Origin of the sequence: Pseudomonas sp. N-137 (assembly GCF_034555295.1) — a bacterium.
GTDB lineage: Bacteria > Pseudomonadota > Gammaproteobacteria > Pseudomonadales > Pseudomonadaceae > Aquipseudomonas > Aquipseudomonas rhizophila.
In genome coordinates, this window is record NZ_JAXUDQ010000030.1 from 224,907 (window position 1) to 280,608 (window position 55,702).

Annotated in this window: 54 protein-coding genes and 2 tRNA genes (2 of these 56 only partly in view); 21 read left to right on the top strand and 35 right to left on the bottom strand. The window is 60.6% G+C overall.

The window, feature by feature from the left end; genetic code table 11:
- Positions 1-550: the 5' end (the start) of a TIGR00730 family Rossman fold protein gene (locus tag T3A99_RS22085; RefSeq protein ID WP_274090923.1), read on the bottom strand. It extends 569 nt beyond the left edge of the window; only the first 550 of its 1,119 coding nucleotides appear in the window; its start codon is at positions 548-550; the stop codon falls past the left edge of the window.
- A 450-nt stretch (positions 551-1,000) separates the two neighbouring features.
- Here T3A99_RS22085 and T3A99_RS22090 point away from each other — a divergent pair, with 450 nt between their 5' ends.
- Positions 1,001-1,195, top strand: a complete 195-nt coding sequence (locus T3A99_RS22090; RefSeq protein WP_076386115.1) for a hypothetical protein — start codon at positions 1,001-1,003, stop codon at positions 1,193-1,195.
- On the opposite strand, the gene T3A99_RS22095 is transcribed toward T3A99_RS22090, so the two are convergent.
- Entirely contained in the window at positions 1,196-1,618 is a 423-nt protein-coding gene (locus T3A99_RS22095) for a PA3611 family quorum-sensing-regulated virulence factor (protein ID WP_047230027.1), read from the bottom strand.
- Positions 1,619-1,799: 181 nt separating this feature from the next.
- Between T3A99_RS22095 and T3A99_RS22100 the strand changes: the two genes are divergently transcribed.
- The 3 genes from T3A99_RS22100 (at position 1,800) to T3A99_RS22110 (ending at position 3,853) form a co-directional block, all read left to right on the top strand.
- Complete coding sequence (locus T3A99_RS22100) at positions 1,800-2,543, top strand: tRNA-uridine aminocarboxypropyltransferase (protein ID WP_322834807.1); 744 nt, start codon at positions 1,800-1,802, stop codon at positions 2,541-2,543.
- Positions 2,544-2,767: 224 nt separating this feature from the next.
- On the top strand, positions 2,768-3,421 hold the full coding sequence (gene erdR / locus T3A99_RS22105) for a response regulator transcription factor ErdR (RefSeq protein WP_047230029.1): 654 nt from the start codon (positions 2,768-2,770) through the stop codon (positions 3,419-3,421).
- A 69-nt stretch (positions 3,422-3,490) separates the two neighbouring features.
- Positions 3,491-3,853, top strand: a complete 363-nt coding sequence (locus tag T3A99_RS22110) for a diacylglycerol kinase (protein WP_047230030.1) — start codon at positions 3,491-3,493, stop codon at positions 3,851-3,853.
- Between the two features lie 11 nt (positions 3,854-3,864).
- Here the strand turns inward: T3A99_RS22110 and T3A99_RS22115 are convergent, their stop codons facing one another.
- A complete protein-coding gene (locus T3A99_RS22115; protein WP_047230031.1) occupies positions 3,865-4,791 on the bottom strand; it encodes a LysR family transcriptional regulator in 927 nt (308 codons plus the stop codon).
- A gap of 121 nt (positions 4,792-4,912) precedes the next feature.
- On the opposite strand from T3A99_RS22115, the gene fpr reads away from it, so the two are divergent.
- On the top strand, positions 4,913-5,692 hold the full coding sequence (fpr, locus tag T3A99_RS22120) for a ferredoxin-NADP reductase (protein WP_003184787.1): 780 nt from the start codon (positions 4,913-4,915) through the stop codon (positions 5,690-5,692).
- A 207-nt stretch (positions 5,693-5,899) separates the two neighbouring features.
- Here fpr and tsaA read toward each other — a convergent pair whose 3' ends face one another.
- The 5 genes from tsaA to rimO form a co-directional block, all read right to left on the bottom strand.
- A complete protein-coding gene (gene tsaA, locus T3A99_RS22125; RefSeq protein ID WP_047230032.1) occupies positions 5,900-6,598 on the bottom strand; it encodes a tRNA (N6-threonylcarbamoyladenosine(37)-N6)-methyltransferase TrmO in 699 nt (232 codons plus the stop codon).
- A 14-nt stretch (positions 6,599-6,612) separates the two neighbouring features.
- Positions 6,613-7,074, bottom strand: a complete 462-nt coding sequence (locus T3A99_RS22130) for a DUF1456 family protein (RefSeq protein WP_047230033.1) — start codon at positions 7,072-7,074, stop codon at positions 6,613-6,615.
- A 62-nt stretch (positions 7,075-7,136) separates the two neighbouring features.
- Positions 7,137-7,847, bottom strand: coding sequence for an rRNA pseudouridine synthase (locus T3A99_RS22135; RefSeq protein WP_047230034.1), 711 nt, complete (start codon positions 7,845-7,847; stop codon positions 7,137-7,139).
- Between the two features lie 73 nt (positions 7,848-7,920).
- On the bottom strand, positions 7,921-8,394 hold the full coding sequence (locus T3A99_RS22140) for a GNAT family N-acetyltransferase (protein ID WP_322834808.1): 474 nt from the start codon (positions 8,392-8,394) through the stop codon (positions 7,921-7,923).
- A 157-nt stretch (positions 8,395-8,551) separates the two neighbouring features.
- The gene (gene rimO, locus T3A99_RS22145) at positions 8,552-9,892 is read right to left on the bottom strand and encodes a 30S ribosomal protein S12 methylthiotransferase RimO (RefSeq protein ID WP_322834809.1); all 1,341 of its coding nucleotides are present in this window, start codon (positions 9,890-9,892) and stop codon (positions 8,552-8,554) included.
- 334 nt (positions 9,893-10,226) lie between these two features.
- Here rimO and T3A99_RS22150 point away from each other — a divergent pair, with 334 nt between their 5' ends.
- Positions 10,227-12,068 carry a potassium transporter Kup gene (locus tag T3A99_RS22150; RefSeq protein WP_416221562.1) on the top strand — a complete coding sequence of 614 codons (1,842 nt, stop codon included), beginning with the start codon at positions 10,227-10,229 and terminating at the stop codon, positions 12,066-12,068.
- A gap of 225 nt (positions 12,069-12,293) precedes the next feature.
- Here the strand turns inward: T3A99_RS22150 and T3A99_RS22155 are convergent, their stop codons facing one another.
- From T3A99_RS22155 to T3A99_RS22170, 4 genes are all read right to left on the bottom strand, one after another.
- On the bottom strand, positions 12,294-13,577 hold the full coding sequence (locus tag T3A99_RS22155) for a virulence factor family protein (protein WP_047230038.1): 1,284 nt from the start codon (positions 13,575-13,577) through the stop codon (positions 12,294-12,296).
- Entirely contained in the window at positions 13,577-16,219 is a 2,643-nt protein-coding gene (gene mprF, locus T3A99_RS22160) for a bifunctional lysylphosphatidylglycerol flippase/synthetase MprF (RefSeq protein ID WP_076386109.1), read from the bottom strand. Before mprF ends, T3A99_RS22155 begins: the two co-directional genes overlap by 1 nt.
- Positions 16,220-16,371: 152 nt before the next feature.
- Positions 16,372-16,448: transfer RNA gene (locus T3A99_RS22165), tRNA-Met, on the bottom strand.
- Positions 16,449-16,702: 254 nt separating this feature from the next.
- A tRNA-Met gene (locus tag T3A99_RS22170) sits at positions 16,703-16,779 on the bottom strand.
- Positions 16,780-17,061: 282 nt separating this feature from the next.
- On the opposite strand from T3A99_RS22170, the gene dinB reads away from it, so the two are divergent.
- Positions 17,062-18,123, top strand: coding sequence for a DNA polymerase IV (dinB, locus tag T3A99_RS22175; RefSeq protein WP_076386106.1), 1,062 nt, complete (start codon positions 17,062-17,064; stop codon positions 18,121-18,123).
- Between the two features lie 177 nt (positions 18,124-18,300).
- Here the strand turns inward: dinB and T3A99_RS22180 are convergent, their stop codons facing one another.
- The 4 genes from T3A99_RS22180 to T3A99_RS22195 form a co-directional block, all read right to left on the bottom strand.
- The gene (locus tag T3A99_RS22180) at positions 18,301-19,254 is read right to left on the bottom strand and encodes a hypothetical protein (protein WP_047228432.1); all 954 of its coding nucleotides are present in this window, start codon (positions 19,252-19,254) and stop codon (positions 18,301-18,303) included.
- A gap of 17 nt (positions 19,255-19,271) precedes the next feature.
- Positions 19,272-20,987, bottom strand: a complete 1,716-nt coding sequence (locus tag T3A99_RS22185; protein WP_274090921.1) for a proline--tRNA ligase — start codon at positions 20,985-20,987, stop codon at positions 19,272-19,274.
- 130 nt (positions 20,988-21,117) lie between these two features.
- Positions 21,118-22,683: an AmpG family muropeptide MFS transporter gene (locus T3A99_RS22190; protein ID WP_047228430.1), complete on the bottom strand. Its 1,566-nt coding sequence runs from the start codon at positions 22,681-22,683 to the stop codon at positions 21,118-21,120.
- Positions 22,684-22,727: 44 nt separating this feature from the next.
- Complete coding sequence (locus T3A99_RS22195; protein ID WP_171061418.1) at positions 22,728-23,108, bottom strand: MGMT family protein; 381 nt, start codon at positions 23,106-23,108, stop codon at positions 22,728-22,730.
- 137 nt (positions 23,109-23,245) lie between these two features.
- On the opposite strand from T3A99_RS22195, the gene T3A99_RS22200 reads away from it, so the two are divergent.
- Positions 23,246-24,253, top strand: a complete 1,008-nt coding sequence (locus tag T3A99_RS22200; RefSeq protein WP_047228428.1) for a DUF481 domain-containing protein — start codon at positions 23,246-23,248, stop codon at positions 24,251-24,253.
- Between the two features lie 195 nt (positions 24,254-24,448).
- Here the strand turns inward: T3A99_RS22200 and T3A99_RS22205 are convergent, their stop codons facing one another.
- Positions 24,449-24,658 carry a cold-shock protein gene (locus T3A99_RS22205; RefSeq protein WP_002554837.1) on the bottom strand — a complete coding sequence of 70 codons (210 nt, stop codon included), beginning with the start codon at positions 24,656-24,658 and terminating at the stop codon, positions 24,449-24,451.
- Between the two features lie 354 nt (positions 24,659-25,012).
- Here T3A99_RS22205 and dcd point away from each other — a divergent pair, with 354 nt between their 5' ends.
- The gene (gene dcd, locus T3A99_RS22210; protein WP_003184751.1) at positions 25,013-25,579 is read left to right on the top strand and encodes a dCTP deaminase; all 567 of its coding nucleotides are present in this window, start codon (positions 25,013-25,015) and stop codon (positions 25,577-25,579) included.
- Positions 25,580-25,681: 102 nt separating this feature from the next.
- Positions 25,682-25,897 carry a hypothetical protein gene (locus T3A99_RS22215; protein WP_047228427.1) on the top strand — a complete coding sequence of 72 codons (216 nt, stop codon included), beginning with the start codon at positions 25,682-25,684 and terminating at the stop codon, positions 25,895-25,897.
- A 36-nt stretch (positions 25,898-25,933) separates the two neighbouring features.
- Here the strand turns inward: T3A99_RS22215 and pdeM are convergent, their stop codons facing one another.
- The 8 genes from pdeM to T3A99_RS22255 form a co-directional block, all read right to left on the bottom strand.
- Complete coding sequence (pdeM, locus tag T3A99_RS22220) at positions 25,934-26,590, bottom strand: ligase-associated DNA damage response endonuclease PdeM (protein WP_047228426.1); 657 nt, start codon at positions 26,588-26,590, stop codon at positions 25,934-25,936.
- Positions 26,590-29,076, bottom strand: coding sequence for a ligase-associated DNA damage response DEXH box helicase (locus T3A99_RS22225; RefSeq protein WP_274090920.1), 2,487 nt, complete (start codon positions 29,074-29,076; stop codon positions 26,590-26,592). Before T3A99_RS22225 ends, pdeM begins: the two co-directional genes overlap by 1 nt.
- Before the next feature lie 223 nt (positions 29,077-29,299).
- Positions 29,300-30,064 (bottom strand): ABC transporter ATP-binding protein, encoded by a 765-nt coding sequence (locus T3A99_RS22230; RefSeq protein ID WP_047228424.1) that lies wholly within the window; start codon positions 30,062-30,064, stop codon positions 29,300-29,302.
- 13 nt (positions 30,065-30,077) lie between these two features.
- A complete protein-coding gene (locus T3A99_RS22235) occupies positions 30,078-31,196 on the bottom strand; it encodes a succinylglutamate desuccinylase/aspartoacylase family protein (protein ID WP_047228423.1) in 1,119 nt (372 codons plus the stop codon).
- A gap of 27 nt (positions 31,197-31,223) precedes the next feature.
- On the bottom strand, positions 31,224-31,934 hold the full coding sequence (locus T3A99_RS22240; protein WP_047228422.1) for an ABC transporter permease: 711 nt from the start codon (positions 31,932-31,934) through the stop codon (positions 31,224-31,226).
- Positions 31,931-32,659 carry an ABC transporter permease gene (locus T3A99_RS22245; protein ID WP_047228421.1) on the bottom strand — a complete coding sequence of 243 codons (729 nt, stop codon included), beginning with the start codon at positions 32,657-32,659 and terminating at the stop codon, positions 31,931-31,933. Before T3A99_RS22245 ends, T3A99_RS22240 begins: the two co-directional genes overlap by 4 nt.
- 57 nt (positions 32,660-32,716) lie before the next feature.
- A complete protein-coding gene (locus tag T3A99_RS22250; protein WP_047228420.1) occupies positions 32,717-33,499 on the bottom strand; it encodes a transporter substrate-binding domain-containing protein in 783 nt (260 codons plus the stop codon).
- A gap of 217 nt (positions 33,500-33,716) precedes the next feature.
- Complete coding sequence (locus tag T3A99_RS22255; protein WP_107321602.1) at positions 33,717-34,865, bottom strand: acyltransferase family protein; 1,149 nt, start codon at positions 34,863-34,865, stop codon at positions 33,717-33,719.
- Positions 34,866-35,327: 462 nt separating this feature from the next.
- On the opposite strand from T3A99_RS22255, the gene T3A99_RS22260 reads away from it, so the two are divergent.
- Entirely contained in the window at positions 35,328-37,238 is a 1,911-nt protein-coding gene (locus T3A99_RS22260) for a hypothetical protein (protein WP_160891697.1), read from the top strand.
- Between the two features lie 36 nt (positions 37,239-37,274).
- On the opposite strand, the gene T3A99_RS22265 is transcribed toward T3A99_RS22260, so the two are convergent.
- The 4 genes from T3A99_RS22265 to T3A99_RS22280 all read right to left on the bottom strand — a co-directional run bounded on the left by T3A99_RS22265 (position 37,275) and on the right by T3A99_RS22280 (position 43,396).
- Complete coding sequence (locus T3A99_RS22265) at positions 37,275-38,966, bottom strand: ATP-dependent DNA ligase (RefSeq protein WP_160891699.1); 1,692 nt, start codon at positions 38,964-38,966, stop codon at positions 37,275-37,277.
- Positions 38,963-39,988, bottom strand: coding sequence for a ligase-associated DNA damage response exonuclease (locus T3A99_RS22270; RefSeq protein ID WP_139051007.1), 1,026 nt, complete (start codon positions 39,986-39,988; stop codon positions 38,963-38,965). The genes T3A99_RS22265 and T3A99_RS22270 overlap by 4 nt, the downstream gene beginning before the upstream one ends.
- A 154-nt stretch (positions 39,989-40,142) precedes the next feature.
- Positions 40,143-42,593 carry a penicillin acylase family protein gene (locus T3A99_RS22275; RefSeq protein WP_322834810.1) on the bottom strand — a complete coding sequence of 817 codons (2,451 nt, stop codon included), beginning with the start codon at positions 42,591-42,593 and terminating at the stop codon, positions 40,143-40,145.
- A gap of 158 nt (positions 42,594-42,751) precedes the next feature.
- A complete protein-coding gene (locus tag T3A99_RS22280; protein WP_047228414.1) occupies positions 42,752-43,396 on the bottom strand; it encodes a glutathione binding-like protein in 645 nt (214 codons plus the stop codon).
- A 140-nt stretch (positions 43,397-43,536) separates the two neighbouring features.
- Here T3A99_RS22280 and T3A99_RS22285 point away from each other — a divergent pair, with 140 nt between their 5' ends.
- Positions 43,537-44,094 carry a cysteine hydrolase family protein gene (locus tag T3A99_RS22285; protein WP_076386731.1) on the top strand — a complete coding sequence of 186 codons (558 nt, stop codon included), beginning with the start codon at positions 43,537-43,539 and terminating at the stop codon, positions 44,092-44,094.
- A gap of 163 nt (positions 44,095-44,257) precedes the next feature.
- On the opposite strand, the gene T3A99_RS22290 is transcribed toward T3A99_RS22285, so the two are convergent.
- From T3A99_RS22290 to T3A99_RS22305, 4 genes are all read right to left on the bottom strand, one after another.
- Positions 44,258-44,461, bottom strand: coding sequence for an SEC-C metal-binding domain-containing protein (locus tag T3A99_RS22290; protein ID WP_047228413.1), 204 nt, complete (start codon positions 44,459-44,461; stop codon positions 44,258-44,260).
- 5 nt (positions 44,462-44,466) lie between these two features.
- On the bottom strand, positions 44,467-44,952 hold the full coding sequence (locus T3A99_RS22295) for an LEA type 2 family protein (protein ID WP_047228412.1): 486 nt from the start codon (positions 44,950-44,952) through the stop codon (positions 44,467-44,469).
- 67 nt (positions 44,953-45,019) lie between these two features.
- The gene (locus T3A99_RS22300; protein WP_047228411.1) at positions 45,020-45,496 is read right to left on the bottom strand and encodes a YchJ family protein; all 477 of its coding nucleotides are present in this window, start codon (positions 45,494-45,496) and stop codon (positions 45,020-45,022) included.
- 14 nt (positions 45,497-45,510) lie between these two features.
- Positions 45,511-46,008, bottom strand: coding sequence for a DUF6231 family protein (locus T3A99_RS22305; RefSeq protein WP_047228410.1), 498 nt, complete (start codon positions 46,006-46,008; stop codon positions 45,511-45,513).
- Positions 46,009-46,200: 192 nt separating this feature from the next.
- Between T3A99_RS22305 and T3A99_RS22310 the strand changes: the two genes are divergently transcribed.
- From T3A99_RS22310 to T3A99_RS22325, 4 genes are all read left to right on the top strand, one after another.
- Positions 46,201-46,896: an OmpA family protein gene (locus tag T3A99_RS22310; protein ID WP_047228409.1), complete on the top strand. Its 696-nt coding sequence runs from the start codon at positions 46,201-46,203 to the stop codon at positions 46,894-46,896.
- A 90-nt stretch (positions 46,897-46,986) separates the two neighbouring features.
- Positions 46,987-47,712, top strand: a complete 726-nt coding sequence (locus T3A99_RS22315; RefSeq protein ID WP_322834811.1) for an OmpA family protein — start codon at positions 46,987-46,989, stop codon at positions 47,710-47,712.
- Positions 47,713-47,857: 145 nt separating this feature from the next.
- The gene (locus T3A99_RS22320; protein ID WP_076386086.1) at positions 47,858-48,130 is read left to right on the top strand and encodes a DUF1145 domain-containing protein; all 273 of its coding nucleotides are present in this window, start codon (positions 47,858-47,860) and stop codon (positions 48,128-48,130) included.
- Positions 48,123-48,881: a hypothetical protein gene (locus T3A99_RS22325; RefSeq protein WP_107321607.1), complete on the top strand. Its 759-nt coding sequence runs from the start codon at positions 48,123-48,125 to the stop codon at positions 48,879-48,881. The genes T3A99_RS22320 and T3A99_RS22325 overlap by 8 nt, the downstream gene beginning before the upstream one ends.
- A gap of 124 nt (positions 48,882-49,005) precedes the next feature.
- On the opposite strand, the gene T3A99_RS22330 is transcribed toward T3A99_RS22325, so the two are convergent.
- Positions 49,006-49,470, bottom strand: coding sequence for a CopD family protein (locus tag T3A99_RS22330; protein WP_047228405.1), 465 nt, complete (start codon positions 49,468-49,470; stop codon positions 49,006-49,008).
- Between the two features lie 99 nt (positions 49,471-49,569).
- Between T3A99_RS22330 and dinG the strand changes: the two genes are divergently transcribed.
- The 4 genes from dinG to pdxH all read left to right on the top strand — a co-directional run bounded on the left by dinG (position 49,570) and on the right by pdxH (position 54,921).
- The gene (gene dinG / locus T3A99_RS22335; RefSeq protein ID WP_047228404.1) at positions 49,570-51,714 is read left to right on the top strand and encodes an ATP-dependent DNA helicase DinG; all 2,145 of its coding nucleotides are present in this window, start codon (positions 49,570-49,572) and stop codon (positions 51,712-51,714) included.
- A gap of 161 nt (positions 51,715-51,875) precedes the next feature.
- Complete coding sequence (locus tag T3A99_RS22340) at positions 51,876-53,021, top strand: serine hydrolase domain-containing protein (protein ID WP_047228403.1); 1,146 nt, start codon at positions 51,876-51,878, stop codon at positions 53,019-53,021.
- A gap of 115 nt (positions 53,022-53,136) precedes the next feature.
- Complete coding sequence (locus tag T3A99_RS22345; RefSeq protein ID WP_173407316.1) at positions 53,137-54,249, top strand: OmpA family protein; 1,113 nt, start codon at positions 53,137-53,139, stop codon at positions 54,247-54,249.
- 24 nt (positions 54,250-54,273) lie between these two features.
- Positions 54,274-54,921, top strand: coding sequence for a pyridoxamine 5'-phosphate oxidase (gene pdxH, locus T3A99_RS22350; RefSeq protein WP_047228401.1), 648 nt, complete (start codon positions 54,274-54,276; stop codon positions 54,919-54,921).
- Here the strand turns inward: pdxH and T3A99_RS22355 are convergent.
- Positions 54,918-55,154 carry a hypothetical protein gene (locus T3A99_RS22355; protein WP_107321608.1) on the bottom strand — a complete coding sequence of 79 codons (237 nt, stop codon included), beginning with the start codon at positions 55,152-55,154 and terminating at the stop codon, positions 54,918-54,920. The two genes, pdxH and T3A99_RS22355, sit on opposite strands and share 4 nt — an antisense overlap.
- Before the next feature lie 172 nt (positions 55,155-55,326).
- On the opposite strand from T3A99_RS22355, the gene T3A99_RS22360 reads away from it, so the two are divergent.
- Positions 55,327-55,702: the 5' portion of a glycine zipper 2TM domain-containing protein gene (locus T3A99_RS22360; RefSeq protein ID WP_160891711.1), read on the top strand. It continues 89 nt past the right edge of the window; the window shows 376 of its 465 coding nt (coding positions 1-376); it begins with the start codon at positions 55,327-55,329; the stop codon falls past the right edge of the window.

Consider the following 55,702-nt stretch of genomic DNA (forward strand, 5'->3'; position numbering starts at 1 on the left):
CCAGCGCGTCGGCCTCTTTGACGAAGAACAGCTTACGGGTGAAGAAGAAGTGGAACGGCAGCAGATTCTGCGTGCCGTCAACGGTCGGATTCGCATGCTGTTCGAAAGGCAAGGTGATGTTGAAACCCAGGCTGTGGTCCCGGCCAGCGCCTTCATGGGCGGCCGCCATGATGCCACCGCCGGCGCCAGTGATGACCATCATGTCCGAGCGTGCCAACTCCGCTCCCAGTTCCCGGGCCAGGCCGTACAGCGGATGTTCGATGGGCGTTCGGGCCGAACCGAAGACCGTGACCTTGCGTCGGCCCTTGAATTGTTCGAGCGTGCGAAAAGCGTGCTCCAGTTCTCGCAAGGCCTGCAGCGTGATCTTGGCATTCCAGCGGTTGTGATCTTCCTGGGCCATGCGCAGGACGGTCAGGATCATGTCTCGGTAGATGGGGAGGTTCGGGCTGTTGGGGGAGACCAGGTTGAGTTGCTCTTCGACCTTACGGGTGAGGTCGTGTCCATGGTTCTCAAAATGACGACTCAGCAAGTCATTCGGTTTGTAAGGCATTCAGCTTCTCCTTCTTGGCAAAACCCCAGCCCGAACGAGAGATTCGTCAGGGCCACGACACTCCGTGTGTCGTTGTCAGCCCAGGACCGTGCCTGGACGTTCGACCTGGTTCGACGCGGCGTGCGACAGGCGACCAAGCCATCCTGCGGGTTCTGCGTTTCCCTTGTATGAAAGAACTGTCACGCGCAAAGGTGTCGGTAGGGCAGCCTCGTTCTGCCTGAAGCAAAGAGATACTTTTGAATCTAGTCCCTCGCGCGGATCTTCGCTGTCTTGATCATGGCGCTCAAAAAATATCGTTGGCAACCGCTCAAATGTCATGCCGCTCGTCAGATTGCCAACTAGGTGCGTGCCGCTCTGATTAACTGATTAGCAAGCATTCAATGCTATGGCGCGTCCAGGACTGGACGCTGCGCGATGGATTGAAGTGGATCGGGCATGGAGGCGGGACTGATGACCAGAGTAACTTTGGAGCTCGACAAGCAGTTGTACCTGACGCTGTTGGAAGCGGCTCATGCTAATCGGGTAAGCCTCGAGGAGGAGTGCTGTCGCCGGTTGGAAGGCCGAGCATGGCGCTCGCGCTACCTGCAGGCGCTGGTGGCGGAACTGCGCGCCGACGATGAGCAGCGGCGCGCCAGTTCGGGTTGATTATTTTTTGGTCTTGGCCGGTTTCGGGCAGTCGGATTCCTGGAAGCGCTCAGTCGCAATGGGGCGATTGGTCTTAACTTCGGTGAACTCGTAGCGCATGGTCGCGCCCTGGGCCATCAATTTGCGCAAGCCTGGGTTGGTACACACGGTGGCACCCAGCTGGAAATAGACGGCCTTGGGGTCGGCCCGCATTTTCTGGGCATGGCTGCTTTGCACGCTCAGATGATTGATCAGCTCAGTGCCTTCTACGGTGTAGCCCTGGTCGAGAATGTCCTCGTTGATTGCCCGGGGCGTGCCGGCGCTGCTTTGCGCGGCTACATTGCGCAGCATCTTGTTCAGTTCGAGTTCTTTCAGCGAAGCGGCCTGTGCGGTGACGGACGTCGCCAGTAGCACGGCAACGGTGGGGACGATAAGGCGCAGCATGAAACTCTCCTGGTTCAGTGACTGGTGGTTCGACCGGTCACATGGCTGTGCGTTCAGTGGTGGCGAATTATAGGGTAGGCCGGGTGGACGGTACAGGTTTGCGCGCTCTGGTAGACTGCCGGCCTTTATCCTGCCGAGTCTTGTTCGTGTCGATTTTCCCTGCCTGTCGGCGTCGCCTGCGATGAACCATGCCCCTAACGCCGTAGCCCGTCTGCGCGACCTGCGCATCGATGAAGGTATCAAGCCGATTCAGGCCCGTGGCTGGCGCGCGCCCCGTTGCAGCGCCTGCCGGGTGATCGAGAGCCATTGCCTGTGCGCCTGGCGTCCGAGCGTCGAGGCTCGTTCGGGTGTCTGCCTGATCATGACCAACAAGGAAGTGTTCAAGCCGAGCAACACGGGTTGGCTGATTGCTGACGTAGTGCGCGACAATCACGCGTTCATCTGGTCACGCACCGACGTCGACGAACAACTGCTGGCGCTGCTCAACGACCCGCAATGGCAGCCATATCTGGTGTTTCCCGGTGAGTATGTCGAACCATCGCGGGTCACACATACCGTCACCCTCGATCAGGGCAAGCGTCCGTTGTTCATTCTGCTGGATGCGACCTGGACCGAGGCGCGCAAGATTTTCCGTAAAAGCCCGTATTTCGACCGTTTGCCGATTCTGAGCCTGCTGCCCGACAGGCTGTCGCGCTACCGCTTGCGCCGCTCGACTCGCAGCGAGCATCTATGCACCGCCGAAGTGGCGGCGTTATGTCTGGAACTGGCTGGGGACAGTGACGCTGCCTCGGCCCTGGATGCCTATTTCGATGTGTTCAGCCAGCATTACCTGGGTGCCAAACGACAGCAGGAGATGGATGTGTCCACTGCAGCCCACGCTGAGTTGCAGCCCTTTATTCGTAAGGCGCAGCCAGTGTTGGCTTAATAGTGGCCCATACTGAACACGGTAGCGGCCGTGCTGCTTGACCACCCCGGTTTCGCTGGGCATGCTTGGCGCCGATTAGGGTACGGCCAAGGTTTGAAACGCCGTGTTTTTACGTGTTGGCGTTGAACGTACCCCTTTGATGCCGCGGCATGTCGGTATCTTGAGTTGCTTGGGCAAGGCGTGAGTGTATCAGGCCTGCCATTAAAAACAGGATCATTTGAAAAATGGCCACATACGAAATCCTGATAGCCGATGACCATCCGCTCTTTCGCAGCGCGTTACATCAGGCGGTGACCATGGGGCTGGGCCCCGATGTCCGACTCACGGAAGTGGCCAGTATTGCGGAACTGGAGGCCCGGCTGACTGAAAAGGCCGATTGGGATCTTGTGCTGCTGGATCTGAACATGCCGGGCGCCTATGGTTTTTCCGGGCTGGTCTTGCTGCGCGGCCAATACCCGCAAATTCCTGTGGTGATGGTATCGGCCCAGGAAGAAGCTTCGGTGATGGTCAAGGCCCGGGAGTTCGGCGCCAGTGGTTTCATTCCTAAATCCAGTTCCCTTGAGATGATCCAGGTAGCCGTCAAGGCGGTCCTGGATGGCGATGTGTCCTGGCCTCCCCAGGCATTCGAAGCTGTGAGCGTGTCCGACGAAGCCAAGGCCGCCAGCGAAGGGCTGGCCAGCCTCACTCCGCAGCAGTTCCGCGTGTTGACCATGGTGTGTGAAGGCCTGCTGAACAAGCAGATTGCCTATGAGTTGAACGTGTCCGAAGCCACCATCAAGGCCCATGTCACTGCAATCTTTCGTAAACTGAATGTGCGCACCCGGACCCAGGCGGCCTTGCTGCTGCAGCAACTTGAGTCTATTTCACCGCAATCGTAGCGTTTTGTTCACGCTTTTTTGACCGGGTTTGAATTAGCTTCTCCACCCCTTTTGATCAGTTGCCCACTTATGTCGCCTTTTAAAGGCCAAACCGGCCTGAAACGCATCCTCAACGCCTCCGGCTATTCTCTGGACGGCCTGCGCGCGGCCTTCGTCGGTGAAGCCGCGTTTCGTCAGTTGGTCTTGCTCGACGTCATCCTGATTCCGTTGTCGTTCTTCCTGAATGTCAGCCGTGTCGAGCAGGCGCTACTGATTGCGGTCTGCCTGCTGGCATTGATCGTGGAGTTGCTCAACTCGGCGGTGGAGGCGGCCATCGACCGCATTTCCCTGGAGCTGCACCCGTTGTCGAAAAATGCCAAGGACATGGGCAGTGCCGCTCAGTTCGTTGCTTTGAGCATGATTGCCTTGGTGTGGGGCCTGATTTTGCTCTAGTGCCCCGGCGCTCAGGCAATGGGGGGCAGGACGATTTCGTCGCTGCGCTGCACGCCAGCGGTGAATGCCCGGCACAGTTCGAGGAATTCGCGCATGGCCGACGTCTGGTATTTTTGTTTGTGCCAGATGAAATAAAACTGCCGGGCCAGGTCCATGTCCGGGGTTTCCACGGCTACGAGACTGCCGCGCCGGAAGGCGTCACGCAGGGCCAGGCGTGAAATGCAGCCAATCCCCAGGCCCGATTCCACGGCTCGCTTGATGGCTTCGGTGTGTTCCAGTTCCAGACGCACGTTCAGCGCACTGCGATGGTGACGCATGGCCTGGTCGAAGGTCAGGCGGGTGCCGGAACCTTGCTCCCGCAGAATCCACGCCTCATGGGTCAGTTCCTCCATGGTCGCCTGGCCGCGTTTGGCCAGCGGATGTTGAGGGGCGCAAAACACCACCAGTTCATCCTCGACCCAGCTCTGGACCTCGATGTCCGGATGGCTGCAGTCGCCTTCGATTAGACCCAGATCAATTTCATAGTGAGCAACCTGGTGCACGATATTGGCAGTGTTTTGCACATGCAGCTTCACCTGGCTTTCTGGATGACGCTGCATGAAACTGCCGATCAGCAAGGTCGCCAGGTAATTGCCGATGGTCAGGGTGGCGCCGACCGCCAGTGAGCCGAAACCGGACTTGCCGTTGAGCAGGTCTTCGATCTCCTTGGATTGGTCCAGCAGCGCCACCGCCTGGGGCAGCAGTTGTTTGCCCAAGGCATTGAGACTCAGGCGTTTGCCGGCGCGGTCGAACAATTGGCAGCTGGACTGGCGCTCCAGTTCGGTGATGGAGGTGCTGGCCGCCGACTGCGAAAGATTGAGCAGGCCCGCGGCACGGGACACGCTCTCTTGCTGGGCGACGGCGACGAAGACTTGAAGTTGACGTAGAGTAAATCGCATATCGATATAACCGATAACCCTTATCTTAATAATTCATTTAACAGATATTGTCGCCGCCATTAGAATGCGATGCAATTGCGCAAATTAACGACGCAGGCATCATTCCCAGGAGTCCCCGTACATGAGCAACATGAACCACGAGCGTGTCCTCAGTGTTCATCACTGGAACGACACTCTGTTCAGCTTCAAGTGCACCCGTGATCCGGGCCTGCGCTTCGAGAACGGTCAGTTCGTGATGATCGGCCTGCAGCAGCCCAACGGCCGCCCGCTTATGCGCGCTTACTCGATCGCCAGTCCGAACTGGGAAGAGCATCTCGAATTTTTCAGCATCAAGGTGCCTGACGGCCCGTTGACTTCCCAGTTGCAGCATCTGAAGGAAGGCGACGAGATCATCATCAGCAAGAAGCCCACCGGCACCCTGGTGCTGGACGATCTCAAGCCTGGCAAGCATTTGTACCTGCTCAGCACTGGCACCGGGTTGGCGCCATTCATGAGCGTGATCCAGGATCCGGAAACCTACGAGCGTTTCGAAAAAGTGATCCTGTGCCACGGCGTACGTTACGTCAATGAAGTGGCCTATCGCGAGTTCATTACCGAACATCTGCCGCAGAACGAATTCTTTGGCGAAGCGCTGCGTGACAAACTGATCTACTACCCGACCGTTACTCGCGAACCGTTCGAGAACGAAGGCCGCCTGACCGACCTGATGCGCAGCGGCAAGCTGTTTCGCGACATCGGCCTGCCGCCGATCAACCCGCAGGACGACCGCGCCATGCTGTGCGGCAGCCCGAGCATGCTCGACGAGACCAGCGAAGTGCTCAACAGCTTCGGCCTGACTGTTTCGCCACGCATGCGTGAGCCGGGTGATTACCTGATCGAGCGGGCGTTTGTAGAGAAGTAAGCCTCGGTTTATGCGGTGGTTGATCGATCGCCATCGCGAGCAGGCTCGCTCCCACAATGGAATATGTGGGAACACAAATCTTGTGGCCACTGAAGTTCAAAGGTGGGAGCGAGCCTGCTCGCGATAGCCGCAACCCGGTCTGCAGTTACCCATGAAAAAGCCCGCGCTACCTGAAGAAGGCAGCGCGGGCTTTTTCGTTTCTGGCTGTTACGATTTCGCCGGAATCACTTCCAGCACCTTGATCACCCCGGGCTGCGGATAATGCCAACGCACATCCAGATCCCAGAACTGTGCACCATATTCCCGTTCGGGCGTAGGAATCTGGTACGCCGGACGTGGGTCTTGGGCCAGGCACTGTTCGATCAGCTCCACCAGGGGTTCTTCCAGGCGCTTGGCGTGGTCGCGGGCCTGATGCAGGGCAGAGCTGGCCCATCGCACCGCAATCAGCTCAGGCGCTGCGCTGGCGATGTTGTTGTGCGCCGAGCCGATGATGTCTGCGTAGGGCACGTAGGGTTTGATATCCAGCACTGGGGTGCCGTCCAGCAAGTCGATGCCCGAGATCCACAGGCGCCCGGCTTCGACCCGCTCCAGTTTCACCACCGACTGGCCGATGCCGTTGGGGCGATGGGTGGCGCGAGTGGCGAACACCCCCATGGACTTATTGCCGCCCAGACGCGGCGGGCGCACTTTCAGCCGTGGCTTGTCTTCCAGAGCCTGGTGGAACAGGAACAGCAGCCAGACATGGCTGACCTGCTCCAGGCCCTGCACCGCATCGCCCTGATCGAATGGCGCCACCAACTCCAGCACACCGCGCGCGGCCGGGGCCAGTTGCGGTTGACGGGGAATGGCGAACTTCTCCTTGAAGCAGGAGCGGACGTAGCCGATGGGGGAGACGTTGTAGGTCATGGTTCGGCGGGAAATCAGCCGCGAACGCGCAGCGTCAGACCCTTGAGGAAGTTGCGCAGTAACTGGTCACCGCACGGGCGGTAGTTGGTGTGGCCGAACTTGCGAAACAATGCGCTCAGTTCCGGCTTGGACACCGGGAACTCCGCGGCCTTGAGGATGGCGTGCATGTCGTCTTCCTTCAGTTCGAAGGCCACCCGCAGCTTCTTGAGGATGATGTTGTTGGTGACCGGCACTTCGATTGGCTGCGGTGGACGGCTTTCGTCCTTGCCGCGCTTGAAGATCACCAGGCCGTCGAGAAAATGCGCCATGACTTCGTCAGGGCAGAACACGAAGCCTTCTTCCTCGTCTTTCTTGAGGTAACCCACCAGATCCGCCATGGGCACTTCCAGGCCACCCAGCTTGATGATCTCGATGACTTTTTTGTCGCTGATGTCGAGCATGTAGCGCACGCTGCGAAGTACGTCGTTGTGAACCATGTGTGCAATCCTGATCAATCGGCAGTGGGCACCGCAGCTCGGTGCGGCGCCGGAAAAAGAAACTAGAACTTCTCTTTGGTGGACAGGTAACGCCACTGGCCCAAGGGCACCTTACCGATGGACACGCCGCCAATGCGGATGCGTCGAATGGCCACCACCTTGAGGCCGACCGCCTGGCAAAACAGCGCGATCACCCCCGGTTGCGGGTTCTTCATGGCAAAGCGCAAGCGGTTCTCGTTCTGCCAACTGGCCTTGACCGCCGGCAACTCCTTGCCTTTGTAGGTCAGGCCATGGTTCAGGCGATTGAGGCCGTGGGCGACCATTTCGCCTTCGACTTCCACCACGTATTCCTGCTCGATCTTGGCGGCGTCGGCGGTGAGCTTGCGCAGAATCTTCCAGTCCTGGGTGAACACCAGCAACCCACTGGCGTTGGCCTGCAGGTCGGCACTGGCGGTCAGGCGCAGAAAGTGGCCCTTGAGGGGGCGCTTGCCGAAGCGGTGTTCTTCGCTCAGGGTCTGTGGTCCAAGGGACGCCATCGCCGTGTCTGCATCCATGCCCGCCGGGGCGTTCAACAGGAGGGTGACCGGCTCTGGCGCGGTGGCCTTGGCCTCGGGGTCGAGTTCGACTTTCTGGGTAGTGACCTTGAACTGCGGTTCGTCGATCACTTCGCCGTCCACGGTGACCCAGCCGCCCTCGATGAACAGCTCAGCCTCCCGACGGGAACAGCCGACGAGTTCGATGAGGCGTTTGGAGAGACGAATCGGGTCAGTCATGACAGGGCCGTAACAAAAAGAGGGTGGGCATTGTACCTGCCTGGCGCCGGTTAATCGCGGGTCCATTTGCCTTTTAGCCGCGTTGGGCCTTCAGGTCGGGCTGTTTGTAGCGCATGTGCAGCAACGGGTACGGCTGGTTCATGCCGTCCTTTGCCGAACGGCCGACCACTTCGAAGCCTTGCTTTAGGTAAAAACCCAAGGCTTGCGGGTTCTGTTCGTTGACATCCAGTTGATCGGCGTTCATGTGCTCCATGGCATAACGCAACAGCTGTTTGCCCAGGCCCTGGCCACGGTGTTGCGGGTCGATGAAAAGCATCTCGATCTTGCCGGCTGCGACGCCGGCGAAACCGGTAATGCGCTGGCGAGTGTCCCGGGTGCAGATGAGCATGACCGCGTCCAGGTAACGGGTGAGCACCAGGTTCTTCAACAGTTCGATGTAGCTGTCCGGCAGAAAATCGTGGGTGGCGCGTACCGAGGCCTCCCAGACCCGGGTCAGTTCCTGATAGTCGCTGGATTTCGGTGTGTGGATGACCGAATGCTGACGCATGCCCGCCTGCTCCTTGTGCTGGATATCTCCATACGATAGCTGCAAAAAAGCCTCGCATCTTGTGAGGATAGCGAGGCTCTTCAATTTTTCGGCCTGTGAAAGAACCTGTGGGAGCTCGGCTCCCACAGGTATCACACTGAGTCTGTGAAGCAGCAGCTCAACCGATCTGTTCAGCCCACAGATCGTATTCGTCAGCGTCGGTCACCTTGCACCAGACCTTGTCGCCCGGCTTGAGATTGCTGCCGTTGTCGATGAATACGTTGCCATCGATTTCCGGGGCGTCGAAGAAGCAGCGGCCCACGGCGCCTTGTTCATCCACTTCATCCACCAGTACTTCGATTTCACGGCCGATGCGCATTTGCAGGCGCGCCGAGCTGATGGCCTGCTGGTGCGCCATGAAACGCTCCCAACGATCCTGCTTGACCTCGTCCGGCACCACATCCAGGTCCAGGTCGTTGGCCGGTGCGCCTTCGACGGGCGAATACTGGAAGCAACCGACGCGGTCGAGCTGGGCTTCGGTCAGCCAATCCAGCAGGTACTGGAAGTCTTCCTCGGTTTCGCCAGGGAAGCCGACGATGAAGGTCGAGCGGATGATCAGGTCCGGGCAGATCTGGCGCCAGTTCTTGATGCGGGCCAGGGTCTTGTCTTCGAAAGCCGGGCGCTTCATGGCCTTGAGGACTTTCGGGCTGGCGTGCTGGAACGGGATGTCCAGGTACGGCAGGATCTTGCCGGCGGCCATCAGCGGGATCAGTTCGTCGACATGCGGATACGGGTAGACGTAATGCAGGCGGACCCACACGCCGAGGGTGCTGAGGGCTTCGCACAGTTCGGTCATGCGGGTTTTCACCGGCGCGCCGTTCCAGAAACCAGTGCGGTATTTCACGTCGACGCCATAAGCGCTGGTGTCCTGGGAGATCACCAGCAGCTCCTTGACGCCGGCCTTGACCAGGCGCTGGGCCTCGTCGAGCACATCACCCACCGGGCGGCTCACCAGTTTGCCGCGCATCGAGGGGATGATGCAGAAGCTGCAACTGTGGTTGCAGCCTTCGGAAATCTTCAGGTAAGCGTAGTGGCGCGGGGTCAGCTTGATGCCTTGCGGCGGCACCAGGTCGATCAGCGGGTTGTGGTCCTGGCGGGGCGGCACTACGTCGTGCACGGCATTGACGACCTGCTCGTACTGCTGCGGACCGGTCACGGCCAGCACGCTGGGGTGCACGTCGCGGATATTGCCTTCTTCCACACCCATGCAGCCGGTCACGATGACCTTGCCGTTTTCCTTGATGGCTTCGCCGATCACTTCCAGGGACTCGGCCTTGGCCGAATCGATGAAGCCGCAGGTGTTGACCACTACCACGTCGGCGTCCTGGTACGTGGATACGACGTCATAACCTTCCATGCGCAGCTGGGTCAGGATGCGCTCGGAGTCGACCAGAGCCTTCGGGCAACCCAGGGATACGAAGCCAACCTTGGGGTTGGTCGGCGCGGTAGTGGTGGACATGTCTAACCTCGGTGTAGGGGAGATCGTCTCTTGTGGAGACAGGACGCTTGACGCGCCTCTGATCAAAAAGTGCGCAATTCTAGCGGTGCTGGAAGCGCTTGACCAGCTTTATACGGGGAAAAACGACGAGTGCTGCGCTATGCTTCGCGCCGTCCAGCGCAACTGAATCTCTACAGTCAATCATTTGTCTGTAACAGGAAGTAAGGTGGCCTGGACGCAAGGTCAATCAGGGTGCTTCTTTCCAGCAGCGCGGATCAGGTAGTGGGAGTGTTGGATGGAGCAGGCAGAGAGTCAGGTGTCGGGTACCGGGCATGCAGCGGCCAGGCCCGTGGGAATGTTGGTGGCCGCCGCGGGGGTGGTCTATGGCGACATCGGCACCAGTCCCTTGTACACCATCAAGGAAGTGTTTTCCGGTCAATATGGTGTGCAGGTCAACCATGACGGAGTGTTCGGGATTCTGGCGCTGATCTTCTGGTCGCTGGTCTGGGTCGTCTCGATCAAATACGTGCTGTTTATCCTGCGCGCCGACAACCAGGGCGAAGGCGGCATCATGTCGTTGACCGCGCTGGCCCGGCGGGCGTCCACCCCTTATCCCCGGTTGCGTTCGGTGCTGGTGATTCTCGGGCTGATCGGCGCCTCGTTGTTTTACGGTGACAGCATGATCACCCCGGCCATTTCCGTATTGTCGGCCGTGGAGGGTCTGGAAGTGGCCTTTGATGGGCTGGATCACTGGGTTGTGCCGATGGCGCTGGTGATTCTGGTGGCGCTTTTCCTGATTCAGAAACACGGGACCGATCGGATCGGTAAATTGTTCGGGCCGGTCATGGTGCTGTGGTTCGTGGTCCTTGGCGGCCTGGGCATTCATGGCATTGTCCAGCATCCGCAGGTGCTCGAGGCGTTGAACCCGGCCTGGGGCGTGCGCTTTTTCATGGTGCATCCGGGGGGGGGCGTTGCGATCCTGGGGGCCGTGGTACTGGCCTTGACCGGCGCCGAAGCCTTGTATGCGGACATGGGGCATTTTGGCCGCAAACCGATTGCCCGGGCCTGGTTCGTCCTGGTGTTGCCAGGACTGGTGCTCAACTATTTCGGTCAGGGCGCCTTGCTGTTGGAGAACCCGGAGGCCGCTCGTAACCCGTTTTATCTGTTGGCCCCAGGCTGGGCGCTGGTGCCGCTGGTGGTGCTCTCGACCTTCGCCACGGTGATCGCATCCCAAGCGGTGATTTCCGGCGCGTTTTCCCTCACACGCCAAGCCATCCAGCTCGGCTATATCCCGCGCATGTACATCCAGCACACCTCCAGCGCCGAACAAGGGCAGATCTACATCGGCGCGGTGAACTGGGCGTTGATGGTTGGCGTGATCCTGCTGGTGCTTGGCTTCGAGTCGTCCGGCGCGTTGGCCTCTGCCTATGGCGTGGCAGTGACCGGCACCATGCTGATCACCAGCATCCTGGTGTCGGCGGTGGCGTTGCTGCTGTGGAAATGGCCACCTCTGCTGACGGTGCCGTTGCTGGTCGGTTTTCTATTGGTGGACGGTCTGTTCTTTGCCGCCAATGTCCCGAAAATCCTGCAGGGCGGCGCATTTCCGGTCTTGGCGGGGATCGTGTTGTTCATTCTGATGACCACGTGGAAGCGCGGGAAGGAACTGTTGGTAGATCGGTTGGATGAAGGCGCTCTGCCGTTGCCGGTATTTATCAGCAGCATCCGTGTCGAACCTCCCCATCGGGTCAAGGGCACGGCGGTTTTCCTCACTGCCCGCCCGGATGCCGTGCCTCACGCGCTGCTCCATAACCTGTTGCACAACCAGGTGCTGCACGAGCAAGTGGTGCTGCTGACGGTGGTGTACGAAGACATCCCCCGGGTGCCGCCGCAACGGCGCTTCGAGGTGGATTCCTACGGCGAAGGTTTCTTCCGGGTGATCCTGCACTTTGGTTTCACTGACGAACCGGACGTGCCACAGGCGCTCAGGCTGTGTCATCTGGATGAGCTGGACTTCAGCCCGATGCGCACCACCTATTTCCTCAGCCGCGAGACGGTCATCGCTTCCAAGCTTGAAAGCATGGCCCGTTGGCGCGAAGTGCTATTCGCCTTCATGCTGAAAAACGCCAACGGCAATTTGCGCTTTTTCAATTTGCCGCTGAACCGGGTGATTGAACTGGGGACCCAGGTGGAAATGTAGCCCAAACAAAAAAGCCCCCGTTGCCTTGTGGCAGCGGGGGCTTTTTGGTGGGCGTGGGGTTGAGTGGACAACAATTTGTGGCGAGGGGATTTATCCCCGTTGGGTTGCGAAGCAACCCTCTGGATTTTCCTGGGTTCATGACCTGTGCGAGTGCTTCGCACTCGAGCGGGGATAAATCCCCTCGCCACATTAGGTTCGCAGGGTTCACAAAAAACCAGCCTCAGTTCACTGTTCGGCGTTCTTGTTCTGGCGCTTGTTGATTTCGTCCACCAGGCGCTTGGCCAGCGCCGGATAGTTCTCGTCGAAATGATGACCACCAGGTAGCTGGATGGCTTCGCCCACCGCGGTCTTGTCGGTACAGCCACTTTCAGCCGCTTCTTCTACGCCGTAGATGCACACCACTTTGTCGGCGGGCAGCTTGGCCATTTCCGGGCCCGTGGCGGCTTCGGTGCCGGCATTGCCGAGCCAGCCTTCGACTTCGATCTCGAAGCTGCCGGTGCGCGCGAAGGCCAGCAGGATGATTGCGTCGACCCCTTGCTGTTCGCTGGCCGGAAGGCGATTGTAGATTGCGGGCAGTACGTCGGCGCCGAAGGAATATCCGGTCAGGATGAAGCGCTTGGTGCCCCAGACCTGACGGTAGTGCTGCATCAGTTCGGTGAGGTCCTGGGCGCTTTGTTCCGGACTCTTGTGCTGCCAGTAGTAGCGCAGGGTGTCGATGCCGACGACCGGGTAACCGATCTTGGCCATTTCTTCGGCCACGTCCCGATCCAGGTCCCGCCAGCCGCCGTCTCCGGAGAGAAACAGCGTCACGGTGTCCCGGGCCTGGCTGGCCGGCACTTCCACTACGGGAATGCTCAGGCCGCCCTGGTCGGTGCCTACCAGGATCTTGTGCAGTTCGTTGTTCAGCACCTGTGGCAGGTTGATGTCGTAGTTGCTGATGCTGGTTTCAGCGTTCGGTTGATCCCGTACGAAACCGGCGCTGGTGTCGTCGGGGTTGTCATTCCAGGCCACCAGCCAGTGGCCGTGGGCCGCGCTTTTAGGCAGCAGGTGGGTGCAGCCGGGTTTTTCCAGGGCCAGGTCCACCGAAACGGCCTGGGCCTTGTCGTTCTTCTGCTCCGCCAGCCAGCGCCAGGCCAGCACGGCTCCGGGGCCGATACCGCTGACCAGCGTTGCCGGCCCCTGGAGCTGCTTCAGGCCGGCCTGCAGGGCACGGCCTTGCAGCATGCAGTCCTTGGGCAGGATCACCTGGACGATCTGCGCCGAGCCGCTGCGGCTGAGGGTCAGCAATTGCGTGTCGCTGAGTTTCTGCTCTTCGTTGACCGCCACCAGCACCTGGGCGCGGGGCGGGGTGCCGGGAATGATCCGGGTCATGGGGGCACCGTCGACCGGCGTCAGCTGTTCAAGGGTCGGTTGCGGGGCAGGGCGGTTCCAGTACCAGTAACCGCCACCGAGAATCACCGCCACCACCAACAGGGTGGCCACTACGTATCGCCAGGAGCGTTGCATCATCAGCGTTTCACCAATCCAGTCAGGCCGCCTGCAATCAGGGCGGCGGTATCGGCCAGAGCTACCAGCGGATCGAGTCCGGCGGGCACGGCCATGTAACGAGGTTCCCAGTCAGGCTGGAATTTATCTTTGAAACGGCGCAGGCCCTGGAAGTTGTAGAGCTGTTCGCCACGGCGGAACACCATCGAACCCAGACGCTGGGTCAGCGGTGCGCCGCGTCGCGGTTGCAGGCCCGACAGGGGGACCATTCCGAGGCTGAAGCGGGCATAGTCATGGGCTTTGTAATGCTGAATCAGCCCGACCATCATGAATTCCATGGTCAGTTTCGGGGCGTCGGGATGGGCGCGCATCAGGTCGAGGCTGGCCAATTCATGGCTGTGCGTCTCCAGCAGATTGGCGAACGCCACCGGGCGGCCTTCGAAACGAATCACTGCGATGCGGAAATGCTTGAGGTAGTCATCGCTGAAGCGGCCAAGTGAAAAGCCTTTTTCCCGCACGTTCTTGCCGGTCAGCCAGGCGTCGGAAATGACCTTCAGCTCATCCATCGGCGCCTGGCCCGGTTCGTGGATCTCCAGCGACAGGCCGTCCCGGGTACCGCGGTTCCAGGTGTAGCGCAAGTCCTTCATCTCTTTGCCCTTGGCTTCGAGATCGAAATGCTTGAGGTCGACCCGTGCTTCTTCACCCAGCTTGATCGCGGTCAGGCCGATGTCCATGTAATACGGCAGGTTCTCGGCGCGAACCTGATAGAACACCGGGCGCGCATGATGGATATCGCAAAGGTCGCGGAACTGCCAGATCATTTCTGCGCGTTGCTGGGTAGGGCCGATCGGGTCGTACAATGCCACCAGACTGCGGCCACGGCGGGCATACATCAGAAATGCTTCGTCGTTGGGATGAAACAGCAATGCCTTGTCACCGGTCAGGGCCAGGCCGCCGTCGGGTTGTGAAGAGGCCATGAGAATCTTTTTGGCTCGCTCCAGTTCTTCTGCCGCCGGCAGCTGGATCACCGGGCGGGCGGTACGCAGCAGCCAGGTAAGGGACACCACCACCAGCAGCACCGCCGCGCCCAGCAGTGAGCGCAGACCACGAGGTGCGTCGGCATCGAGGGTGAATTGCCACCACAGTTCATGGCTGTAGGGCACGTCCTGGTATGCAAACAGCAGCAGCCAGATTGACGCGCCGAGCACGCATAGGCTGGCAATCAGAAACAGCGGCGAAAATGGCAACTCGGTCAGGCGACTCGGACGATAAAACGAACGCCGGAACACCGCCAACAAGCTGGCCGTCAGCGTCAGCAGCGTGGCCTCTTCCCAATCGAAGCCCTTGAGCAGTGAGAGCAGGGCGCCCACCAACAGTAAAACGGTGGTCAGCATCCAGGCAGCAGACAAGCGACGGCGCAGACCCTGGGCGAGCAACAGGCACAACACGCCCACAAGGCTGGCGCCCAGGTGCGAGGCGTCCACCAGCCGATGAGGGATCAGGAAACCAATGTGCTCCAGGCGAGTATCGATTTCCGGGGTCACGCCGGAAAACAGCAGCACCACGCCCGAGAGGAACACCAGCACCGCCAGGATCGGCGCCGCCAGGCCCGACGCTACCCGCAGGGACTGGCGGGCCTGGAACAGCCGTTGCGCCTCATTGATCAGCAACAACACACAGGCCACCAGCATCGGCAGCAGGACATAGATCAAGCGATACAAAAGCAGGGCGGCGGCCAAAGGCGCGGCCCCCAGTTTGTCGGCGAAGGCCGCCAGCAGGATCGCTTCGAACACCCCGACCCCGCCCGGTACATGACTGAGTACGCCGGCTGCCAGCGCCAACAGGTACACCAGCAGGAAGGCGCCGAACGGTGGTGTTTCGGGCAACAACAAGTACAGCACCGTGGCGGCCGCCGCGACATCCAGCGTGGTGATGATCAGTTGCAGGAGCGTCAAGCGTCGGCCCGGCAGGCGCAGGGTGCGGCGCCCGGCCTTGATCAGCAGGCTGTCCCGATAGGGCTGTTCTGGCAGGCGCCGACGGTAGATGCCGATAGCCAGCGCACAGGTGAGCAGGAGCACCGCCACGCAGATCGCTCCCAGCCAGGTGGCCGGCAAGTGCAGGGCGGCGGAAGCGGCGGGCAGATCACTGAGGGTTGCCAGGGCTGCCAGCGGCGGCAGTGCACAGCCCAGGGACAGGCTGGCGAACAGGGTCATGTGGGCGACATCTGTCGCGCCCAGGCCATGGCGGGCATACAGCCGGTAGCGAACCGAGCCCCCCGACAATAACGAGAGCCCGATGGCGTTGCCGATGGCAAAAGCGCTGAATCCGCCCAGGATCAGCGTTTTCGCGGGCAATTTCACACCGGCATAACGGCTGGCGGACCATTCATAGCCCAGCAAGATGACGAATCCGACGACCGTCGCGGCGACTGCGCCGAGCAGGGCTGAGCGCGGCACCTGCATGATCGAGTCGTGCAGAGCGTACAGATCGAGCTCGCTCAGCAGGTGGCGACAGGCAATCAATGCAAGGGCGAACAGCAACAGCGTGACAGCGAGGCCGATAGGCTGACGGTACTGACTGATACGCTCCAGCCAGCGCAAGCGCCCGGCCTTGATCGGTTGTACCGCAGTAACAGTGTCTTGTGGGGCAGACGAGTGAGCGCGCATCAATCACCTCTTGAACTATGCGCGACAGGATGGGGGCAACCCGCTCAGTTACCAATCCCTGCCGAAAAAAATAATTACAAAATATTTGTCATGAAAGCTTTTTTCGACAGGCACAAAAAAGGCCACTCTTTCGAGTAGCCTTTTTTGATGTTTGGTTGCGGGAGCCGGATTTGAACCGACGACCTTCGGGTTATGAGCCCGACGAGCTACCAGACTGCTCCATCCCGCGTCTGTGTGGCGGCATTCTACAGGCGAACGCCTGAGTGTCAACCGTTAAAAGGTGGTGAGGTCAAATAAACGGCCAATTCGTCGCCAACCGAGCTAAACACAAGAAATCAAAAGGAAATTGTCCTACAAGCAGGCAGTCTGCATTGCGTCGCCGTGGGGTTGGGCGAGGTTCGCAGGTCTTCTCTTCACGGCGCCTTGCTCAAAAACAAACGGCCACAAAAAAGGCCACTCTTTCGAGTAGCCTTTCTTGATGTTTGGTTGCGGGAGCCGGATTTGAACCGACGACCTTCGGGTTATGAGCCCGACGAGCTACCAGACTGCTCCATCCCGCGTCTGTGTGGCGGCATTCTACAGAGGATCGGCTGGCTGTCAACCCTGGCGCCAGGAAAATCTGTTCAGCTTCAATTGCTTAGCCTAAGTCCTGGGCATTGTGACAGCGCTGTGACGCAAGCCTGGCAAGGGCTGGCGCTCTATTGGACGCTTCGCAACGATTGAAGAAATAAATTCACGTAGGCTTTTTCCAGTCGCAGTGAAGGATCTTTTCAACTACTGGTGCTATATACAGTTGTCGGTGCGATACTGGCGTCCCGACTTGTCGCACATCCGCTTCTCTTATGACGCAACGCAAAATCATCCACGTCGACTGTGACTGCTTCTACGCCGCTATCGAGATGCGCGATGACCCGCGGCTGGCCGGCAAACCCCTGGCGGTCGGTGGTTCGGCGGACCGGCGCGGGGTCATCGCGACTTGTAACTACGAGGCTCGGGCCTACGGTGTGCGCTCGGCCATGTCATCCGGGCACGCCTTGAAGCTCTGTCCTGACTTGACCATCGTCAAGCCGCGGATGGACGCCTATCGGGAGGCGTCGAAGGAAATTCATACGATCTTCAGCGATTACACTGACTTGATCGAGCCGCTGTCCCTGGATGAGGCCTACCTGGATGTCTCCGCAAGTGCCCATTTCGGTGGGAGTGCCACCCGCATCGCCCAGGACATTCGTCGGCGGGTTTCCAATCAACTGCACATCACGGTGTCCGCCGGCGTCGCCCCCAACAAGTTTCTGGCCAAGATCGCCAGCGATTGGAAAAAGCCCAACGGCTTGTTCGTCATTACCCCGGATCAGGTCGAAGACTTCGTTTCGGCCCTGCCGGTGAGCAAGCTGCATGGGGTGGGTAAAGTGACCGCCGACAAACTGAACAGGCTCGGCATTGTCGATTGCCTGCAGTTGCGTCAATGGGACAAGCTGGCGCTGGTGCGCGAATTCGGCAGTTTCGGTGAGCGCCTCTGGAGCCTGGCCCGTGGGATTGATGAGCGTCTGGTGCACAATGACAGCCGTAGACAGTCCATCAGTGTGGAAAACACCTACGACGTCGATCTGCCTGATCTGACAAGCTGCCTCGATAAACTGCCGGAGCTGATGCAGTCCCTGAGTGGGCGCATCGCCCGGATCGACAGTAGTTATCGACCGGGCAAGCCGTTCGTCAAAGTGAAATTCCACGACTTCACCCAGACCACCCTGGAGCAGGCCGGGGCAGGGCGCGATCTGGGCAGTTACCAGTTGCTATTGACCCAGGCATTCAACCGCGGCGGCAAGCCGGTGCGTTTGTTGGGGATAGGGGTACGGCTGGAGGATCTGCGAGGCGGGTTTGAGCAGTTGGAATTGTTTGAGCGGTGAGGCTGCCACTTACATGAAGGCTTTGCCGGCTCTTGTGGCGAGGGAGCTTGCTCCCGCTGGGCTGCGCAGCAGCCCCAGAAACAGTTTATTCAACTTGTCTGGCACACCGAGGTGGCAGGCTTGAGGGCCGCTGCGCGCCCCAGCGGGAGCAAGCTCCCTCGCCACAAGGTTTTGCTGCTAGTTCGCTCCTGGATCCGCCACCAGGCGCCCGCCATCCTTGGTCAGGGCTTTGAGGAATTCGGTCTGTAACTCCGGATCATTGCGGGTCAGTTCGATCAGGCTCTGTTCCAGCTCGCTGGCCTCTTCTTCAAGCCCCAGCTCCGACAGCCGCTTGACCCGATGAACCCACTGGCTCACCTCGTCATCTTCCAGATCGTCGTAGATCAACCCATGGGCTTCCACCAGCTTGCCGCGCAACGTGCTGCTGATGCTCAGGGACGAGTCGGTGTGTACCTCGTCCAGGGCGTCCGTCACGCTGATCTGCAACTTGCCGAAGTGGCTCAGATCATGCTCGGCGAACGGGCTTTCCAGCAGATTCAAACGCAACACGCCATTGCGGTCGGTGCTCAGTTCGAAGGTTTGCCGGGCAGCCTTGACCTGTACCGGGCGTTCGCTCCAGGGCAGGCTCGTGTGTTCGACGCGTTTGTCGCGTTGCACTTCGTCGATTCCGGCCAGGTTCTGCTGGGCGCGGCCATGGGACGGCACGTTCATGAATGGATTGAGCCCGGCGAAGCCGTAGCTGATCCAGTCTCGAGTCGCGCTCTCTGGGAGGTTGCCAAGAGCGAACACATTGACCACATTGGCGCCGACACCCGCCACCACTGCCACCGCGCCCAGCGGAATTTCGTAAACTTCGCGCCAGGGCTGATACGGCGTATAGCGATCATAATGGCGGGTGACTTCGAATTCGGTGACTTCGAAGGTCTTCTGCTCATTGATCCGCACCCGACGTTGCGGCAGTTCGAGTACTTTGGGCTCGCCCACTTCGATATGCAGGCTATGGTCGAGCAGTTTGCGCTCGACCCGCTCTTCGTGCTCGCTGCGTTGCGACATTTGGTTGGCACAGCCGCTGACCAGCAGGGCGCCGCACAGCGCGGCGCCCCCGAGGCCTAAGGTGTTTCGCTTGAACATGACGTCTCTATCTGGTGTCAGCGGCGGATACGGGCCTGGAGGAACGACAGCACGTCAGCGACCGGCAGCGCTTGCGGCTCGGCCTCGGTGCGACTTTTGTATTCCAGGTTGCCTTCGGCCAGGCTGCGGTCACTGACGACGATCCGATGCGGGATGCCGACCAGTTCCATGTCTGCGAACTTGATGCCGGGGCTGGTTTTTTTGTCGCGGTCGTCCAGCAGCACTTCGAAGCCGGCCGCCGTCAGTTCGGCGTAGAGCTTGTCGGTGGCTTCGCGAACCAGTTCGGTCTCGTAGCGCAGCGGCACCAGGGCAATCTGGAATGGCGCCAGGGCGTCGCTCCAGATGATCCCTTTCTCGTCGTTGTTCTGCTCGATGGCCGCGGCGACCACGCGGGATACGCCGATGCCGTAGCAACCCATTTCCAGGGTCACCGGCTTGCCATTCTCGCCCAGCACTTCGCACTTCATGGCTTTGCTGTACTTGTTGCCCAGCTGGAAGATGTGCCCGACTTCAATGCCGCGCTTGATTTCCAGGACGCCTTTGCCGTCCGGGCTCGGATCGCCGGCCACAACGTTGCGCAGGTCGGCCACGGCCGGAACCGGCAGGTCGCGCTCCCAGTTCACGCCGAAGTAGTGCTTGTCATCGATGTTGGCGCCGATGGCGAAATCGCTCATCAGCTCCACCGAGCGGTCGATGATGATCGGCAGCGGCAGGTTCAACGGGCCGAGGGAGCCGGCACCGGCGCCGATGGCGTCGCGCAGCTCGGCGTCGGTGGCCATGACCAGGGGGCTGGCAACGCCAGGCTGGTTGCCGGCCTTGATTTCGTTCAGCTCGTGATCGCCGCGGATGATCAGGGCGATCAGCTTGCCTTCTTCTTCGGCGCGCACGATCAGGGTCTTGATGGTGCGTTCGATCGGCAGGTTGTAGCCTTCCACCAGTTGAGCGATGGTCTTGGCGTTTGGCGTGTCCACCAGGCGCAGTTCTTCGGTCGGTGCAGGACGGGAGGTTTCCCGTGGCACGGCCTCGGCTTTCTCGATGTTGGCGGCGTAGTCGGAGCCGTTGCTGAAGACGATGTCGTCTTCGCCGGACTCGGCCAGTACGTGGAACTCGTGGGAGCCGGCGCCACCGATGGAACCGTTGTCGGCTTCAACCGGACGGAATTTCAGGCCCAGGCGGGTGAATACGTTGCAATACGCCTGGTGCATGCGGTCGTAGGTGGCTTGCAGCGACGCCAGGTCGGTGTGGAACGAGTAGGCGTCCTTCATGATGAATTCGCGGCCGCGCATCAGGCCGAAGCGTGGACGGATTTCATCACGGAATTTGGTCTGGATCTGATACAGGTTGATAGGCAGTTGCTTGTAGCTGCTCAACTCGTTGCGCATCAGGTCGGTGATCACTTCTTCGTGAGTCGGGCCTGCGCAGAAGTCACGACCGTGACGGTCTTTGATGCGCAGCAACTCAGGGCCGTACTCTTCCCAGCGCCCCGATTCCTGCCACAGCTCGGCCGGCTGGGTGCCCGGCATCAACACTTCCAGAGAGCCGGCGGCGTTCATTTCTTCGCGAACGATGGCTTCTACCTTGCGCATCACACGCAGACCCATCGGCAGCCAGGTGTACAGGCCCGAGGCGAGTTTGCGGATCATGCCGGCGCGCAGCATAAGCTGGTGGCTGATCACGACGGCGTCGGAAGGCGTTTCTTTCTGTGTGGCGAGCAAAAATTGACTGGTGCGCATGGTTGGCCGTTGTCGGTTGCTGATGACGAGAAGTGACGGAGCATTGTACGGGCGAGATGCCCTGGCGTACAGGCGCGTGGCCGGTCGCCAGGCATGAGCGCCGGTTTCGCCGGCGCTTGCTGGAAGTTTCCTAAGATTCTTGCGCAGGTCGCGTGGGTGTCGGTTCCGGCTCCGAAGCCGAGCCTGAACCCTGGCGGCGGTTTTCCTGATACCAGTGCAAGGCAATCAGTAACAGGGTCGGAACCCCCAGCAAGGCGGTGATCAGGAAGAAGTCGTGATAGCCGAATTTCTCCACCATCACCCCTGAGTAACCGCCGATCAAGCGCGGCAGCAACAGCATGATCGAGCTGAGCAGGGCGTATTGGGTGGCCGAGAACTTCAGGTTGGTCAGGCTCGACAAGTAGGCGACGAACGCCGAAGTGGCCAGGCCGGAGCTGAAGTTGTCCAGGGAGATGGTGACAACCAGCATCTGCAGGTTGGCGCCCATGTCGGCGAGCATCAAAAACAGGATATTGGTGCCGGCGGAGGCAACGCCGCCGATAAACAGGATCGGCAGGATACCGAAACGCACGATCAACAAGCCGCCCATGCCGGCGCCGACGAGTGTCATGATCAGCCCGAAAATCTTGCTGACGCTGGCGATCTGGTCCTTGGTGAAGCCTTGGTCGATGTAGAACACGTTGGCCATGACGCCCATGACCGTGTCGGACATCCGGTAGGTGGCAATCAGCCCAAGCAGCAACAGGGCCTGCCAGCGGTAACGCAGGATGAAATCGTTGACCGGTGTCAGCACCGGCGCCAGCCCGCGGCGCCCCATGGCCGAAAGGCACAGGGCTGTCAGGGTGATATAGAGAATGGCCCGCAGGAAGGCACGGTCTTCGAGCAGCAGGTCCAGCAGGCTGACGCCTTCGAACAGGACACTGGCAAAGTCGGTGTTATAGAGCTGGGTGAACATCGCCGGTACCGACACCAGCAGCACGATGAGTACGAACACCGAGGCCAACTGGTGGACGAAGCTATAGCGACCGGCCTGCAACTGGGTGCGTAGCGGCACCGGCGGTTCGCGCATGAATAGCGAGGTGAGCAACGCAGGGACCATCAGCACGCCGAACAACAGATAGGTGCCTGCCCAGGCCGAGTGCTTATAACTGAAACCGGTGGAGCCGAACCCTTCGGCGAAGAACAGTGCGCCCGCGGTGGCCAGCAATGCCGCGATTCGGTACCCGGACATGTAGCTGGCGGCGAGGGCCGCCTGGCGGGTGTCGTCGGCGATCTCCAGGCGATAGGCATCGACGGCAATGTCCTGGGTGGCCGACGCGAAAGCCACGATCACGGCGATGGCGATCAACCATGACAGGTGCTTTTGCGGGTCGCAGAAGCCCATGCCGATCAGGCCGAGGATCACCAGGGCCTGGGAGAGCACCAACCATGAACGCCGACGGCCGAGTTTGCCCAGCAGCGGCAGGCGCCATTGGTCGAGCAGGGGCGACCAGACCCATTTAAAGGCATAGGCCAGGCCGATGAGGCTCGCGTAGCCAATAGTCTCGCGGGCCACGCCAGCTTCGCGCAACCAGACCGAAAGCGTGGAAAACACCAGCATGTAGGGCAGGCCGGCGGCGAAGCCAAGCAGCAACAGCACGAGCGTCGAGGGACTGGCATAGGCGGCGAGGGCGGCGCGCCAGGTTTTACGGGGCATGGGCTGGAGTCTGCCTCAAAAATTGCGAAAACAAAGCGCGCACTCTAACCGCTGTGCTCTACCGGGCGCCAGCCATGGCGCTGAATATCAACACGATTATTCAGGACACTCACCCCTTCCGTGCGCAGGCGCGCGCGTTGTTCATCCCCTGAGGCGCTGCCGGCCGGCAGGCTGATCCGACCGCCGGCAGCCAATACTCGATGCCATGGCAGCTTTGTGTCGTTCGGCAACTGACTGAGGGTACGCCCTACCCAGCGCGCCGCTCGGCCCAGACCGGCCATCTCGGCTAGCTGACCATAGGTCACGACCTTGCCGGCCGGCACTTGTGCCAGGGTCAGGTACAGGGTGGTGCGGCGGATCTGGGCGGCGTTCTCTGGGGCCGCGGGAGCATCAGTCACGTTCAGGTGTCCTGGGCAAGGGCGTATTGCCGTTTGTAGATTAAATCCCGCAAGGTTGGTTGAGAAATGAACTCATTACAAATACTTCGGTCAGTCCTTGCTAAGGTGTCGTCCCGGGGGATAATGCCGCCTTTTTACCGCAAACTTGAGCTCTTTATACGCTTATGTTGTCTAGAACCCTGCTATGCCTAGCTGTCACCAGCGCCTCCATGCCATTGCTTGCCGATACCGTCTGGTTGAAGAACGGCGACAAGCTCAGCGGCAAGATCACCGTTTTCGATGGCGGCAAGTTGCTGATCCAGACCGATTACGCCGGCGCGATTCCCATCGACTGGAAACAGGTCAAGACCCTTGAGAGCGACCAGCAATTGCTGGTCAAGCAGGATGCCTACACCGGCGAAAAAGCCAAGGCGCTGCAGGCTGCCGAGGACGGCAAGGTGACCCTGGCCAACGGTGACGGACCCAAAACCGTCGAGCTGGCCAGTATCCAGCAAATCCTCAAACCCAAACCGGTGGTCGAGGATCTGGTGTGGAAGGGCAATATCGACGCCGCACTGGATTATCAGCGCGCGGAAAACGATACCGATGACTACGACATCGATTTCAAGACCTCGGCACGCCACGGCAGATGGCGGCATACCGCCGAAGGCGAATACAACCGTGAGTTCCAGGATGACGTGGTTTCCACCGACAACTGGAGGTTGGAGTATTCCCTCGACCGCTTCCTGACGGAAAAATGGTTCTGGCAAGGGCGCCTGAATTACAAGCGCGACAAAGTCGAAGAGCTGGCTCGCCAGCGCGTGGTGGGTACCGGTCCGGGCTACCAGTTCTGGGATGACGAGCTGGGTGCTTTCTCGTTGGGTTCGCTGTTCAACCGCACCGATTACGAATACCGCGACGGTGGCACCGACAACTTCTATTCCATCGCCATGAAGTGGGACTACAACCGCTACCTGATTGGCAAGCGCGTCGAATTCTTCACCAATGGCGAAGTCGGCAAGCCGCTGTCCAGTGTTGCCGAATATGCCTACGACGCCGAGGTGGGGCTGCGCTACAAAGTTACCGACTGGGCTTCGCTCAACCTCAAGGCCGAGAAAGATGTCATTGAGGGCACCGAAGACAGCGACTTGAGCAAGACGCGCTACACCGCCGGGTTTGGCGTGACCTGGTAATCCCGGTCTAGCAACCAACCCGTGTGGGAGCGAGCCTGCTCGCGATAGCGGCGGATCAGCAACATCAACGTTGACTGACACGCCGCTATCGCGAGCAGGCTCGCTCCCACATTTTTTTTGTGCGTGGGCAAAAACACACAGGCACAAAAAAGCCCCGCTTTTGAGGGCGGGGCTTTTTACTAAAGCAAGGACAAGTTAGATAACTTGAACTTCTTCAGCTTGCATGCCTTTCTGACCGCGGGTAGCGATGAAAGAAACCTGTTGGCCTTCTTTCAGGCTTTTGAAGCCGTCGGATTGGATTGCTTTGAAGTGAACAAACAGATCGTCACCGGATTGTGGAGTGATGAAGCCGAAGCCTTTTTCATCGTTGAACCACTTAACGGTACCAGTTTGGCGATTAGACATGGTGTAACTCCTTGAACAAAGATAACTGCGACTCAGGAAGAACCCTGGCCGAGACTGAGTGCAAAGAGCAGGAAAAATTCTTGTAGATGGTTGGATCGAAATTCAACATATCGTGTAGAGATTCTCAGTGACACAAGCAACACAGTGACGTCACCTTAACCCTTTTTCCTGAATGTGCCAATGGTCTTTGCGAAGGTTTCTCGGTTTTGGTGACTGACGGCCAGCGGTATTGCCGTCAGGACCAGGAAATCAAGGTGGATCGGCGAGATTTACGTCCCGCACTTTGAACCCGGCCTCGCGCCCCGGTAAGATGCCGGACGTATTTTTTCCACCTCGCTATTTCAGGAAACCGCCATGAGCATCAAATCGGACAAGTGGATTCGCCGCATGGCGCAAGAGCACGGCATGATCGAGCCCTTCGTCGAGCGCCAGATGCGTGGCGAAGGCGCCGATCGGCTGATTTCCTTCGGCGTCTCCAGCTACGGCTACGATGTGCGCTGCGCCGATGAATTCAAGGTGTTCACCAACATCAACTCGGCGACCGTGGACCCGAAGAACTTCGACGAGAAGAGCTTCGTCGACGTCAAGAGCGACGTCTGCATCATTCCACCGAACTCATTTGCCCTGGCACGCACCGTCGAGTATTTCCGTATCCCGCGCAACGTGCTGACCATCTGCCTGGGTAAAAGCACGTACGCGCGCTGCGGCATCATCGTCAACGTCACGCCGCTGGAGCCTGAGTGGGAAGGGCATGTGACCCTGGAGTTCTCCAACACCACGACCTTGCCGGCAAAAATCTATGCCAACGAGGGTGTGGCGCAGATGCTGTTCCTTGAGTCCGATGAGGAATGTGAAGTGTCCTACAAGGATCGTGGTGGTAAATATCAGGGCCAGCGCGGCGTAACGCTGCCGCGTACCTGATTCTGACGAACAGTTTGAATTCCTGGGCGGGCAGGCACTCTATGGGGTGTACTGCCCGTTTTTTTGCCTCAGCGCAGCGGGCCTTCGCCCAGGAGTTGCTCTATGAAGATCGATCCGCGAATCAGTGCCGAACTGGCAAAGCTTGAGCCCAATCAGATCGGTGTCATGGCTTGGTCATTGCTGGCCCACCCTGCCGAAGCGGCGGGCGGTATTCCAGGCCAGCCTGATCCCGATACCCCCAACGAACAGCCCCTAGAACCCAGCGAACCCGGTGAACCCACCCTGCCGGATGAGCCGCCTCCTGCGCCTGTTGCCTGATCGCAAAATGGCCCGTCTGTGGAAAGCACGTGTGCTTCAACTGACGGGCCATATTTCGTTATCCCCAATGACAAAGATCCTGCAGTCATTGTCCTGTTCGACCCGATGACCCCCTGTGAATGCGCCAAAGGCCGGTAGCAGGCTGATGTCGCTGGCGAGCCGGAAGCAGGCCAGGCGCAGCCGTTGCCGTCCTTTGCCGCTCAGGTGGTAGACGGGATGGACATGGCCCGCCAGGACGTGGCGGCTGGGATGCGGATCGGGCTCATGTTGTACGGCGAAAGGTCCGAGCAACAAAGGCTCCGGCACGACCCGGATGTTCAGCGCTGGCGGCGGGTCGCCGGCACGTTTGTCGTGATTGCCGCGAATCAGCGTCATGGCCAGGTGCTGATGTCGTTCACGCCAGCTACAAAGGGCCTTCAAGGTGCCTGGGGCATGGGAACCTGGACCGTGGAGAAAGTCGCCTAGGAAGATCAGTTGGCGACATGGCAGGCTCGCCAGTAGCCCGTCCAGCACGGCGATGTTGCTGGCCGTCGTGCCATGGGGCACCGGTTGGCCTAGGCTGCGATAAGCAGCGGCCTTGCCGAAATGCACATCGGCGACCATCAGGGTTTGCTGGGCAGGCCAGTACAGGGCTTTTTCCGGCAATAACCAGAGTTCTTCGCCGGCCAGGCTGACGGGATAGGGCGCCGGCATCAGGCGTCACCACGATCAGCGGTCGTTTCCAGTTCGCTGACCATCCGCCGGATGCGATCGGCGAGCTTCTCCGAACTCATGCTTTCCCTGAATCGCTCCACCAGCAAGGGGAATCCCAGTGGGGTGGGCCGTTTAATGGCATGCAGGTCGAGCTTCAAGGTATTGAGGCGTTCCAAGGTCTGCTCCAGTCGGCGTATATCCAATTCTTCACGCAGGACTTCTTCCCCGGCCTGGGCCAGCAAGAGGTTGTCGGCGTCGTATTGCTTGAACACCTGAAAGAACAACCCGCTGGACGCCTGGACTTGGCGGGTGCTTTTGGGTGCGCCGGGATAGCCGGCAAATACCAGTCCGGCGATCCGGGCGATTTCGCGAAAGCGTCGAAGCGCCAGCTCTCCGGCGTTCAGGCTCGCCAGCACATCGCCCAGCAGGTTGTCGACGCTCAGGAGTTCCGGCCCCAGGTGCTGCGTCCAGTCCAGTGTCGTGGCACTGAGCAGTTCCAGGCCGTAATCGTTCACCGCGATGGAAAACGTCACCGGCTGTTGTTGGCTGACGCGCCAGGCCAGCAGGCTCGCCAACCCCAGATGAACCTGGCGCCCGGCAAAGGGATACAGAAACAGATGCCAGCCCTCGCGGGATTTGAGGCGCTCGGCCAACAATGTTTCTTGCGTGGGTAAACCGGACCAGCGTTGTTGAATCGATAACAAGGGCTGTACGGTGCTCATCTCCGGGCCCTCGAAGCGGCCTGTGGCGGCCTCGCTCAGACGGGCCACGACGGCGCCGGCCAGCTCGCTGGAAAGCGGCATCCGCCCACCGTTCCAGCGCGGCACGGCGGCTTTTTTGGCCTGGCTGCGTCGCACGTAGGCGGTCATGTCTTCGACGCGGACCAATTCCAGCAAGCGTCCGGCAAACAGAAAACCATCTCCAGGCCGCAAGCGAGCGATGAAGCCTTCTTCCACGCTGCCCAAGGTCTTGCCGCCACCGCCTTTGCTCCAGAACTTCAATTGCAGGCTGGCGTCGCTGACGATGGTGCCGATGCTCATGCGATGTCGTCGGGCCAGTCGCGCATCGGGGACTCGCCACACGCCGTGTTCGTCCGGCTCGACCCGCCGGTAGTCGGGATAGGCGGTCAATGACAGCCCACCATGGCGCACGAAGGCCAGGGCCCAGGCCCATTCGGCTTCGTTGAGGTCCCGATAGGCCCAGGCGCCGCGCACTTCCTCAAACAGCTCGTCAGGCAGGAAACCGCCGCCCAGGGCCATGCTGACCAGATGCTGGACCAATACATCCAGCGGCTTGTGGGGCGATTCCCGGGGTTCGATGCGCCGCTGAGCCACGGCGTCTTGGGCGGCGGCGGCTTCGATCAGCTCCAGGCTGTGGGTCGGCACCAGCGTGACCCGCGAGGTCCGCCCCGGCGCATGACCAGAACGCCCGGCGCGCTGCATCAGCCGCGCCACGCCTTTGGCCGAGCCAATTTGCAGGACCCGTTCGACTGGCAAGAAGTCCACCCCCAGATCCAGGCTGGAGGTGCAGACCACCGCTTTGAGCTGCCCTTCCTTGAGGGCCTGCTCTACCCAGTCGCGAGTTTCCCGGGACAATGAACTGTGATGCAGCGCGATCAGCCCGGCCCAGTCCGGCCTGGCTTGGAGAATGGCCTGATACCAGATTTCCGATTGCGCCCGGGTGTTGGTGAAAACCAGGCAACTGCTGCTGGCGTCTATTTCAGCAATGACCTGGGGCAGCATCTTCAGGCCGATGTGGCCGGCCCACGGAAAACGTTCGAGGGCCGGGGGGAGCAGCGTATCGACCCGTAGCGCCTTGCCGTTGGCCCCCTGCACGCTGATGCCATTGCCTTGCGGGATTAATACCTGTTCGGCGTGGGCCTGGTTACCCAAGGTGGCGGACACACCCCAGACGATGAGTTGGGGATGCCAGCGCCGCAAGCGCGCCAATGCCAATTGCAACTGCACCCCCCGTTTGTTGCCGAGCAACTCGTGCCATTCATCCACCACGACCATGCGCAGCGTCGAGGTAGCCGTTTGCGCATCGGCACGGGCGAGCATCAGGGTCAGGCTTTCGGGCGTGGTGATCAGCGCGGTGGGCAGACGCCGACCCTGGCGGGCGCGTTCGCTGGCGCTGGTGTCGCCGGTGCGCAGGCCGACGCTCCATGGAATCTGCAGCTCTGCCAGTGGTGCCTCGAGGGCTTTGCCTGTATCGGCGGCCAGCGCGCGCATCGGCGTGATCCACAGGACCGTCAGCGGTTCGGTCACTGGTTTGCGTTTACGGGGTTTATCCGGCGGTGGCGCCGCGCGGGCGAACCGGTTAAGCGCCGCGAACCACACGGCGTAGGTCTTGCCGGCCCCGGTGTTGGCGTGCAACAGCCCGGATTCGCCGCGTTTGACCGCAGCCCACACTTGTTTTTGAAAGGCGAACGGCTTCCAGCCGCGGGCGCTGAACCACTGGTTTGCGTAGTTGTTGGATGTCGCCATACCCGCCGCGTGCGCCCTGAAAGTCCTCTTTCAGTGACCGCGGTGAGGGATGAAAGGTTTAATGAAGAAAATCGTGGCGAGGGCGCTTTTGTGGCGAGGGAGCTTGCTCCCGCTGGACGCGCAGCGTCCCCAGCAGTGTGTCATCCAGCGCCTGGGGGCTGCTTCGCAGCCCAGCGGGAGCAAGCCCCCTCGCCACAGAAGCAGTCTTTCAGGTTTGTCGGGTTTATTTCAGGTTGCCACTGAGAAACTGCTGGAGCCGCTCGCTTTTGGGATTGCCCAGCACGTCTTCCGGCGCGCCTTCTTCTTCCACCAGGCCCTGGTGCAGAAACAGCACCTGATCAGACACCTTGCGAGCGAAGCTCATTTCGTGGGTCACCATGATCATGGTCCGGCCTTCTTCGGCCAGGCCCTGAATCACCTTCAAGACTTCTCCCACCAACTCCGGGTCAAGGGCCGAGGTGGGTTCGTCGAACAGCATCACCTCCGGCTCCATCGCCAGGGCGCGGGCGATGGCCACGCGCTGTTGCTGACCACCGGAGAGGAACGCCGGGTACTGCTCGGCCACTCGCGCCGGCAGGCCGACCTTGTCGAGATAACGACGGGCACGGTCTTCGGCTTCCTGCTGACTGACGCCCAACACCCGGCGCGGCGCCATGGTGATGTTTTCCAGTACGCTCATGTGGCTCCACAGGTTGAAGTGCTGGAAAACCATGGCCAGGCGGGTGCGCAGGCGCTGCAGTTCCTTTTCGTCGGCCACGCGCATGCCGTGGCGGTCGTTGATCATGCGGATCGCCTGGCCGTCCAGGCTCATTGCGCCGTCGTTAGGTTGTTCCAGAAAGTTGATGCAGCGCAAAAAGGTACTTTTGCCCGAGCCGCTGGCGCCGATCAGGCTGATCACGTCGCCGGTCCTGGCCTTGAGCGAAACGCCTTTGAGCACCTGATGTTCGCCATAGCTCTTATGCAGGCCTTCGATGGTCAGTTTGTACATGGGGCATGCATCCTCAAGGCGAAAGTAGGTAGCCGCTGCGGTAGGCTTCGGCGCCGGCGACATGGGCGATCACCATGCCGGCAGTGGCCATGCGACGCAGCGAGCGGGCGTACAGCAGCCCGGCATTGCAGCAATGAACGGGGGTGACGGTGTCGTTGATGGGGTCGATGATTTGCGCCACCAGTTGCCCCGCCTCCAGGTACTCCCCGGGCACGGCGCTGTAGACCAGCAGGCCGCCGACCGGTGTCGCCACCGGCTCCACGCCGGCCAGCGGCGTAGCCGGGTAGGGCAGGTCGGGCAAGGGCATCGGTTCGCCGTCAATGGCACCGAAGCGGATCAGGTATTCGATCAGGGCCTGGCAGTCGAGACTCGCCAGGTCGTGGGTGACGTCGCCCTGGCCGCGCAGTTCGACGGTGACCGAAAAACTGCCCAGGGGAATCTCGAATTGTTCGCCGAAGCGCTCCTTGAGTTGCCACCAGAGCAGGGTGAAGCATTCATCGAACGACTGACCGCCCGAATCCGTTGCCAGCAGGCTCGCTTCGGCGCCGATGTAGCGGGCCAGCGGCTCGACCTGGGGCCAGGCTTCGGGGGTGGTGTAGAGATGAGCGACCGCTTCGAAATCACAATGCAGGTCCAGCACCATGTCGGCGTCGCAGGCCAGCCGTTGCAGAACCAGGCGCTGGGATTGCAATTGCGTGCTGGCGGTCTGGCGGGCGAGGGCGTCGCGCAGGTGTTCGCGGATCAGCATCAGGTTGTGCTGTGGATCATCCGTGAGCTGGCCTTCGATCTGGTTGCCGATCTCTTCGCTCAGGTCGACGAACCGGCGGTTGAAATTCTGCCCGCTCTCCATTTCGTAGCGGCCCAGCGGCACGTCCATCAGCACTTGTTCCAGGCCGATGGGGTTGGCCACGGGCACCAGCACGATTTCGTGCCGCAGGTGACCGGATGCCTCAAGCTCGGCCAGACGCTGCTTGAGGTGCCAGGCCACCAGCATGCCGGGCAACTCATCAGCGTGCAGGGACGACTGGATGTAGATTTTGCCGACGGCTTCTTCCGGGCCGAAGTGAAAGCTGTGGATCTTGCGTGCGGTCCCCGGCAGTGGGGCCAGCAGGTCATGAATCTGGTGGCGCATTTGCGTGTATGTCCTGGAACAGAAGCCCTAGTGAGTCGGCCCGAGAAAGGCCAGCCAGCGGCGTTCGGCGAGGCGGAAAAGGCCCACCAGTGCAAAGGTCACGGTCAGGTAGATCAACGCGGCGATACCGAACGACTGGAAGGTCAGGAAGGTGGCCGAGTTGGCGTCCCGGGCGACTTTGAGCACGTCTGGAACGGTAGCGGTGAACGCCACGGTCGTCGAGTGCAACATCAGGATGACTTCGTTGCTGTAGTACGGCAGCGAACGTCGCAACGCCGACGGCATGATCACGTACGCGTACAGCTTCCAGCCCGTCAAGCCATAAGCCTTGGCCGCTTCGACTTCGCCATGGTTCATGCTGCGAATCGCCCCGGCGAAGATTTCCGTGGTGTAGGCGCAGGTGTTCAGGGCGAAGGCCAGGATCGTGCAGTTCATCGCATCGCGAAAGAAGCTGTCGAGCAGGGGCTGGGCGCGCACGGCTTCGAGGCTGTAGATGCCGGTGTAGCAGATCAATAGCTGTATGTAGAGCGGCGTGCCGCGGAACAGGTACGTGTAGAACTGCACTGGCCAGCGTACGTAGACTTTGGGGGAGACCCGGGCGATGGACAGCGGGATCGAGATCACGAAGCCGATCAGCAGCGAGGCGCTGAGCAGCCACATCGTCATGGCCAGGCCAGTGATGTGATTGCCGTCGCTGTAGAGGAACGGTCGCCAGTATTCCTGAAGAAGTTCGATCATCGCACCGCCTCCCGTGCACCGGCGGCGTAACGGCGTTCAAGCCAGCGCAGCACGACATTGGACGCGCTGGTGATCAGCAGATAGATCAGCGCCGCGAGCACGAGGAAGTAAAACAGTTGGTAGGTGCTTTTGCCGGCATCCTGGGCTGCCTTGACCAAATCGGCCAGGCCGATGATCGACACCAGCGCGGTGGCCTTGAGCATCACCATCCAGTTATTGCCGATGCCCGGCAGGGCAAAGCGCATCATTTGCGGAAACACCACGAACCGGAAACGCTGGCCACGCTTGAGGCCATACGCCGTGGCGGCTTCGACCTGACCCCGGGGCACCGCGAGAATCGCCCCGCGAAAGGTCTCGGTGAAGTACGCGCCATAAATGAAGCCCAGGGTGATGACCCCGGCGCCGAATGGGTTGATCTCGATGTATTCCCATTCCATGAAGTCGGTAAAAGAGGTCAGCCAGGTTTGCAGGCTGTAGAAGATCAGCAGCATCAGCACCAGGTCCGGCACGCCGCGAATCAGCGTGGTGTAGAGCTGGGCCGGGATACGCAGCAGTTTGACGCTGGACAGCTTGGCGCTGGCCCCCAGCAGGCCGAGCAAAACGCTCAGTAACAAAGACAGGACCGCCAGCTTGATGGTCATCCAGGTGCCCTGCATCAGCAGCGGGCCGAAGCCCTGCAGGCTGAAGGCGCTGAGCCCCAGATTTTGTAGGAGTTGTTCGAACATGGAAGAGGCCTTTGGCAGAAAAAAAGCGCCCATCCGAGGCCGGATGGGCGCTGCGCATTATTTGCCGCTGTACAGATTCAGATCGCCAAAGTGTTTCTTCTGGATCTCGGCGTACTTGCCGTCTTCGTGTAACGCTTTGATACCTTTATCCAAAAGAGCCTTCAGCTCTTTGTTACCTTTCTTGATACCGATGGCGGTCTTGGAAGGCAGCAGTTCGCTGTCCACGGGTTTGCTGACTTCATAGTCACCACCTTTTGGCGATTTCAAGAAGCCCAGTTCGGCCTGCAGCATGTCCTGGATCGACGCATCGAGGCGGCCGGAGGTCAGGTCGGCATAAACCTGGTCCTGGTTCTGGTAGGCCTGGGTCTTGACCCCAGCCTTGTCCAGTACGGTTTTGGCATAGGTTTCCTGGATGGTGCCTTGCTCGTAACCGACGGTCTTGCCTTTGAGGGACGCGACATCTTCGCTCAGGCCGGAACCCTTCTTGAACACATACGAGGTCGGGCCGGAGAACAGCTCGTTGGAGAAGTCGATGACTTTTTCCCGGGCCGGGGTCACGGTCATGGACGAGATCACGCCGTCGAACTTATTGGCCTTCAGGCCAGGGATCATGCCGTCGAAATCGCTTTCGACCCAGCGGCACTTGACCTTCAATTCTTCGCAGATTGCATTGCCCAGGTCGATATCGAAACCTACCAGGCTACCGTCGGCGGCCTTGGATTCAAACGGGGCATAGGACGGGTCGACACCAAAACGCAGTTCCTTGTATTCCTTGGCCGTGGCGACGCCGGCGGCCATGCACAACGCCAGTGCAGAAAGGGTCAGCAGTGCTTTTTTCATTATTCAATCCCTAAAACCAATATGAGCGCTTGTGGCGCGTAAGTATTGTTACCGGTGAAGGCGAGAACGGTATGACGGCATAAAGGTAGCAATTTCCGAACCAGAGTGCCGAACAAGCGTTTTAAAAACTTTGGCGGCAGCCAGCGGGACGTGATGGTGCGCGGGGATGAGCAGGCATTAAAAGATGCACCAGGATGGCGCGGACGCTGCTGTTTTTTCACGCCTCGGTATCAGGTCTCAATACCGGACCGCTGTGCGAGGGGGTGTTGCTAAGCGCTCGGCCAAGGGATTGCCCGGTCATTTCGACATATCGGTAGGTGAACATCGACACCAGGACTACCGATCCCGTTACCAGCAAAGCGATGAGGTTGTTGAGCAGTACATTACCGAGGTCCAGGTAGCGAGTCCCGTCGATCACCGGTGCAATGTCAACGCCAACGATTTTCTTCGCCACCATGAATGCCGACACTACGCAAAACAGAACGGCCGCGTGGGTCAGGTAGATGGAATAAGACAACTTGCCGAGAAAACCGAAGCCACGGCCCGCCAACAGCCGCGACACGGCGCCACGATCAAAGGCGAATATCACAACGATGACAGCGAACAACGGACTGGCCCACAACTGCTTGCCTGCAAAATCGTTGATCACGAAAATCAGCGCCACTGTCACAGCCGCCACTTCAAGCGTGCTCAATAACCAGGTCTGGGCCCGGCTGGGCTGAGGGAGCCTCAGGTACACGGCGTAAGCCAGACAGCCAGTGAAAAAGTAAGCGAGGCCGCGCAGCGACTCGATGGTGAAGAAGGTATTACCGGCATACATCAGCGCCAAGGCCAGGAGCATCACCGTCGCCCATATCCATGTCCTGATGCCGAAAGCGATACACACGATCAGGGCGAAGATCATGTAGGTGTAATACTCGATACTGATGCTCCAGGACGGATAGTTGAATGACAGTGGGTTAGTCAAATGCGTCCAGGATTGCAACAGCAGTGCATTCGGCAGGATTTCAGAAGGGGCGAACTTTCCTGAGAATGGCGCATTGTTGAAGTCCATGCCTTTTTGCGCAGCCCAATATCGACCGCACTCTAACAGTATAAAGACGCCCAACATAAAGAGGTGCAAGGGAAGCAAGCGGAAGGTTCGTGAAATGAAGAACTTTCTAAAGTTAAATTTTACCGAGCTGCCATAGGCGTGCGTCAATACAAAGCCACTCAATACAAAAAAGAAAGATACAAATACTTCAGCGTGACGGAATAACAACCATTCGGTGAAACTACCGCTGACGCGCAAGTGATAGAGCATTACTGAAATGGCCATCAATCCCCTGAAACTGTCCAGTGAATGAAACCGCTGCTCTGCGCGCATGTCAGGCTCCCTTGCTTGTACGATTGGCACGTCTTGGGTTTCACTCCGGTCGCCACGTCATTGGGGCAGCACCCTGGGAGGGCGGCTGCCCACTCCCTGAATGAGGGTATCCCCGTCACTGTTGCATGAAGGGCCTGGCGCAGGATCTGGACGGTTTAAGACACTTAAATAAATAGTGGGCTCTGATGTCACGTTAGCATTGCTCTTTAAAAGAGCAAGTCGGTTTTTTATTGTCGTGATAGATACCCTGATGACGCAATTACGGCGTCAGAAAAACTGCTAGTGGGCGGGACATCAATAGTTTTTTTAGAAGCGCATAAAACGCCATCTGAATACATATCTTCAAATGCCGTTCATCGACGATTCACACTATTTTTCTCACGCCTGTTACACAGCGACTACTGTATAGAGCGATGATGGCAGAGCGCCAACGCGCCTCAGTTAGATGGTGAAAAGGACATTATGAAACGCATCGCCGTGATATTAACGCTGGCGTTCAGCAGCCTGGCCCAGGCCGCGCCAATGCGCTGGGGCGATGTGCGTGACGGCAGCCTCTATTTGCAGGCAGGGCGCGATGACACCTTGCGCGTCAGTTGGGTGCCGGCCTGGCAAACCGACGCTAATGAAGAACGCATCTACTTGCTCGACGGCCAGGGGCAACTGCGCGACGAGCGTTTTATTCCCGCCAGCGAAGGGAGCGGCAAACAAGACTGGGCATTGCCCGCCAGCGCCGCCAGTTACCGTGTCGAAGTCCCCGGCTATAGCTTCAGGCGCTATCGCTTCGAGCACGACGACAAGACCGTCGCCCTGTTCGCGCCGACGAAAGTGCACTTCAGCGTCGAGACCGCCGCCAACGTCGAGTTGTATTTCAAGGTCCGCGGTGGCGAGCAGGCGATCTTGGCAGGCAAGTATTTCGGCGGCGTCAGAGCTCTGAATGCCGAGCGCCTGGGCGATGGCAAAACAGTCGAACTGAGGCTCAAGCCCTACCAGGAGTACCCGAAGTTCGACCAGGTTGCCTTACCCGTCAGCGATAGGGATCAAGACTGGCGCCTGCGCCTGCAAGGTAGAGGCAAAGCGGCCTTCTGGCTGGACGGCACCGCCAACCTGTTCGCCCAGCGCCCGCAGCACCTGCAGCCGCTGCGGCAGGACAGCGGCCGCACCGAACTGGCCCTGCACCCCGACATGCTGGGCCCCACGCCGCGCCTGGGCTTGGCCTTGCCCTACCTGCTTCCACCGCCGGCAAGCTACAGCGCGCTCGACGCGCTCAAGCCCCGTGCGGGCAGCTTTTACAGCGCCGTCGACATCATGGCCGCTGACCCCCATTACGAAGATGCCTTCAGACGTTTTTATCTGGAACGCGGTGGCATCGATACGAACATCACCTTGCTGGCCGCCACTGGGCGTAAGGCCGACCTGAAGGCCAACAGCCAGAGCAACGCCGGCCTGAACGCCTGGCTGGCGGCCACCGTAGCCCTGGGTAGCGGCACGCACTACCTCTCGTTTGCCGACGAACCCAACTACAACTATCCCGACTATGCGACGTACAAGCACTTCTTCGACGCCATGTATCGTCAGGTGCTCGACTACCCGGGGGCGCGGGAGGCCGGTGTGCGCATCGCCATGCCCGCCAGCTCGCGTTTCGTCAACGGACCGTTTACGCGACGAGGCGCCCAGCACCGTGGCATCGACTGGGCTCGGCGGATGCTCGACGAATCGGCGGCACAGATCGATGCCTTGGCCTGGCACGAGTGGATGATTCGCGACCTGCTGGCCACACGGGTCTACCGCGACTCCGTGCGCCGGGCTGCCGAAGTCGTCGGCCTGCAAGCCAATGGCCGGCCACGCAAGGCGCTGTTGCTGGACCAGACCAATATCTCCAGTGGCTCAAGCGTGAGCCCCTACGAACAGGAGACGCACTTCGCATCGCTCTGGTGGGCCTCGGTTGCGATCAACTCAGCCCAGGATGGTTTGCTCGACGTGCTCAACTGGTTTCAGGCCGCTGACGATCCGCACCACCTCAAAGGCATGATCCGCCTGCCAGGACCCGATCGCTTCGAGCTCAAACCGGTAGGCTTGGCGCAGCAATTCATCCAGTCGCACTGGCTCGATCAGGTTCTGCGTATGGACAACAGCGCGTTCGAGGTCGATGCCCTGGCGATGGCCCGTGGCAACGAACGCAGCGTGCTGGGGGTGAACAAGGGCGACCGTCTGCAACGGGTCAGCCTGCAGGGCGCAGGCACTGCCTGCCCATCCCTCGCCCTTTTCGGTCCTGATAGCCGCCAGCGCGATGCCCCTGTCCAGTGCCGGGATGGACGCATACGTTTTGAAGTACCGGGTGAAAGTATTTTCGCCTTGATGTGGAGGGCGTCATGACACGGGCCGACGCTGGCCCTGTTCGGAGGAGAACGGTCAACCTTTCAACAGATCCTGAAGCGTCGCCAGCGTGTCAGCCTCCTCGACGCTTTTGTCCTGGCGCCAGCGCAGCATCCGCGGGAAGCGCACGGCGATCCCGCTCTTGTGGCGTTTGGACAAGGCTATACCTTCGAAGCCCAGCTCAAAAACCAGGGTCGGCGTGACGCTGCTCACCGGGCCGAACTTTTCCACGGTGGTCTTGCGCACGATGCTGTCGACCTGACGCATTTGTTCATCGGTCAGCCCCGAATACGCCTTGGCGAACGGCACCAGTGTGCGTTCGCGGCTGCCCGGCGGGTTGTCCCAGACGGCGAAGGTGTAGTCGCTGTACAAGCTGGCGCGGCGGCCATGCCCGCGTTGCGCATAGATCAGTACCGCGTCGACACTGAACGGGTCGATCTTCCACTTCCACCACACGCCCATGTCCTTGGTCCGGCCAACGCCGTACAGCGCGTCGCGGGCCTTGAGCATCATGCCTTCGACGCCGAGGCTGCGGGACGCTTCGCGCTGCCGGGCGAGGTCGAACCAATCCTTGCCGGTGATGATCGGGGAGGGCAGCAGCACCGCGCTGCGGCAGTGGGCAATCAGGGTCTGCAGTTGTTCGCGGCGCTCGGTCTGCACACGACTGCGCCAGTCCTCGCCTTGCCATTCCAGCAGGTCGTAGGCCATCACCACCACGGGGGCGTCTTCGAGGACTTTCTTGCCCAGGGTTTTGCGGCCGATGCGTTGTTGCAGCAGGGCAAAGGGCTGCACCCTCGGTTCCAGCGGCGTATCCGGATCGAAGGCATCCGCAGTGGATGGCGGCGCGGCTTTCCATACCACGATTTCGCCGTCGATCACCGTGCCGTCGGGCAACGCCTGCGCCAGGCTGTGCAATTCGGGAAAGCGCTCGGTGACCAACTCTTCGCCCCGGGACCAGACCCACAAATGGCCATCGCGCTTGACCACCTGGGCGCGGATTCCGTCCCACTTCCATTCCACCTGCCAGTCACTGGCCGGTCCCAGCGTCGTGTCGAATTGCTCCACCGCTTGCGATAACGCATGAGCCAGGAAGAACGGATAAGGCTGGCCGCCGCGCTGGGCGTGCTCATCAGCGGATTCGGCAGCGATGAGCTTGAGGTAGCCTGCAGCGGTCGGACGATGGGACAGGTCGGTATACCCCACCAGCCGCTGGGCGACCCGTTTGCTGTCCAGCCCGGCCATGGCCGCCAGCGCGCGCGTGACCAGCAACTTGGACACGCCCACGCGGAAACTGCCGGTGATGAGTTTGATGCACAGCATCAGGCTGGCTCGGTCGAGTTGCGCCCACAACGCCGGCAACCGCACCGCCAGCACCTCGGGCGATTCACCGCGCAGCGGCAGGAGTTTCTCTTCGATCCACAGCGCCAGGCCTTCGTCGGAACGTTGAGGTGATTCTGGCAGGACCAGTGAGATGGTTTCAGCCAGATCACCCACGGCTTGATAGCTTTCTTCGAACAGCCACAGCGACAACCCGGATATCTGCACCGCCAGTTCCCTCAAGGTCTTGACCGGTACCAGTTGTCGCGGGCGCCCTCCAGACAGGAAATACACGGCCCACGCTGCGTCCTGGGGCGGGGCCTTGGTGAAGTAATCCTGCATGGCGGCGAGCTTGGCATTGCTGGAGGTGGTGGCGTCCAGTTCGGCATACAACTGGGCGAAGGCTTTCATGACGCGTCCTCGTCGGTGGCGCTGCCTGAGTCTTCTTCATCGTCACCGTATTCGGTGCTGAAGCCTTGGGCATCCAGGCCTTGCTCGCACAAATGGCGCACCAGTACGCCCACTGAACCGTGGGTGACCATCACCCGCTCGGCGCCGGTCTGTTCGATTGCCCAGAGCAAGCCGGGCCAATCGGCGTGGTCGGACAGCACAAAGCCGCGATCCACGCCGCGTCGCCGACGGGTGCCCCGCAGGCGCATCCAGCCGCTGGCGAAGGCGTCGCTGTAGTCACCGAAACGGCGCATCCAGGTGCTCCCACCGGCAGAGGGGGGAGCGATGATCAGCGCCTGGTTCATGATTGGGTCGTTCTTTTTGATGTCGCCGGCATAGATCGTCGCTGGCAAACGGATCCCGGCCTCGCGGTAGACCCGGTTCAGGGGTTCTACCGCACCGTGGGCCAGGATCGGACCCAGGCTCGCGTCGATTCCGTGGAGGATCCGCTGGGCTTTGCCAAAGGAATAGCAGAACAGCACGCTGGCCCGGCCGACGGCAATGTTGCCGCGCCACCACTGATTGATTTCGTCGAAGACCTGCGCTTGAGGCTGCCAGCGATAGATCGGCAGGCCGAAGGTGGATTCGGTGATGAACGTATGACACTTCACCGGTTCGAACGGCGCGCAGGTGCCGTCGGGTTCGACCTTGTAGTCCCCGGACGCCACCCAGACCTCGCCTTTATATTCCAGGCGCACCTGGGCCGAACCCAGCACGTGGCCGGCAGGATGAAAACTCAAGCTCACGCCGTGGTGCAGCAACCGCTCGCCGTAGGCCAGGGTTTGCAGGTTGATGTCCTGGCCCAATCGCGAACGCAAAATGCCTTCGCCGGGGGCCGCTGCCAAGTAGTGTTGGTTGCCACCACGGGCGTGATCGCCGTGGGCGTGGGTGATGACCGAATGTTCCACCGGACGCCAGGGGTCGATGTAGAAATCTCCGGGCGGGCAGTACAGGCCTTCGGGGCGGGCAATGACAAGATCCATGCATTCACCGGGAAGATGGGCTTGTCTGGTAGAGGCGGGGGCGGGAGGAGAAGTTCTATCGGGTTTGGTGCGGCAGGATCAGGTGGCAGGGCGGACAAATGTGGCGAGGGGGTTTAGCCCAGCGGGGATAAATTCCCTCGCCACACCGGACAGCTTATTTACCGGGGACCAGGGTCAAGCGCGCCTTGCCGTACGCCCGCTCAAAGTTCTGCGGCTGCAATGGCAGATTCTGATAGTTCCCCTTGATCCACGGATCAATGCCATTGACGTAGTTCGGGCTGGCGGGGTTGCCAGACTGGCCGGTGCCGCCCTGGATCATCAACGGCTCGGGCTGGCCGAAGTCGACGATGAATCGCATGGCCGGTGCCTGGGTGGTGTTGAAATTCTCGCCCCAGGCGAATGCCGAGCTGTTGAGCGTGGAGGCATCGCCGCCGGCGGGCAGGGGGCCGCGCACGATTTGGCCGCTGCTGTTCTTCCATTCGTAGCGATGCAGCTTGCCCCACTGCCAAGCCTTGTGGTCACCGCCCAACTGGCTGTCGCCAGCAGTGATGGCCGCTGCCAGGCTGCGGGCCAGGATCACGGATTTGTCTTCCTTCTGCGGTGTGCGCACGTCGTCCCAGAACGGGCTGTCTTCGCGACCGAGCAAGTGATCGGCCTGGGCCGAGTAGGATAACTGACCGTTGGCGAGTAGCGCTTTCCACGCCGGGCTGCTGTCCGGGCCCAGTTCGTCGAGGAAGATCTGCTTCATGCTTTCCTGCAGAAACAGTTCATAAATCGCCGCGTCGGCGGAGCCTGGGCTGAGCCGGCCATCGAAAGCCATCAGCCGGGTATAGGCCTCGCGAGCCTTGGCCCGGTCCGCCACTGTTAGCGCATCGATCGCCTGCTTGAGCGGTTGGGCCATGCCCGGGGCTTCGAAGACTTTCTTGAGCTTGGCGGCAAAGGTCGTGGTCTGGTCATATTGCATGGCAGTCAGGCTGCGGCTGTCGTGCCTGCCGGCCCCGGCCAGCTCGGCTATACGCTCGCCGCGCTCCGGTGCGCCCCAGGAATTGGACAACTGCATGCCGTAGCCGTCGGGAATGACTCGCTGGTTGGCGGCGCCGAGCCAGCCCTGGGCCGGATCCTGATCGTAGGGGTGCAGCATCGGGTCGGCGTAGCCATCCCAATCGTAGCGACCTTCCCAACCGGGCGATGGCAACAGGCCTTCGCCTTCGCGGCGGTTCGGATAGCGCCCGGTAACTTGCCAACCAATGTGGCTGGCGTCGGCAAAGATCATGTTCACCGCGATGGCGCGGATTTCACGGCTGGCATCGGAAGCTTTCTCGACATTCTGCGCTCGGGACAAGTCGAAGAACGCGTCCAGGGTTTTGTCGTCGTTAAAGCTTGGCGTCTGCAAGGCCAGGCCAAGACCGTTGGCCATGGCCGAGCCCTGGACGCTGTTGAGCAGCGGGCCGTGGCGGGTTTCGTACACCGCTTCGCGAATCGGCCGCTGGCCTTTGATGAAGTAGGTTTCGTTGCGGACCATCACCGGCTGCCATTTGCCGTTGACCTCGTAGGACAGACCATTGCCCTGGCGTCGGATTTTTTCCAGGAACAGGTCCTGGTTGTCGCCCAACACGCTGCTCATGCTCCAGGCCACTTTGCCGTTGAACCCCGCCAGAATCATTGGGATGCCCGCCACGGAAACCCCGGCGGCCTGATACTTGGGCGCACGAATCTGCACGGGAACCCACAGTGACGGCACGCTCAATGGGCCATGGCTGTCGCTGGCCAGCAGACTCTTGCCGTTGCGGCTGCGCTGCGGGGCGATGGCCCAGTTGCTGGAGGAAGCAATATTCAGCAAATTCAGTTCGGACAACTGAGCGCTGGCCTTGCTGACTTCGTTGAGGCCCGGGACCTGACCGCTGAGCCGCAGGCCCTGGAGCTTATCGGCCTCGGCCATCGGCAGTTGTTCATCCGGGTACGAGGGGCTCAGCCAGGCCAGTTTGTCCTGGGTGACCGTCTGGGCCAGCACCAAGGCGGCGATTTCTTCCGGCAGGTTGGCCGATTGGCTGAAATTGAGCAGGCAAAACATCAGCGCCGAATCTTGCGGTTTCCAGTATTCGGGTTTGTAGCCGTTGGCGGCCAGGTCCGGCGGCAACTTGTCGCGATAGCGGAACAGGTACGCGTTGACGCCGCGGGCATAGACTTCGAAGAAGCGTTTGAGCCGCGGCGAGGAGGCTTTGTACAGCTCGTCGGCGCTTTTCTTCAGGTTGACCGCACGCATGTAGCGATCGACGTCCAGTCGTTCGGCGCCGGCCATTTCTGCCAGACGACCCTGAGCCAGCAGGCGCATGGTCACCATCTGGCTGATGCGGTCGCTGGCATGGACGTAGCCGAGGCTGAACAGGGCGTCATGGAAATTGTTGCTCTCGATCAGCGGCATACCCATGGCATTGCGTCGAACCGAGACGTTCTGCGCCAGCCCCTTGAGCGGTTGCACGCCGGACGTCGGAGGAACCGTGTCCTGGGCGTTCCAGGTCTGGCAACCGCTCAGACCGAGCACACTGGCCACTGCGGCGGCAACGCCGAGCCGGGGGAAGGGAAAAATAGAGGCTGGCGAGGCCATGGCAAAGCTCCTGCGGGAGGGGGGGACACCGATAAAGGCGCTACGTTAGTGAGCAGGAGGAGGGCGCGCAAGCGGGGGCAGGGGTTATTTGTTGATTTGGCGATGAAAGCCTGCTGTGAGGCTTACCCACAGCAGGGTTTTGGGTGTATCAGGAGGGCTCAGGGCTTGGGCGGGTTGACCTTGTCCACCAGGGCATAGGCCTTGGCAGTGGCCGGGCGCTCCTTGATGCGATTGAACCAGCGCTGCACGTTCGGGAAGTCTTCCAGCCGCTGGCTTTGCCATTGGTGTGAAACGGTCCAGGGATAAATCGCCATGTCGGCAATGCTGTACTCGTTGCCCGCTACAAATTCACGGTCCGCCAGGCGGCGATCCAGCACACCATACAGACGAGCGGTTTCGTCGACATAGCGTTTGATCGCGTAGGGGATTTTTTCCGGGGCGAACCGGCTGAAGTGATGATTCTGCCCGGCCATCGGCCCCAGGCCGCCCATCTGCCAGAACAGCCACTGCAACACTTCTTGCCGTCCGCGCAAATTCTCTGGAATGAACTGGCCGGTTTTTTCCGCCAGGTACAGCAGGATCGCGCCCGACTCGAACAGCGAAATCGGCTCGCCACCATCGGCGGGTTTGTGGTCGATGATCGCCGGAATGCGGTTGTTGGGGGCGATTTTCAGGAAATCGGGCTTGAACTGCTCTGCCTGGCCGATGTTGATCGGGTGCACCTTGTAGGGCATGCCGGCTTCTTCAAGGAACAACGAGATTTTATGGCCGTTGGGCGTGGTCCAGTAATACAGGTCGATCATGGAGGGCTCCAGATAAGACAGCGTGATGGATGGACAACACATGACGGCGGGAGGTCGTCCTGATTGCCGAAAGGCTTGCCTGTAGGAAGAGGTGATGCTCAAGTGTGGAAAATTCAATGACCGAACACGAGAAAACCGGCATGGAGTTACAGAAAAACGCAGCGTTGATTCTTATCGATCAACAAAAAGGCATCCTTCACCCCAGGCTAGGCCCTCGCAACAACCCCGATGCGGAGCTGCGCATGCTCCAGTTGCTCGATTTCTGGCGACAATCGGCACGGCCGGTGATTCATGTCCACCACCTGTCCCGCTCGCCGGACTCAGTGTTCTGGCCCGGGCAATCGGGCGTGGAGGTTCAGGAGCGGTTCGAGCCGTTAGCCGGGGAAAGGCTGGTTCAAAAGCAGGTGCCGGATGCGTTCTGCGGCACGCGCCTGGAGACAGACTTGCGGGAAGCGGGGATTGAGCAATTGGTGATCGTGGGCGTGGCGACGAACAACTCGGTGGAGTCCACGGCGCGTACGGCCGGCAATCTGGGATTCGACACCTGGGTGGCCGAGGACGCGTGTTTTACCTTCGACAAGGCTGACTATTTCGGCCATGCCCGTTCGGCTGGCGAGGTGCATGCCATGTCGCTGGGCAACTTGCATGGCGAGTATGCGACGGTGGTCAGCGTGAAGCAGATTCTTGCGGCGGGTTGAAACCGAGCCGGTATGGATTAGCCTCAAACGCCCCATCGCGAGCAGGCTCGCTCCCACAGGGTTCAGTGGTGAATCCGGATTTTGTGATCGCCGCAGGCCCCTGTGGGAGCGAGCCTGCTCGCGAGGACGATTCAACAGGCGAAGATAATCTTCGCCCGGATCATCAAGCGCCGTGGCACTTCTTGAATTTCTTGCCATTGCCGCATGGGCAAGGGTCGTTGCGGCCGACATCCTTCAGGGTGTTGCGCACCGGTTCCTGGTGGGCGTGGCCACAGTTGGGGCCATGGACATGTCCGTGATCATGATCGTGGTGATGGTCATGATCGTGGTTGCAGTCAGGGCCATGGACGTGGGGTTGCTGGGTCATCGGGGTTACTCCGCAATAAAATCGGCGGCGATTATCACGCCATTGCGCCTCAGGTGCACGTAGTGGGCGATGAATAAACCGGTTTCCAGCTCACCTTCCAGGCGATAGGGGATCTGCTGGCGGGGTTTTTCGAGCATTTTCACCAGCTTGCGTACCTGCGGCCACAGGTTGGTGCGGATCGGAACCCTGAAGTAGCGGCTATGCCCGGGACGCACCGTGAACCAGTGCTCGTGCTCTCCTTCGGTCAGCAACAGGTCGCCCAGATGAATGCGGTAGGTTATGCCGCGCACGGTCAAATCACTGTCGTCGGGGTTGTCCACACGAAAGTGCAGCATGAACTTCTGCTCCACCAGCCGCGCCCGTACCACCTCGACCTTGGTCAGATGCACCTGCGGTTCAGGGGCCTCATCACCTCGCCAGGACGCACAACTGCCGAGCCCGATGAACAGCAGCAGGCAGGTGATGCGCAGCAGATGTGATGAAAGGGTCATGTCCGTGCCTCTGGTTTATCCCAGTCTAGCCTGCTGGCGAGCGCAGCAGTGTCGGACGATTCCGATATCAGCGATTAAAGTAGCCTGCGCAGCACTTCTTGAATTTGTGCCCACTGCCGCACGGGCAGGTGTCGTTGCGTCCGGTCTTGACTGGCACTGTCGGGTCGATGAAGTACCAGCGTGCGCCGTTCTGTACGAAGGATGACTGTTCGCGGTGGCTATGTTCCCCCTGGCCGTCGTGCCAGCGCGCGGTGAAGGTGACAAAGGCGTGTTCGGGTTGGCCACCGAATACTTCGCTGCTTTCCACCTCCAGTCCGAGCCATGTGCTTTTGGCGCTCCACTCGCTGATGGATTGGCGATCCAGGCCGTCCTGCTGGGCGGGCAAGGTCGTGGCCACCAGATAGTCCACCAATCCCAGCACGTAGGCACTATAACGCGAACGCATCAAGGCTTCGGCGCAGGGCGCCGGGTGACCATCGTGGTAATGGCCGCAGCAGGCGTCCAATGGGTTGCCACTGCCGCACGGGCAAATGGTTGTGTGCATGCTTGTGTTCACGGCTACCACCAGTATTTTCCAAAGTTTTCCGGGTTGGCCCAAAAGCGTGAGTTGAGCCAGTCAGGGACTTGTTTGTATTCAAGCAGATCGTAGGTAAACAGGGTCAGCACCTGCTCCTCGCGCTGGAATCGCTCACTGGCCTGCAGGGCCAGGGAAAAGAAATCAGTTTCTTGCCAGCCGCAGGCATTGAGGTCCGCCAGCACGGCGATACGGCTGGCGTTGAGATTGCGGATGCCACCCAACAGGTTCAGACCGTCACGTTTGGGCAAATGCTCCAGGCAATCAAGCGCCAGGGCCAGGTCGAAACGCCGCGCCGCGACGTCCGCCGCTAGGGCGCCAGGGGCGGCGTGGACTACTTCAGTATCAGGATGCGCTTGCTGGAACGCCTCAAGGGCAGGGAAGCTGCTGGCCCCGATCAACAGCAGTTTTTTCGGGGCATAACGGTCCAGCACGGCAGCCAGGGCTTGCTGGGGCGTACGGGAAGAAATGGCAACGGTCATCGAAGTTCCTCTGTCAGAGCCGCCACGATAGCCTGCGCGGACCCCATGGCCTAGAGCGGTTTGTGCTTAAACGTATCGATCTACGGCAAATAGGGGGCAAAAACCGCGATAGCGTGATGCTGGCGCGGATGCGGAGTCGGGTCTTTACTCCCCTGAATCGGCGCAAAGCCGATCCCTCAAGGAGAAAACCCAATGAGCATAGTTCGCACAGCGTTACCCTTGGTTCTGCTGACCGGTGTGTTGACTGGTTGCGCAGGTTTGCAGAAAACCGATTGGCCGACCTGCGCGGCGGTTGGCGGTGTGACGGGCGCTGGATTGGGCGCCATCGAAAGCACCTCCTGGGCCGGCGGTGGTGCATTGTTTGTCGGCACCATGGCGGCGGCTTATTGCTGGGTGCATGGCGACGGCGATGAGGATGGCGATGGCGTGCCGGACAGTCGCGACAAATGCCCGGGCACGCCTAAGGGCGTGCAAGTCGATGCCGACGGCTGCCCGCCACCGGCACCGGCGCCGATGGTTGAAGAAGTCGTGGTGGTCCAGGAAGAAACCATTGTTATCCGAGACGTGCATTTCGAATTCGACAAGGCCACGCTGACGGCGGCAGACAAGGAGGTCCTGAGCACGATTGCAACCCGACTCAAACAGGAAACGTCCACCGCGCAACTGCGCGTCACCGGCCACACCGACAGCGTCGGCAGCGATGCCTATAACCAGCGCCTGTCTGAACAACGGGCCAACGCGGTGGTGCAATACCTGGTTGAGAGCGGCGTGCCCCGTTCCAGCTTCGTTTCGGTGGAGGGTGCCGGTGAGAGCCAGCCGGTGGCGGACAACAGCACCGCCGATGGTCGGGCCATGAACCGCCGCACGGAGATCAAGATAAATCGCTGAAGCCCCCGTCATCCGCGGCTTGTACAGTCGCGGATGCGGGTCTTTACTCCTGTGTGACCGGTATGGGCCGGTAACACAGGAGCATTCACCATGAAGGTTCTACTCGGGGCCGCCTTACCGGTACTGCTGGCGGGCAGTCTATTGTCAGGTTGTGCCACTCACAGCGATGGCGGCGCACCGCTTAATCAACGCACCTGGCCAGTCTGTAGCTTGATCGGCGGTCTGGTTGGCGGCGGCTTGGGGGCCCTCGAAAGCAGCGGTTGGGCGGCGGGCGGTGCTGCGCTGGGGCTGTTGACCGGCGGCCTGATCTGCTACGCCCAGGATGGCGACGAGGACGATGACGGCGTGTTCGACCGCCGTGACCGTTGTCCCGACACGCCGGCCAATACCCCGGTTGAACATCATGGTTGCCCGTTGCCGCAATACCCGGTCAGCGCTCCGCCGGTTGAACCTCAGGCACCGGCCACTGAAGTGATCACCCTCAATGATGCCGGCAAGGTGCTGTTCGACTTCGATAAATCCGATCTCACTCAAGACGCGCGAAGCCAACTCGATGGGCTGATGAGCAAATTGAGTCATGCCAATGTCGCCAGTATTCGCGTGGTGGGGCACACCGACAGCGTCGGCACTGACGCCTACAACCAGGGGTTGTCCGAGCGTCGGGCAAGCAGCGTGGTGGAATATCTGCTTACCCAGGGGCTTTCACCGGACAAGCTCACCAGTGAAGGCAAGGGTGAAAGCGAGCCGGTGGCCGACAACGAGACCGATGAGGGGCGGGCGCAGAATCGTCGGGTTGAGTTGCATATCCAGCGCTGAGCCGCTTGCCAGAGCCGTCGGGTCGCCAGTGGGGCGACCCGACGAGCCGAGGTTTGCGTCAGATTAAATTTGCCCTGGCCTCTGGCTTATTCTGCGCGCAAGCCGTTACTGTGCGTGCAAAGAATAATACTTACCGGGGGGATGTATGAAGCTGTTATGGGCGCTGGGGCGCTTGTTGACCCTGCTGTTCTGGCTGGTGGTGCTGGTCAACCTGGTCATGCCGTTCGTTCATCCGCTGCATCTGCTGGTCAATTTTGGCGCAGCGATGTTGCTGGCGATCCATTTGCTGGAACTGGTGTGGTTTCGAGCCAGCTTGCGCGGCCGGCCAGCTTCAGGCCGTGATCGCCTGCGAGTGCTGCTGTTCGGCATCTTCCACCTGCAAACCCTCCCGATCGCCGCCGAGGCTTCCCATGCGTAAATTGTGTCTGCTTGTCGCACTCGTGTGCCCCTGGGCCAGTGCCCAAGTGATCCAGGTCGAAACCCATTCCTTGATGCGCCTGCCCAATACCACCAGCGCCCTGACACTGGAACGGCTGGAGGTGGCCGATTACGGCACGTTGCTGGTGCCTGCCAACGTCACTGAGTTGACCATTGGCCAACTGCACCTGGGGCGCGAAGCACGCATCGCCATCGTGCCTGGGCAACAGGCACTGCAGATAAAAGTTGCCGAGGGGGAGCTGGCCGACGGCAGTCAGATCACGGCTCGGGGCGCGCCCGGAACCTATACCAAAGCGGCACGACCGGGGCGTGATCTCAATCTGCGCTTCAATGCCTTGAATGCGCCATTGTTGTCGGTGGATGCCCGCGGTGGAACCGGTGCGCCAGGTTACGTGGGCCTCGACGGCGCCAACGGCCAGGCGCCGGGTTGTACGTGGGGGGCAGCCGGTCGCGGTGCCGACGGCAGCAATGGCAGCGATGGCCAGCCGGGTGCGGCGGGTGCGCAGGTGCGTCTCGAACTGCCCCGTGATTATCCCGATGAGCAGATCAAGGTTACGGTGGAGGGTGGCGCGGGCGGCGCCGCTGGAGCCGGAGGTAAACCCGGCGCTGGCGGCAAGGCCAAGGGGTGCTTCGTCTATACCGCCGACGGTGGCAAAAGCGGTCGCCCTGGTGCCGATGGCCAGCCAGGACCAGCCGGAGCAGCGGGGGCGGTGACGGTGCAGCGATTCTAAGAGAACTGAGCTCGAGACCTGTGGGAGCGAGCCTGCTCGCGTTGGCAGGGTATCAGTCAACCTTGATGTGACTGACCCACCGTTATCGCGAGCAGGCTCGCTCCCACCAGGGGATACGCTAAGTTCAGAACATCGGCCGCGCCGCGCCAATCGCCACCACCAGCAACCCGATCAACAGATTAATCCCCACCAACTGCCGGATTTTCCCCAGTACCGCCGCGCCCGTCGGCCAGTCCTGGGCTGCTACGGCCTTGCGCAGGGCCGGCAATTGCAATCCCTGGATGCGGATAAACAGCGCCGTCATCACCACATACAAGCCGATCATGATCTGCACATAACGTGGCGCGGTCTCGAAGCCGGCAAAGCGCATGTGGATCAGGCCCACGCCGCTGATCGGCAAAAGCACCACTGCGACCCAGACCCAAACGAAAAAACGCTGAAACACTTCTGTCCATAATTTGAGCCGGGCCGGCCCCTCAAGGGCCGCGATTGCGGCGGGGCGCAGGATCATCCAGGCGAAGAACATACCGCCGACCCAGACCAGGGCCGCCAGTAAATGCAGGGTGTAGACGAGGGCAAAGGGTGTCATTGAGTTACTCCGTTCTGCGCAGGATTGATTAGCGGGGTATGATAGCCGCCGATCCGAACCACTGAAAATTTATCCAGCGTTTTTAGCGCCCGACCATTCATGATCAGCACCGAACTCAAAACCACGATCCAGGGCGCCTATTCGCGTTTTCTCGAAGCCAAGAGCCTCAAGCCGCGATATGGCCAGCGCCTGATGATTGCCGAAGTGGCAAAAGTCCTGGGTGACATCGACACCGACGACGAAGGCCGGCGCAGTGGCGAGCCTGCCGTCGTGGCGGTGGAGGCCGGCACCGGCACCGGCAAGACCGTGGCCTACAGCCTGGCGGCAATCCCCACCGCCAAGGCCGCCGGCAAACGCCTGGTGATCGCCACGGCCACGATCGCCTTGCAGGAGCAGATCGTTTTCAAGGACCTGCCTGACCTGATGCGCAACAGCGGGCTGAATTTCAGCTTCGCCCTGGCCAAGGGCCGTGGGCGCTACATGTGCCTGTCCAAGCTCGACATGTTGCTCCAGGAAGGCCAGGCGCAGACCGCCACGGCCCAGTTGTTCGAGGAAGAAGGCTTCAAGATCGAAGTCGATGAGGCCAGTCAGAAGCTGTTTACCAGCATGATCGAAAAACTGGCCGGCAATAAATGGGACGGCGACCGCGACAGCTGGTCCACCGCCCTGGAAGACGCCGACTGGTCACGCCTGACTACCGATCACAGCCAGTGCACCAACCGTCATTGCCCGAACTTCGGCCAGTGCGCCTTTTACAAGGCCCGCGAAGGCATGGGCAAGGTCGACGTCATTGTCACCAACCACGACATGGTCCTGGCCGACCTGGCCCTGGGCGGTGGCGCGGTGCTGCCGGATCCGCGTGACACGATCTATGTGTTCGACGAAGGTCACCACCTGCCGGACAAGGCCATCGGCCATTTCGCCCATTACACCCGGCTGCGCTCCACCGCTGACTGGCTGGAAACCACCGCCAAGAACCTCACCAAGCTGTTGGCCCAACACCCGCTGCCGGGTGACCTGGGCAAGTTCATCGAGCAGGTGCCCGAGCTGGCCCGTGAAATCAAGACGAACCAGCAGTTCATGTTCAGTGCCTGCGAACAAGTGGCGGATTTCAAGCCCGGCGAAGACGTCGAGGGTCGTGATCGACCTCGCCATCGCTTTGTCGGCGGCGTCATACCCGAGCACATGCGCGAGATGGGCATCGAGCTCAAGAAAGGCTTTGCCCGTCTGACCGACCTGTTCACCCGTTTGACCGACCTGCTCAAGGAAGGCATGGATGGCGAGGTCAATATCGGTATCGCCAGCAACCAGGCCGAGGAGTGGTACCCGTTGTTCGGCAGTCTGCTGTCCCGCTCCCAGGGTAACTGGGAGTTGTGGACCGCGTTCACGACTGAAGACCCGGAAGACAACCCGCCGATGGCGCGTTGGTTGACCCTGGCCGAAAGCGGCTCGCTGTTCGACATCGAGGTCAATGCCAGCCCGATCCTGGCGGCGGAAATGCTGCGTCGCAACCTGTGGAATGTCGCCTACGGCGCGCTGGTGACTTCCGCCACGCTGACCGCCCTGGGCACGTTCGACCGTTTCCGCATGCGCGCCGGCCTGCCGAAAAAAGCCGTGACCGCCGTGGTTCCGAGCCCCTTCCATCATGCCGACGCCGGCGTGCTGCGGGTCCCGGACCTCAAGGCTGATCCGCGGGATGCCGCCGCCCACACCGCGGCGATTATTCGCGACCTGCCGGAACTGGTGGAAGGCTCGCGGGGCACCCTGGTGCTGTTTTCCTCGCGCAAACAGATGCAGGACGTGTTCGACGGCCTCGACCGCGACTGGCGCAAGCAAGTGTTCATCCAAGGCAACCTGTCCAAGCAGGAAACCCTGAACAAGCACAAAGCGCGGGTCGATGGCGGCGATTCCAGCGTGCTGTTCGGCCTGGCGAGTTTTGCCGAAGGCGTGGATTTGCCCGGTGCCTACTGTGAGCATGTGGTGATCGCCAAGATCCCGTTTTCGGTTCCGGACGACCCGGTGGAAGCCGCGTTGGCCGAATGGATCGAGGCCCGCGGTGGTAACCCGTTCATGGAGATCTCCGTGCCGGACGCCTCGCTGAAACTGGTCCAGGCCTGTGGTCGATTGCTGCGCACCGAAGAAGACCGCGGCACCATCACCTTGCTCGACCGCCGACTGGTGACCCAGCGCTACGGCAAGGCGATCCTCAACGCCCTGCCACCGTTTCGGCGGGAGATATCCTAGCCTCCCGGTGATTTTTGACTGAGGAGGTCTCTGTGGCGAGGGGATTTAGCGAAACGGGCAATGTCAGTCCGGTCAGCCGTCTTGCGGCGGTTCCCAAAAGCCTCAATGGCTGAAACAATGCAGGCCACTTCAAAAAAGTGTTTGTTTCAAGGGAGTTGCGGGTGCAGATTCAAGGCCATTATGAGCTTCAATTCGAGGCGGTGCGTGAAGCCTTCGCCGCGCTGTTCGACGATCCTCAGGAGCGCGGCGCGGCGTTGTGCATTCAGGTTGGTGGCCGCACGGTCATCGATCTGTGGGCCGGCACGGCCGACAAGGATGGCAGTGAAGCCTGGCACAGCGACACCATCGCCAATCTGTTTTCCTGCACCAAGACGTTCACCGCCGTCACCGCCCTGCAACTGGTGGCCGAAGGCAAGCTGCAGCTGGACGCCCCTGTCGCCCGCTACTGGCCTGAGTTCGCGGCAGCCGGCAAGCAAGCCGTCACGCTCCGTCAGTTGCTTTGCCACCAGGCCGGGTTGCCGGCGTTACGTGAATTGCTGGCGCCCGAAGCACTTTATAACTGGCAGACCATGGTCGATGCTCTGGCCGCTGAAGCGCCCTGGTGGACGCCGGGAGACGGTCACGGCTACGCGGCGATCACTTATGGCTGGCTGGTCGGCGAACTGCTGCGCAGGGCTGACGGTCGTGGGCCGGGGGCATCCATCGTGGCCCGTATTGCCAAGCCGTTGGGCCTGGATTTTCACGTCGGCTTGGCTGATGAAGAGTTTCATCGCGTGGCCCACATCGCTCGCGGCAAAGGCAATGTGGGGGATGCGGCGGCCCAGCGCCTTTTACAAGTAACGATGCGCGAACCCACGGCCATGACTACCCGGGCCTTTACTAACCCGCCCTCGATCATGACCAGCACCAATAAGCCAGAGTGGCGGCGCATGGAACAACCGGCGGCCAACGGCCATGGTAACGCCCGTAGCCTGGCCGGGTTTTATGCCGGCCTGCTGGACGGCAGCCTGCTGGAGGGCGAAATGCTCGACGAACTGACTCGCCAGCACAGCTTCGGCGAGGACAAGACATTGTTGACCCAGACCCGTTTCGGCCTGGGTTGCATGCTCGATCAGCCGGATGTACCGAACGCGACCTACGGCCTCGGCCCTCGGGCATTCGGTCATCCTGGGGCAGGGGGCTCCATCGGTTTTGCCGACCCGGAGCACGATGTGGCTTTTGGCTTTGTGACAAACACCCTCGGGCCATACGTTTTGATGGATCCGCGGGCGCAGAACCTTGCGCGGGTACTTGCCACTTGTCTATAAAACGTTAGCGAAGGCGGCGGGCACAGGAACCTCGTGTTCCTTTCAGTTTCCAACCGTCTGTTTATGCGGCCCGAACATGGCCTTTGTTTTTTTTACATCATTTTGTGGATATCCAATGTCATTGAATAAATCTTTCGCTCTGGCGCTGTGCTTCGCTATCACCGGTTGCGCACAAACCCCACAAAATGATGCCGAGGGCGGCAGTGGCTGGTGGCCGTTCGGCGCCTCCGACAAGGTCGCGGCCAAAGAACCGACGTCAGCGGCGCCGCTGAAACCGGCTGCCGTCGCGCCACAAGCCAAGGCCGAGGGTGCCACTCACTGGTGGTGGCCGTTTTCTTCCGATGACGCCGCCGACGGCGTCGCCAAAAAAGTCGACGCCAAACCTGAAGTCAAGACGCCGGTTACCGTCGCCAAGGCTGAAGCTGAAAGCAACGGCAAGTGGTGGTGGCCATTCGGCGGTAAAGATCAGGAAACCGCCAAGACGGTGCCGATGCCGGATCCGAAAGTCACCCAGGCTTGGCTCGACGACTACGAGCCGAAATTGCGCACGGCCATCAAGGACAGCAAGCTCGAACTTGAACGCCGCGACGACGTGCTGGTGGTCACCGCACCGGTGGACGGCTCCTTCAACCCGGATCGTCCGGCCATGCTGCTGCCGGTGAGCCTCGGCCCGTTCACCCGCGTTGCGAAAATTCTGGAAGCTGATCCGAAAACAGCCGTGCTGATCCTCGGCCACGCCGACACGTCGGGCGCCGCGCCGGTCAACCTGAAGCTCAGCCAGGAACGCGCCCAATCCGTGGCGGCGATTTTCCGTCTCAGCGGCTTGCAGCGTGATCGCCTGATGCTGCGTGGCATGGGTTCGGTTGCGCCCCGTGCCGCCAATGACAGCGTTGAAGGTCGCGCTTTGAATCGTCGTGTCGAGCTGCTGGTCACGCCGCAAAACACCATGGTTGCGCTGCTGAGCAAGTACAACATGCCGGCCCCGGCGCCAGTAAGGTTGGTGGCGGTCCAGGACGTGAAACCTGCGGCTTTGGCGCCAGCGCCCGCGCCGGCGGCTAACAAGTCCAAGGCTGTTGCCAGCAAAAAAGCGCCGGCCAAGAAGGCTGTCGCCAAGGCTCCTGCCAAAAAAGCCCCGGCCAAGAAAGCGCCGGTGGCGAAGAAGCAGCAACCGACCAAAGCCGCTACCGATGCCAAGAAAGTCGCGGCTGCCGATGCATCCAAGCAGTGATGGGCTAACTACAAGGAACGCGCCATGACCCAGACGCTGGCTGATATGCGCCGCGACTACACCCGCGATGGCCTGACCGAGGCGCAGGCCCCGGCCGAGCCGTTCGCGCTGTTCCACCAGTGGTTCGCCGACGCGGTGAAAACCGAACAGGCGCCGGTGGAGGCCAACGCCATGACCTTGGCGACCGTGGATGCCGATGGGCGCCCGCACTGCCGGATCCTGCTGCTCAAGGGGCTCGATGCCCAAGGCTTCACGTTCTTCACCAACTACGAGAGCGCCAAGGGTCAGCAACTGGCCGCGAACCCGTTCGCGGCCATGACATTTTTCTGGCCGACGCTGGAGCGTCAGGTGCGTATCGAGGGCAAGGTGCAGAAGGTCACGGCGCAAGAGTCGGACGCCTATTATCAGGTACGGCCATTGGGCAGTCGCCTCGGGGCCTGGGCTTCACCTCAAAGCCGGGTGATTGCGGGTCGAGGTGAGCTGGAAGACTTGCTCAAGGCCACCGAACAACGCTTCAGTGACAGCCAGCCTCACTGCCCGGAGCATTGGGGGGGCTATCGTCTGCTGCCCGAGCGTATCGAATTCTGGCAGGGACGGGCCAGCCGTCTGCATGATCGCCTCAACTACCGCCTGCAAGAGGCGAGCTGGATCCGCGAGCGTCTGGCGCCTTAGCCCTGGGTATACCCTGCCGCCGCGGCCTGAAGCCATTGCGGCAGGTCGCGCCGCTTGATCCCTTGCTTCTGGGCGTGGGCCAATTGTTGCAGCATGTAAGTTTTTTTCAGCTCATCCTGCCCCGCCAAAGACAGCGCCAGATCGCGGTCCATCCAGCGTTTGATCCGCACGTACAGCCACCAATGAAAGTACAAACCGGCGACGGTGGTAGCGGCTATGATGAAATAATCCATGAGAAATCCTCAGGCCAGTGACGCGGATAGCGGAAATTGGCGCTACTGTTTGGGTGAATTTTTCGGGCGAGTCTGTATCCCACCTGAATGAAAACAATTTTATCCCGGCGAGGCCGTGACAGGCGTCAAGCTGCGGAGTTTAATGAATACCTGTCTTTTGGAGTTTGATGCTATGCGTAAGTCTGTTTTGCTGGTTGCTTCCTTTTCCACGATGGCGATGTTGCTCACTGGCTGTCAGTCGAGCCTGACCGGTGACTCCTATTCCCGTGACGAAGCGCGTCGCGTGCAGACGATTCGCATGGGGACCATTGAAGCCTTGCGTCCGGTCAAGATCGAAGGCACCAAGACCCCGATCGGCGGCGCGGCGGGTGCGGTGGTAGGTGGTGTGGGTGGCAGCGCCATCGGTGGTGGCCGTGGCAGTATCGTTGCTGCCGTGATCGGCGCCGTGGCCGGCGGCCTGATCGGCTCCGCGACCGAAGAAGGCCTGACCCGTACCCAGGGTGTGGAAATCACCGTTCGCGAAGACGACGGCAGCATGCGCGCCTATG

Bases quoted from the DNA above. Each gene is read 5' to 3' on its own strand.
- T3A99_RS22090 (WP_076386115.1), top strand. From the start codon at position 1,001: ATGACCAGAGTAACTTTGGAGCTCGACAAGCAGTTGTACCTGACGCTG.
- T3A99_RS22095 (WP_047230027.1), bottom strand. From the start codon at position 1,618: ATGCTGCGCCTTATCGTCCCCACCGTTGCCGTGCTACTGGCGACGTCC.
- T3A99_RS22100 (WP_322834807.1), top strand. From the start codon at position 1,800: ATGAACCATGCCCCTAACGCCGTAGCCCGTCTGCGCGACCTGCGCATC.
- erdR (WP_047230029.1), top strand. From the start codon at position 2,768: ATGGCCACATACGAAATCCTGATAGCCGATGACCATCCGCTCTTTCGC.
- T3A99_RS22110 (WP_047230030.1), top strand. From the start codon at position 3,491: ATGTCGCCTTTTAAAGGCCAAACCGGCCTGAAACGCATCCTCAACGCC.
- T3A99_RS22115 (WP_047230031.1), bottom strand. From the start codon at position 4,791: ATGCGATTTACTCTACGTCAACTTCAAGTCTTCGTCGCCGTCGCCCAG.
- fpr (WP_003184787.1), top strand. From the start codon at position 4,913: ATGAGCAACATGAACCACGAGCGTGTCCTCAGTGTTCATCACTGGAAC.
- tsaA (WP_047230032.1), bottom strand. From the start codon at position 6,598: ATGACCTACAACGTCTCCCCCATCGGCTACGTCCGCTCCTGCTTCAAG.
- T3A99_RS22130 (WP_047230033.1), bottom strand. From the start codon at position 7,074: ATGGTTCACAACGACGTACTTCGCAGCGTGCGCTACATGCTCGACATC.
- T3A99_RS22135 (WP_047230034.1), bottom strand. From the start codon at position 7,847: ATGACTGACCCGATTCGTCTCTCCAAACGCCTCATCGAACTCGTCGGC.
- T3A99_RS22140 (WP_322834808.1), bottom strand. From the start codon at position 8,394: ATGCGTCAGCATTCGGTCATCCACACACCGAAATCCAGCGACTATCAG.
- rimO (WP_322834809.1), bottom strand. From the start codon at position 9,892: ATGTCCACCACTACCGCGCCGACCAACCCCAAGGTTGGCTTCGTATCC.
- T3A99_RS22150 (WP_416221562.1), top strand. From the start codon at position 10,227: ATGTTGGTGGCCGCCGCGGGGGTGGTCTATGGCGACATCGGCACCAGT.
- T3A99_RS22155 (WP_047230038.1), bottom strand. From the start codon at position 13,577: ATGATGCAACGCTCCTGGCGATACGTAGTGGCCACCCTGTTGGTGGTG.
- mprF (WP_076386109.1), bottom strand. From the start codon at position 16,219: ATGCGCGCTCACTCGTCTGCCCCACAAGACACTGTTACTGCGGTACAA.
- dinB (WP_076386106.1), top strand. From the start codon at position 17,062: ATGACGCAACGCAAAATCATCCACGTCGACTGTGACTGCTTCTACGCC.
- T3A99_RS22180 (WP_047228432.1), bottom strand. From the start codon at position 19,254: ATGTTCAAGCGAAACACCTTAGGCCTCGGGGGCGCCGCGCTGTGCGGC.
- T3A99_RS22185 (WP_274090921.1), bottom strand. From the start codon at position 20,987: ATGCGCACCAGTCAATTTTTGCTCGCCACACAGAAAGAAACGCCTTCC.
- T3A99_RS22190 (WP_047228430.1), bottom strand. From the start codon at position 22,683: ATGCCCCGTAAAACCTGGCGCGCCGCCCTCGCCGCCTATGCCAGTCCC.
- T3A99_RS22200 (WP_047228428.1), top strand. From the start codon at position 23,246: ATGTTGTCTAGAACCCTGCTATGCCTAGCTGTCACCAGCGCCTCCATG.
- T3A99_RS22205 (WP_002554837.1), bottom strand. From the start codon at position 24,658: ATGTCTAATCGCCAAACTGGTACCGTTAAGTGGTTCAACGATGAAAAA.
- dcd (WP_003184751.1), top strand. From the start codon at position 25,013: ATGAGCATCAAATCGGACAAGTGGATTCGCCGCATGGCGCAAGAGCAC.
- T3A99_RS22215 (WP_047228427.1), top strand. From the start codon at position 25,682: ATGAAGATCGATCCGCGAATCAGTGCCGAACTGGCAAAGCTTGAGCCC.
- pdeM (WP_047228426.1), bottom strand. From the start codon at position 26,590: ATGCCGGCGCCCTATCCCGTCAGCCTGGCCGGCGAAGAACTCTGGTTA.
- T3A99_RS22225 (WP_274090920.1), bottom strand. From the start codon at position 29,076: ATGGCGACATCCAACAACTACGCAAACCAGTGGTTCAGCGCCCGCGGC.
- T3A99_RS22230 (WP_047228424.1), bottom strand. From the start codon at position 30,064: ATGTACAAACTGACCATCGAAGGCCTGCATAAGAGCTATGGCGAACAT.
- T3A99_RS22235 (WP_047228423.1), bottom strand. From the start codon at position 31,196: ATGCGCCACCAGATTCATGACCTGCTGGCCCCACTGCCGGGGACCGCA.
- T3A99_RS22240 (WP_047228422.1), bottom strand. From the start codon at position 31,934: ATGATCGAACTTCTTCAGGAATACTGGCGACCGTTCCTCTACAGCGAC.
- T3A99_RS22245 (WP_047228421.1), bottom strand. From the start codon at position 32,659: ATGTTCGAACAACTCCTACAAAATCTGGGGCTCAGCGCCTTCAGCCTG.
- T3A99_RS22250 (WP_047228420.1), bottom strand. From the start codon at position 33,499: ATGAAAAAAGCACTGCTGACCCTTTCTGCACTGGCGTTGTGCATGGCC.
- T3A99_RS22255 (WP_107321602.1), bottom strand. From the start codon at position 34,865: ATGCGCGCAGAGCAGCGGTTTCATTCACTGGACAGTTTCAGGGGATTG.
- T3A99_RS22260 (WP_160891697.1), top strand. From the start codon at position 35,328: ATGAAACGCATCGCCGTGATATTAACGCTGGCGTTCAGCAGCCTGGCC.
- T3A99_RS22265 (WP_160891699.1), bottom strand. From the start codon at position 38,966: ATGAAAGCCTTCGCCCAGTTGTATGCCGAACTGGACGCCACCACCTCC.
- T3A99_RS22270 (WP_139051007.1), bottom strand. From the start codon at position 39,988: ATGGATCTTGTCATTGCCCGCCCCGAAGGCCTGTACTGCCCGCCCGGA.
- T3A99_RS22275 (WP_322834810.1), bottom strand. From the start codon at position 42,593: ATGGCCTCGCCAGCCTCTATTTTTCCCTTCCCCCGGCTCGGCGTTGCC.
- T3A99_RS22280 (WP_047228414.1), bottom strand. From the start codon at position 43,396: ATGATCGACCTGTATTACTGGACCACGCCCAACGGCCATAAAATCTCG.
- T3A99_RS22285 (WP_076386731.1), top strand. From the start codon at position 43,537: ATGGAGTTACAGAAAAACGCAGCGTTGATTCTTATCGATCAACAAAAA.
- T3A99_RS22290 (WP_047228413.1), bottom strand. From the start codon at position 44,461: ATGACCCAGCAACCCCACGTCCATGGCCCTGACTGCAACCACGATCAT.
- T3A99_RS22295 (WP_047228412.1), bottom strand. From the start codon at position 44,952: ATGACCCTTTCATCACATCTGCTGCGCATCACCTGCCTGCTGCTGTTC.
- T3A99_RS22300 (WP_047228411.1), bottom strand. From the start codon at position 45,496: ATGCACACAACCATTTGCCCGTGCGGCAGTGGCAACCCATTGGACGCC.
- T3A99_RS22305 (WP_047228410.1), bottom strand. From the start codon at position 46,008: ATGACCGTTGCCATTTCTTCCCGTACGCCCCAGCAAGCCCTGGCTGCC.
- T3A99_RS22310 (WP_047228409.1), top strand. From the start codon at position 46,201: ATGAGCATAGTTCGCACAGCGTTACCCTTGGTTCTGCTGACCGGTGTG.
- T3A99_RS22315 (WP_322834811.1), top strand. From the start codon at position 46,987: ATGAAGGTTCTACTCGGGGCCGCCTTACCGGTACTGCTGGCGGGCAGT.
- T3A99_RS22320 (WP_076386086.1), top strand. From the start codon at position 47,858: ATGAAGCTGTTATGGGCGCTGGGGCGCTTGTTGACCCTGCTGTTCTGG.
- T3A99_RS22325 (WP_107321607.1), top strand. From the start codon at position 48,123: ATGCGTAAATTGTGTCTGCTTGTCGCACTCGTGTGCCCCTGGGCCAGT.
- T3A99_RS22330 (WP_047228405.1), bottom strand. From the start codon at position 49,470: ATGACACCCTTTGCCCTCGTCTACACCCTGCATTTACTGGCGGCCCTG.
- dinG (WP_047228404.1), top strand. From the start codon at position 49,570: ATGATCAGCACCGAACTCAAAACCACGATCCAGGGCGCCTATTCGCGT.
- T3A99_RS22345 (WP_173407316.1), top strand. From the start codon at position 53,137: ATGTCATTGAATAAATCTTTCGCTCTGGCGCTGTGCTTCGCTATCACC.
- pdxH (WP_047228401.1), top strand. From the start codon at position 54,274: ATGACCCAGACGCTGGCTGATATGCGCCGCGACTACACCCGCGATGGC.
- T3A99_RS22355 (WP_107321608.1), bottom strand. From the start codon at position 55,154: ATGGATTATTTCATCATAGCCGCTACCACCGTCGCCGGTTTGTACTTT.